Annotated in this window: 61 protein-coding genes (1 of these 61 only partly in view); 19 read left to right on the top strand and 42 right to left on the bottom strand. The window is 51.0% G+C overall.

The genetic code is table 11. The features are described 5' to 3' along the window. Positions 1 to 22: 22 nt before the first annotated feature. The 3 genes from HBA26_RS07450 to icd form a co-directional block, all read right to left on the bottom strand. Positions 23 to 403 carry a hypothetical protein gene (locus HBA26_RS07450; RefSeq protein ID WP_126345735.1) on the bottom strand — a complete coding sequence of 127 codons (381 nt, stop codon included), beginning with the start codon at positions 401 to 403 and terminating at the stop codon, positions 23 to 25. Then, positions 396 to 707, bottom strand: coding sequence for a hypothetical protein (locus HBA26_RS07445; RefSeq protein WP_047364296.1), 312 nt, complete (start codon positions 705 to 707; stop codon positions 396 to 398). The genes HBA26_RS07450 and HBA26_RS07445 overlap by 8 nt, the downstream gene beginning before the upstream one ends. 268 nt (positions 708 to 975) lie before the next feature. Then, entirely contained in the window at positions 976 to 2,226 is a 1,251-nt protein-coding gene (icd, locus tag HBA26_RS07440; protein WP_003857898.1) for an NADP-dependent isocitrate dehydrogenase, read from the bottom strand. 117 nt (positions 2,227 to 2,343) lie between these two features. Here icd and rluE point away from each other — a divergent pair, with 117 nt between their 5' ends. From rluE to HBA26_RS07400, 8 genes are all read left to right on the top strand, one after another. Then, on the top strand, positions 2,344 to 2,997 hold the full coding sequence (rluE, locus tag HBA26_RS07435) for a 23S rRNA pseudouridine(2457) synthase RluE (protein ID WP_028012753.1): 654 nt from the start codon (positions 2,344 to 2,346) through the stop codon (positions 2,995 to 2,997). Positions 2,998 to 3,006: 9 nt separating this feature from the next. Continuing rightward, positions 3,007 to 3,480, top strand: coding sequence for an NUDIX hydrolase (locus tag HBA26_RS07430; RefSeq protein ID WP_126345293.1), 474 nt, complete (start codon positions 3,007 to 3,009; stop codon positions 3,478 to 3,480). 40 nt (positions 3,481 to 3,520) lie between these two features. Next, entirely contained in the window at positions 3,521 to 4,633 is a 1,113-nt protein-coding gene (mnmA, locus tag HBA26_RS07425) for a tRNA 2-thiouridine(34) synthase MnmA (protein ID WP_126345292.1), read from the top strand. Between the two features lie 26 nt (positions 4,634 to 4,659). After that, positions 4,660 to 5,289: a high frequency lysogenization protein HflD gene (gene hflD / locus HBA26_RS07420; RefSeq protein ID WP_126345291.1), complete on the top strand. Its 630-nt coding sequence runs from the start codon at positions 4,660 to 4,662 to the stop codon at positions 5,287 to 5,289. A 19-nt stretch (positions 5,290 to 5,308) separates the two neighbouring features. Continuing rightward, a complete protein-coding gene (purB, locus tag HBA26_RS07415; protein WP_014883421.1) occupies positions 5,309 to 6,679 on the top strand; it encodes an adenylosuccinate lyase in 1,371 nt (456 codons plus the stop codon). 575 nt (positions 6,680 to 7,254) lie between these two features. Further along, positions 7,255 to 7,836: a BRO family protein gene (locus HBA26_RS22885; protein WP_166720858.1), complete on the top strand. Its 582-nt coding sequence runs from the start codon at positions 7,255 to 7,257 to the stop codon at positions 7,834 to 7,836. A 136-nt stretch (positions 7,837 to 7,972) separates the two neighbouring features. Beyond that, a complete protein-coding gene (locus HBA26_RS07405) occupies positions 7,973 to 9,223 on the top strand; it encodes an O-antigen ligase family protein (protein ID WP_166720857.1) in 1,251 nt (416 codons plus the stop codon). After that, the gene (locus HBA26_RS07400) at positions 9,223 to 9,975 is read left to right on the top strand and encodes a glycosyltransferase family 25 protein (protein ID WP_126345287.1); all 753 of its coding nucleotides are present in this window, start codon (positions 9,223 to 9,225) and stop codon (positions 9,973 to 9,975) included. Before HBA26_RS07405 ends, HBA26_RS07400 begins: the two co-directional genes overlap by 1 nt. A gap of 61 nt (positions 9,976 to 10,036) precedes the next feature. Here HBA26_RS07400 and HBA26_RS07395 read toward each other — a convergent pair whose 3' ends face one another. From HBA26_RS07395 to HBA26_RS07290, 22 genes are all read right to left on the bottom strand, one after another. Then, on the bottom strand, positions 10,037 to 10,660 hold the full coding sequence (locus HBA26_RS07395) for a tail fiber assembly protein (protein ID WP_166720856.1): 624 nt from the start codon (positions 10,658 to 10,660) through the stop codon (positions 10,037 to 10,039). After that, a complete protein-coding gene (locus HBA26_RS22790) occupies positions 10,648 to 12,375 on the bottom strand; it encodes a phage tail protein (protein ID WP_126345285.1) in 1,728 nt (575 codons plus the stop codon). Before HBA26_RS22790 ends, HBA26_RS07395 begins: the two co-directional genes overlap by 13 nt. A gap of 2 nt (positions 12,376 to 12,377) precedes the next feature. Then, entirely contained in the window at positions 12,378 to 12,929 is a 552-nt protein-coding gene (locus HBA26_RS07385) for a phage tail protein I (protein ID WP_126345284.1), read from the bottom strand. Next, on the bottom strand, positions 12,922 to 13,836 hold the full coding sequence (locus HBA26_RS07380) for a baseplate J/gp47 family protein (protein WP_166720855.1): 915 nt from the start codon (positions 13,834 to 13,836) through the stop codon (positions 12,922 to 12,924). The genes HBA26_RS07385 and HBA26_RS07380 overlap by 8 nt, the downstream gene beginning before the upstream one ends. Further along, entirely contained in the window at positions 13,826 to 14,173 is a 348-nt protein-coding gene (locus HBA26_RS07375) for a GPW/gp25 family protein (RefSeq protein ID WP_126345282.1), read from the bottom strand. The genes HBA26_RS07380 and HBA26_RS07375 overlap by 11 nt, the downstream gene beginning before the upstream one ends. A gap of 37 nt (positions 14,174 to 14,210) precedes the next feature. After that, positions 14,211 to 15,329, bottom strand: coding sequence for a contractile injection system protein, VgrG/Pvc8 family (locus tag HBA26_RS07370; RefSeq protein WP_126345281.1), 1,119 nt, complete (start codon positions 15,327 to 15,329; stop codon positions 14,211 to 14,213). Between the two features lies 1 nt (position 15,330). Continuing rightward, positions 15,331 to 15,546: a tail protein X gene (locus tag HBA26_RS07365; protein WP_023311224.1), complete on the bottom strand. Its 216-nt coding sequence runs from the start codon at positions 15,544 to 15,546 to the stop codon at positions 15,331 to 15,333. Continuing rightward, positions 15,521 to 15,991 carry a phage tail protein gene (locus HBA26_RS07360; protein ID WP_166720854.1) on the bottom strand — a complete coding sequence of 157 codons (471 nt, stop codon included), beginning with the start codon at positions 15,989 to 15,991 and terminating at the stop codon, positions 15,521 to 15,523. The genes HBA26_RS07365 and HBA26_RS07360 overlap by 26 nt, the downstream gene beginning before the upstream one ends. Further along, positions 15,988 to 17,796, bottom strand: coding sequence for a hypothetical protein (locus HBA26_RS07355; RefSeq protein WP_166720853.1), 1,809 nt, complete (start codon positions 17,794 to 17,796; stop codon positions 15,988 to 15,990). Before HBA26_RS07355 ends, HBA26_RS07360 begins: the two co-directional genes overlap by 4 nt. 114 nt (positions 17,797 to 17,910) lie before the next feature. Next, on the bottom strand, positions 17,911 to 18,198 hold the full coding sequence (locus tag HBA26_RS07350) for a phage tail assembly protein (RefSeq protein WP_126345278.1): 288 nt from the start codon (positions 18,196 to 18,198) through the stop codon (positions 17,911 to 17,913). 55 nt (positions 18,199 to 18,253) lie between these two features. Further along, positions 18,254 to 18,760: a phage major tail tube protein gene (locus tag HBA26_RS07345; RefSeq protein WP_023311220.1), complete on the bottom strand. Its 507-nt coding sequence runs from the start codon at positions 18,758 to 18,760 to the stop codon at positions 18,254 to 18,256. Further along, on the bottom strand, positions 18,757 to 20,226 hold the full coding sequence (locus tag HBA26_RS07340) for a phage tail sheath C-terminal domain-containing protein (protein ID WP_166720852.1): 1,470 nt from the start codon (positions 20,224 to 20,226) through the stop codon (positions 18,757 to 18,759). Before HBA26_RS07340 ends, HBA26_RS07345 begins: the two co-directional genes overlap by 4 nt. 38 nt (positions 20,227 to 20,264) lie before the next feature. Beyond that, positions 20,265 to 20,888: a phage baseplate assembly protein V gene (locus tag HBA26_RS07335; RefSeq protein WP_166720851.1), complete on the bottom strand. Its 624-nt coding sequence runs from the start codon at positions 20,886 to 20,888 to the stop codon at positions 20,265 to 20,267. Beyond that, positions 20,881 to 21,435 carry a hypothetical protein gene (locus tag HBA26_RS07330; RefSeq protein WP_166720850.1) on the bottom strand — a complete coding sequence of 185 codons (555 nt, stop codon included), beginning with the start codon at positions 21,433 to 21,435 and terminating at the stop codon, positions 20,881 to 20,883. Before HBA26_RS07330 ends, HBA26_RS07335 begins: the two co-directional genes overlap by 8 nt. An 8-nt stretch (positions 21,436 to 21,443) precedes the next feature. Then, positions 21,444 to 22,106, bottom strand: a complete 663-nt coding sequence (locus HBA26_RS07325) for a hypothetical protein (protein WP_126345274.1) — start codon at positions 22,104 to 22,106, stop codon at positions 21,444 to 21,446. A 1-nt stretch (position 22,107) separates the two neighbouring features. Beyond that, positions 22,108 to 22,464 carry a hypothetical protein gene (locus HBA26_RS07320; RefSeq protein WP_166720849.1) on the bottom strand — a complete coding sequence of 119 codons (357 nt, stop codon included), beginning with the start codon at positions 22,462 to 22,464 and terminating at the stop codon, positions 22,108 to 22,110. Next, complete coding sequence (locus HBA26_RS07315) at positions 22,464 to 22,799, bottom strand: capsid cement protein (RefSeq protein WP_166720848.1); 336 nt, start codon at positions 22,797 to 22,799, stop codon at positions 22,464 to 22,466. Before HBA26_RS07315 ends, HBA26_RS07320 begins: the two co-directional genes overlap by 1 nt. Positions 22,800 to 22,867: 68 nt before the next feature. Further along, the gene (locus HBA26_RS07310; protein WP_126345301.1) at positions 22,868 to 24,943 is read right to left on the bottom strand and encodes a ClpP-like prohead protease/major capsid protein fusion protein; all 2,076 of its coding nucleotides are present in this window, start codon (positions 24,941 to 24,943) and stop codon (positions 22,868 to 22,870) included. Further along, positions 24,936 to 26,456, bottom strand: coding sequence for a phage portal protein (locus HBA26_RS07305; protein WP_126345271.1), 1,521 nt, complete (start codon positions 26,454 to 26,456; stop codon positions 24,936 to 24,938). Before HBA26_RS07305 ends, HBA26_RS07310 begins: the two co-directional genes overlap by 8 nt. A gap of 8 nt (positions 26,457 to 26,464) precedes the next feature. After that, complete coding sequence (locus tag HBA26_RS07300; RefSeq protein WP_166720847.1) at positions 26,465 to 26,680, bottom strand: hypothetical protein; 216 nt, start codon at positions 26,678 to 26,680, stop codon at positions 26,465 to 26,467. After that, positions 26,677 to 28,794, bottom strand: a complete 2,118-nt coding sequence (locus HBA26_RS07295; protein WP_126345269.1) for a phage terminase large subunit family protein — start codon at positions 28,792 to 28,794, stop codon at positions 26,677 to 26,679. Before HBA26_RS07295 ends, HBA26_RS07300 begins: the two co-directional genes overlap by 4 nt. A 3-nt stretch (positions 28,795 to 28,797) precedes the next feature. Beyond that, a complete protein-coding gene (locus HBA26_RS07290) occupies positions 28,798 to 29,301 on the bottom strand; it encodes a DUF1441 family protein (RefSeq protein ID WP_166720863.1) in 504 nt (167 codons plus the stop codon). 310 nt (positions 29,302 to 29,611) lie between these two features. Between HBA26_RS07290 and HBA26_RS07285 the strand changes: the two genes are divergently transcribed. Continuing rightward, a complete protein-coding gene (locus HBA26_RS07285) occupies positions 29,612 to 29,902 on the top strand; it encodes a Bor family protein (RefSeq protein WP_126296521.1) in 291 nt (96 codons plus the stop codon). A gap of 643 nt (positions 29,903 to 30,545) precedes the next feature. On the opposite strand, the gene HBA26_RS07280 is transcribed toward HBA26_RS07285, so the two are convergent. Genes HBA26_RS07280 through HBA26_RS07270 form a run of 3 tightly spaced genes read right to left on the bottom strand, consistent with a single transcriptional unit; the run spans position 30,546 to position 31,899 of the window. Next, complete coding sequence (locus HBA26_RS07280) at positions 30,546 to 31,064, bottom strand: hypothetical protein (RefSeq protein ID WP_166720846.1); 519 nt, start codon at positions 31,062 to 31,064, stop codon at positions 30,546 to 30,548. Next, positions 31,061 to 31,597: a lysozyme gene (locus HBA26_RS07275; protein WP_166720862.1), complete on the bottom strand. Its 537-nt coding sequence runs from the start codon at positions 31,595 to 31,597 to the stop codon at positions 31,061 to 31,063. The genes HBA26_RS07280 and HBA26_RS07275 overlap by 4 nt, the downstream gene beginning before the upstream one ends. Beyond that, positions 31,597 to 31,899 (bottom strand): hypothetical protein, encoded by a 303-nt coding sequence (locus HBA26_RS07270; protein ID WP_166720845.1) that lies wholly within the window; start codon positions 31,897 to 31,899, stop codon positions 31,597 to 31,599. The genes HBA26_RS07275 and HBA26_RS07270 overlap by 1 nt, the downstream gene beginning before the upstream one ends. Before the next feature lie 197 nt (positions 31,900 to 32,096). Here HBA26_RS07270 and HBA26_RS07265 point away from each other — a divergent pair, with 197 nt between their 5' ends. After that, positions 32,097 to 34,046, top strand: a complete 1,950-nt coding sequence (locus tag HBA26_RS07265) for an AAA family ATPase (protein ID WP_166720844.1) — start codon at positions 32,097 to 32,099, stop codon at positions 34,044 to 34,046. Positions 34,047 to 34,079: 33 nt separating this feature from the next. Here the strand turns inward: HBA26_RS07265 and HBA26_RS07260 are convergent, their stop codons facing one another. The 7 genes from HBA26_RS07260 to HBA26_RS07230 form a co-directional block, all read right to left on the bottom strand. Beyond that, entirely contained in the window at positions 34,080 to 34,442 is a 363-nt protein-coding gene (locus tag HBA26_RS07260) for an antiterminator Q family protein (protein ID WP_166720861.1), read from the bottom strand. Positions 34,443 to 34,522: 80 nt separating this feature from the next. Next, entirely contained in the window at positions 34,523 to 34,879 is a 357-nt protein-coding gene (locus HBA26_RS07255) for a RusA family crossover junction endodeoxyribonuclease (RefSeq protein ID WP_166720843.1), read from the bottom strand. Then, positions 34,872 to 36,404, bottom strand: a complete 1,533-nt coding sequence (gene dcm / locus HBA26_RS07250) for a DNA (cytosine-5-)-methyltransferase (protein ID WP_166720842.1) — start codon at positions 36,402 to 36,404, stop codon at positions 34,872 to 34,874. The genes HBA26_RS07255 and dcm overlap by 8 nt, the downstream gene beginning before the upstream one ends. Then, positions 36,397 to 36,693, bottom strand: coding sequence for a Ref family recombination enhancement nuclease (locus tag HBA26_RS07245; protein ID WP_054829607.1), 297 nt, complete (start codon positions 36,691 to 36,693; stop codon positions 36,397 to 36,399). Before HBA26_RS07245 ends, dcm begins: the two co-directional genes overlap by 8 nt. A 144-nt stretch (positions 36,694 to 36,837) precedes the next feature. Then, a complete protein-coding gene (locus HBA26_RS07240) occupies positions 36,838 to 37,056 on the bottom strand; it encodes a hypothetical protein (RefSeq protein ID WP_047749290.1) in 219 nt (72 codons plus the stop codon). Between the two features lie 174 nt (positions 37,057 to 37,230). Next, positions 37,231 to 37,554, bottom strand: a complete 324-nt coding sequence (locus HBA26_RS07235; protein WP_166720841.1) for a hypothetical protein — start codon at positions 37,552 to 37,554, stop codon at positions 37,231 to 37,233. A gap of 250 nt (positions 37,555 to 37,804) precedes the next feature. Next, entirely contained in the window at positions 37,805 to 38,224 is a 420-nt protein-coding gene (locus tag HBA26_RS07230; RefSeq protein WP_126304368.1) for an Exc2 family lipoprotein, read from the bottom strand. Between the two features lie 186 nt (positions 38,225 to 38,410). Here HBA26_RS07230 and HBA26_RS07225 point away from each other — a divergent pair, with 186 nt between their 5' ends. Beyond that, complete coding sequence (locus HBA26_RS07225; protein WP_166720840.1) at positions 38,411 to 39,523, top strand: colicin-like pore-forming protein; 1,113 nt, start codon at positions 38,411 to 38,413, stop codon at positions 39,521 to 39,523. Between the two features lie 38 nt (positions 39,524 to 39,561). Here the strand turns inward: HBA26_RS07225 and cui are convergent, their stop codons facing one another. The 6 genes from cui to HBA26_RS07195 form a co-directional block, all read right to left on the bottom strand. Further along, complete coding sequence (cui, locus tag HBA26_RS07220; RefSeq protein WP_166720839.1) at positions 39,562 to 40,104, bottom strand: colicin immunity protein Cui; 543 nt, start codon at positions 40,102 to 40,104, stop codon at positions 39,562 to 39,564. A gap of 355 nt (positions 40,105 to 40,459) precedes the next feature. Continuing rightward, positions 40,460 to 41,116 carry a DUF1627 domain-containing protein gene (locus HBA26_RS07215; RefSeq protein WP_047749224.1) on the bottom strand — a complete coding sequence of 219 codons (657 nt, stop codon included), beginning with the start codon at positions 41,114 to 41,116 and terminating at the stop codon, positions 40,460 to 40,462. Between the two features lie 29 nt (positions 41,117 to 41,145). Next, the gene (locus HBA26_RS07210; protein ID WP_047749225.1) at positions 41,146 to 41,874 is read right to left on the bottom strand and encodes an ATP-binding protein; all 729 of its coding nucleotides are present in this window, start codon (positions 41,872 to 41,874) and stop codon (positions 41,146 to 41,148) included. A 2-nt stretch (positions 41,875 to 41,876) separates the two neighbouring features. Next, on the bottom strand, positions 41,877 to 42,794 hold the full coding sequence (locus HBA26_RS07205) for a helix-turn-helix domain-containing protein (RefSeq protein ID WP_047749226.1): 918 nt from the start codon (positions 42,792 to 42,794) through the stop codon (positions 41,877 to 41,879). Positions 42,795 to 42,816: 22 nt separating this feature from the next. Continuing rightward, a complete protein-coding gene (locus tag HBA26_RS07200) occupies positions 42,817 to 43,269 on the bottom strand; it encodes a hypothetical protein (RefSeq protein WP_023311190.1) in 453 nt (150 codons plus the stop codon). Beyond that, positions 43,269 to 43,526, bottom strand: coding sequence for a YdaS family helix-turn-helix protein (locus HBA26_RS07195; RefSeq protein ID WP_166720838.1), 258 nt, complete (start codon positions 43,524 to 43,526; stop codon positions 43,269 to 43,271). The genes HBA26_RS07200 and HBA26_RS07195 overlap by 1 nt, the downstream gene beginning before the upstream one ends. A 94-nt stretch (positions 43,527 to 43,620) precedes the next feature. Here HBA26_RS07195 and HBA26_RS22880 point away from each other — a divergent pair, with 94 nt between their 5' ends. Both HBA26_RS22880 and HBA26_RS07185 read left to right on the top strand, forming a co-directional pair. Then, on the top strand, positions 43,621 to 44,016 hold the full coding sequence (locus tag HBA26_RS22880) for a hypothetical protein (protein ID WP_044158267.1): 396 nt from the start codon (positions 43,621 to 43,623) through the stop codon (positions 44,014 to 44,016). 190 nt (positions 44,017 to 44,206) lie between these two features. Then, positions 44,207 to 44,587, top strand: a complete 381-nt coding sequence (locus HBA26_RS07185) for a hypothetical protein (protein ID WP_243854831.1) — start codon at positions 44,207 to 44,209, stop codon at positions 44,585 to 44,587. Here HBA26_RS07185 and HBA26_RS07180 read toward each other — a convergent pair. Next, positions 44,516 to 44,857: a hypothetical protein gene (locus HBA26_RS07180; RefSeq protein ID WP_166720837.1), complete on the bottom strand. Its 342-nt coding sequence runs from the start codon at positions 44,855 to 44,857 to the stop codon at positions 44,516 to 44,518. The two genes, HBA26_RS07185 and HBA26_RS07180, sit on opposite strands and share 72 nt — an antisense overlap. 170 nt (positions 44,858 to 45,027) lie before the next feature. Here HBA26_RS07180 and HBA26_RS07175 point away from each other — a divergent pair, with 170 nt between their 5' ends. The 6 genes from HBA26_RS07175 to HBA26_RS07150 form a co-directional block, all read left to right on the top strand. Then, positions 45,028 to 45,213, top strand: coding sequence for a hypothetical protein (locus tag HBA26_RS07175; protein WP_023311187.1), 186 nt, complete (start codon positions 45,028 to 45,030; stop codon positions 45,211 to 45,213). A 67-nt stretch (positions 45,214 to 45,280) separates the two neighbouring features. Beyond that, positions 45,281 to 45,553, top strand: coding sequence for a hypothetical protein (locus tag HBA26_RS07170; RefSeq protein WP_166720836.1), 273 nt, complete (start codon positions 45,281 to 45,283; stop codon positions 45,551 to 45,553). A 222-nt stretch (positions 45,554 to 45,775) separates the two neighbouring features. After that, complete coding sequence (locus tag HBA26_RS07165; RefSeq protein WP_166720835.1) at positions 45,776 to 47,677, top strand: exodeoxyribonuclease VIII; 1,902 nt, start codon at positions 45,776 to 45,778, stop codon at positions 47,675 to 47,677. Next, positions 47,664 to 47,903, top strand: coding sequence for a DUF4060 family protein (locus HBA26_RS07160; protein ID WP_074164875.1), 240 nt, complete (start codon positions 47,664 to 47,666; stop codon positions 47,901 to 47,903). Before HBA26_RS07165 ends, HBA26_RS07160 begins: the two co-directional genes overlap by 14 nt. Positions 47,904 to 47,964: 61 nt before the next feature. Next, complete coding sequence (gene xisR, locus HBA26_RS07155; protein ID WP_050861086.1) at positions 47,965 to 48,180, top strand: excisionase family protein; 216 nt, start codon at positions 47,965 to 47,967, stop codon at positions 48,178 to 48,180. Then, a protein-coding gene (locus HBA26_RS07150) for a site-specific integrase (RefSeq protein ID WP_163363187.1) crosses the window boundary here: on the top strand, positions 48,180 to 49,226 show its 5' portion. The gene runs 240 nt beyond the window's last position; only the first 1,047 of its 1,287 coding nucleotides appear in the window; it begins with the start codon at positions 48,180 to 48,182; the stop codon falls past the right edge of the window. Before xisR ends, HBA26_RS07150 begins: the two co-directional genes overlap by 1 nt.

Below are 49,226 nucleotides of genomic sequence, written 5' to 3'. Positions count from 1 at the left end.
AGATGTGTATAAGAGACAGTAACTATTTTGATTTTTCTTTAAAGTAATAGCCAATTATAAAACCCAGCGAAGTACCTAAAGCACTAATAACAATCGAGAGTACTTTATCAATTTCAAGAGGTCTTATCAATTCAGAGGGATTCTCAATTCCTTTTCCTTTCAATTTGAGTAACCAATCAACTGCATAAGCGTTGTACCAAAAAACAAAAATAAAGCAAAAGACCAGTAAAACAAAAAAACCTACTAAAAATGAAATGGTTAATGTACTACGAGTCTTGCTTTCACGCACACTGGAACTTAATGCATTTTCTTCTGCTTCTTCGGCAACATTATCAGATTTTTTAGAATTAGTTGAAAGCTCTTCTAATAAATCTGTTAAATCTGAGAAATCCGTGTTAGCCATTATTGCTACCTCCATTCATTTTAGAAAGTAGCTTTAAGGCCTGGGCATAATCTTTTGTTGTTGATTCAGTAAATTTACCTGAAACTGCCAAACATTTTTTCATTTCAGGTAGAACATCATTATAGAATTCTAAACGACCACGTTCTACTTCAGAAAGATTCTGTAAGTTTTTATCGAATAAATCTTGTACATTATTAAGGATTTTTTCAATAAGACCCATTTGAGATTCGAGTAAATCACTTGAGTGCGAACGGAAGGTAGTCAGTTTACTTACAACTTTCGCATAATCATTTTTTTCTGACATTGGGTTTGATCCATCATCTAACTAGCAATAGCTTATGAGGATAATAGCATGTAATAAAAAGAGGTCTAGCATCATATCAGACTTAATCAGATCTGCTTCGGTCGAATCGCTCTTGACGTAAGTGGAACACTGTTCAGATGACTAGCTTTATGGATAGGGCACTGATATTTTGATAACTCGTTTTGATAAAATTTTGATAAGCATTCGAAAGCTAATAATAAAAACGGGAACCAATCAGCTCCCGTTCGTGTTTAACCCAGCGAGTGGATTACATGTTCGCGATAATCGCGTCGCCAAACTCTGAGCATTTCAGCAGCTTAGCGCCTTCCATCAGACGTTCGAAATCGTAAGTTACGGTTTTCGCGTTGATCGCGCCTTCCATACCCTTGACGATCAGGTCTGCGGCTTCGAACCATTCCATATGACGCAGCATCATCTCTGCGGAGAGGATGATAGAGCCTGGGTTCACTTTGTCCTGGCCTGCGTATTTTGGTGCAGTACCGTGGGTTGCTTCGAACAGGGCGCACTCGTCGCCGATGTTCGCGCCAGGGGCGATACCGATACCGCCAACCTGTGCCGCCAGGGCGTCAGAGATGTAGTCACCGTTCAGGTTCATACAGGCGATCACGTCGTATTCAGCAGGACGCAGCAGGATCTGCTGCAGGAACGCATCGGCGATCACATCTTTAATGATGATCTCTTTGCCGGTGTTCGGGTTCTTGATCTTCTGCCACGGGCCGCCGTCGATCAGCTCACCGCCGAACTCTTCGGTCGCCAGCTGATAGCCCCAGTCTTTGAACGCGCCTTCGGTGAACTTCATGATGTTGCCCTTGTGAACCAGGGTCACAGAATCACGGTCGTTGGTGATCGCGTATTCAATGGCCGCACGCACCAGGCGCTTGGTCCCTTCTTCAGAGCACGGCTTAATGCCGATACCGCAGTGCTCAGGGAAGCGAATTTTCTTCACGCCCATCTCTTCGCGCAGGAATTTAATCACTTTTTCTGCATCAGCAGAGTCCGCTTTCCACTCGATACCCGCGTAGATGTCTTCTGAGTTTTCGCGGAAGATAACCATGTCGGTCAGTTCAGGGTGCTTAACCGGGCTTGGGGTGCCCTGATAGTAACGAACCGGACGCAGACACACGTACAGGTCCAGCTCCTGACGCAGCGCCACGTTCAGAGAACGGATGCCGCCGCCGACCGGAGTGGTCAGTGGGCCTTTAATAGCAACGCGGTAGTCGCGGATCAGGTCCAGCGTTTCTGCTGGCAGCCAGACGTCCTGGCCATAAACTTGCGTCGATTTCTCACCGGTGTAAATTTCCATCCAGGAAATTTTACGCTCGCCTTTGTAGGCTTTCTCAACAGCGGCATCAACCACTTTCAGCATTGCCGGGGTAACGTCTACACCGATACCGTCGCCTTCGATGAACGGAATAATCGGATTGTGAGGAACGTTAATCTTGCCGTTTTGCAGGGTGATCTTTTTACCTTCCGCCGGAACAACTACTTTGCTTTCCATTAACCTCTCCTTCGAGCGCTTCTGGTTGTTACTGATCTTATGTTAATAAATTGTAATGAGCCCTTCGATAGTACCTGATTGTCCTGCGCCATGAAAGGTCTTCGTTATTAGGCTATAATGCGGCAATTGATAACGCCTGAAAATACCATGAAGAAAACTTCTTTTACAAAACACCGGGTTGAGCGATTCAGCTCGCGACAAGCCACCAGAAGACCCCAGCAAACCCAGCCGAAGCGGGTGATTTTGTTCAATAAACCCTACGATGTTTTGCCGCAGTTTACCGATGAGGCCGGACGCAGTACGCTCAAGGATTACATCCCCGTTCAGGGCGTCTACGCCGCCGGTCGCCTGGACCGGGACAGCGAAGGACTTTTGGTCCTAACCAACGACGGCGCCCTACAGGCAAAGCTTACGCAGCCGGGCAAACGCACCGGCAAAATTTACTTTGTGCAGGTTGAAGGCGAGCCGGACGAAGAGACGCTGGCGAAACTGCGCAGCGGGGTGACGCTGAACGACGGTCCCACCCTGCCCGCTGGTATTGAACGCGTGAATGAGCCGGAGTGGCTGTGGCCGCGTAACCCGCCCATTCGCGAGCGCAAATCCATCCCGACAAGCTGGCTCAAAATCACCCTGTATGAAGGCCGCAACCGCCAGGTGAGGCGAATGACCGCGCACGTCGGCTTCCCTACCCTACGTCTGATTCGCTACGCCATGGGCAGCTACACGCTGGATACGCTGGCAAACGGCGAATGGCGCGACGCTGCCCCTTAAGGAGAAACGATGTTTAAACCTCATGTTACGGTCGCCTGCGTGGTGCACGCGCAGGGAAAATTCCTCGTTGTGGAAGAGAGCATCAACGGCAGGGCGCTGTGGAATCAGCCTGCCGGGCATCTTGAAGCCAATGAAACGTTGCTGCAGGCCGCGAAGCGCGAGCTCTGGGAAGAGACCAGCATTCGCGCTGAGCCCCAGCACTTCATTCGCATGCACCAGTGGATTGCGCCCGACAGCACCCCATTCCTGCGCTTTTTATTCGCCGTTGAGCTTAGCGAAACGTGCGCCACAGAACCGCATGATGACGATATCGAACGCTGCCTGTGGGTCACCGCCGAGGAGATCCTGAACGCGCCAAACCTGCGCTCGCCGCTGGTTGCGGAAAGCATCCGCTGCTGGCAGTCAGGCGCACGCCTGCCGCTGGGTGTCATCGGAGAATTTAACTGGCCGTTTACAGAGGGTGTCAACGGTGGGGGGGCGTGATAGAATACGCCGCCTTGAAGTTCAATGTCGTGAGTATTCCATGTCAGATAACAGCCAGAAAAAAGTGATCGTCGGCATGTCCGGCGGTGTCGATTCCTCCGTTTCCGCCTACCTGTTGCAGCAACAGGGCTATAAGGTGGAGGGCCTGTTCATGAAGAACTGGGAGGAAGACGATGGCGAGGAATACTGCACTGCCGCAGCGGATCTCGCCGACGCGCAGGCCGTATGCGACAAGCTCGGCATTGAACTGCACACCGTTAACTTTGCCGCAGAATACTGGGACAACGTCTTTGAACTGTTCCTTGAAGAGTACAAAGCGGGCCGTACCCCGAACCCGGATATTCTGTGCAACAAAGAGATCAAATTTAAAGCCTTCCTGGAATTCGCCGCGGAAGATCTGGGCGCTGACTACATTGCGACCGGTCACTACGTGCGTCGTGCGGACGTGAATGGCAAAAGCCAGCTGCTGCGCGGCCTCGACGGCAATAAAGATCAGAGCTACTTCCTTTATACGCTGAGCCACGAACAGATTGCGCAAAGTCTGTTCCCGGTCGGCGAACTGGAAAAGCCGGAAGTGCGTAAAATTGCCGAAGAGCTGGACCTGATCACCGCGAAGAAAAAAGACTCCACCGGTATCTGCTTTATCGGCGAGCGCAAATTCCGTGATTTCCTGGGCCGCTACCTGCCTGCACAGCCAGGTAAAATTGTCACCGTTGATGGCGACGAGATTGGTCAGCATCAGGGGCTGATGTACCACACCTTAGGCCAGCGTAAAGGCCTGGGTATTGGTGGGACGAAAGAAGGCAGCGAAGATCCGTGGTACGTGGTCGACAAAGACGTCGAAAACAATATTCTGGTGGTGGCTCAGGGTCACGACCACCCGCGTCTGATGTCCGTTGGCCTTGTCGCACAGCAGTTGCACTGGGTCGATCGCGAGCCCCTGAAAGGCACGCTGCGCTGCACGGTGAAAACGCGCTACCGCCAGACCGATATTCCTTGCACCATCACCGCGCTTGATGACGACCGTATTGACGTCCGTTTCGACGAGCCGGTCGCCGCCGTTACCCCGGGCCAGTCTGCTGTCTTCTACAGCGGCGAAATCTGCCTGGGCGGCGGGATCATTGAACAGCGCCTGCCGCTGCCCGCTGTTTAACCGATTGCACACATAAAGGAGACCGTGTGGCGAAGAATTATTATGACATCACCCTGGCGCTGGCAGGAATTTGCCAGTCTGCTCGTCTGGTGCAACAGCTGGCGCATCAGGGTCACTGTGACGCTGATGCCCTGCACGTTTTGCTCAACAGCGTTATCGACCTCAACCCCGGTTCAACCCTGGGCGTGTTCGGCGGCAGCGAAACCAATCTTCGTCTCGGTCTTGAAACCCTGCTTGGCGTGCTTAACGCCAGTAGCCGTCAGGGGTTAAACGCGGAACTGACCCGCTACACCTTAAGCCTGATGGTGCTTGAGCGTAAGCTGAGCGCGGCGAAAGGCGCGCTCAATACCCTGGGCGATCGCATCGCCGGGCTACAGCGTCAGCTCGACCATTTTGACCTGCAGTCTGAAACGCTGCTGAGCGCCATGGCGGGCATTTACGTTGACGTCATCAGCCCGCTGGGCCCGCGCATTCAGGTCACCGGCTCCCCTGCCGTACTGCAAAGCCCGCAGGTGCAGGCGAAGGTCCGCGCTTCCCTGCTGGCTGGGATCCGCGCCGCCGTGCTGTGGCATCAGGTTGGCGGTGGCCGCCTGCAGCTAATGTTTTCTCGTAATCGCCTGACCACTCAGGCAAAACAAATTCTTGCTCATTGTTAACCTCCCGGAGTTGCGAATTATGGAATTATCCTCACTGACCGCCGTATCCCCTGTCGATGGACGCTACGGCGATAAAGTCAGCGCGCTGCGCGGGATCTTCAGCGAATATGGTTTGCTGAAGTTCCGTGTTCAGGTTGAAGTACGCTGGCTGCAGAAGCTGGCCGCCCAGGCAGCAATCAAGGAAGTTCCTGCTTTTGACGAAAAGGCAAACGATTACCTTGATAAAATCGTTGCTGAGTTTAGCGAAGAAGATGCCGCGCGCATTAAGACCATTGAACGCACCACCAACCACGACGTGAAAGCGGTTGAGTATTTCCTGAAAGAGAAAGTGGAAAGCGTCCCGGCCCTGCATGCGGTATCCGAGTTCATTCACTTCGCCTGTACGTCCGAAGATATCAATAACCTGTCTCACGCGCTGATGCTCTCCACCGCGCGTAAAGAAGTGGTGCTGCCTTACTGGCGTAAAATCATCGACGCGGTGAAAGCGCTGTCCGTGGAATACCGTGACATTCCGCTGCTTTCCCGTACTCACGGCCAGCCAGCCACCCCATCCACGATGGGTAAAGAGATGGCGAACGTGGCGTACCGTATGGAGCGCCAGTATCGTCAGCTGGAGCAGGTTGAAATTCTGGGTAAAATCAACGGCGCGGTCGGTAACTACAATGCCCACATTGCCGCGTACCCGGAAGTGGACTGGCATCAGTTCAGCGAAGAGTTCGTGACCTCTCTGGGGATCCAGTGGAACCCGTACACCACCCAGATTGAGCCGCACGACTACATTGCAGAGCTGTTTGACTGCATCGCGCGCTTCAACACCATCCTGATCGACTTCGATCGCGACGTGTGGGGCTACATCGCGCTGAACCACTTCAAGCAGAAGACCATCGCCGGGGAAATTGGCTCCTCCACCATGCCGCACAAAGTGAACCCAATCGACTTCGAAAACTCCGAAGGCAACCTGGGCCTGGCGAATGCCGTGCTGCAGCATATGGCGAGCAAGCTGCCGGTATCCCGCTGGCAGCGCGACCTGACCGACTCCACCGTGCTGCGTAACCTGGGCGTGGGCATTGGCTACGCGCTGATCGCGTATCAGTCCACCCTGAAGGGCGTGAGCAAGCTCGAAGTGAACCGTGACCGTCTTCTGGACGAGCTGGATCACAACTGGGAAGTATTGGCAGAGCCGATTCAGACCGTGATGCGCCGCTACGGTATCGAAAAACCGTACGAGAAGCTGAAAGAGCTGACCCGCGGTAAACGCGTCGATGCCGAAGGCATGAAACAGTTTATCGACGGTCTGGCACTGCCGGAAGAAGAGAAAACCCGCCTGAAGGCCATGACTCCGGCGAATTACATTGGCCGCGCCATCACCATGGTTGATGAGCTGAAGTAACGTTCCTTCCCCCCCTTTCCGCCCGGAAAGGGGGTTGCTTTTCCCCGGTTTACTGAATGTTTATCCCCACAGCAACATAATCAGCGTTAGACTGCACAGCGAAAATCACAATCACCGCTTAAACAATAACTTACTTATTAATCAGTGGCTTAATAAAATTGAATTGCGGACATTATCGGACAATAATGGTCATTTTATTGCCCCAAATCATGCCCCCAGCACGATATTGCCCCCAAATTTGCCCCCAAAATCGACTCTTTTTAGTGGCACTTTTTTATTGGATGTTAAGAACTTTTTTAACCGCCGTTGACATGAAAATGATTTTTTCCCATACTCGCCATGCACCAGCAAAATCTGGTGTCGGGATTGGCGTCCCGGAATCAGCAGAGCGCATAACCGCGCCAAGCGGTTTTTTTATGCGTTGAGCACGGTCACTTTCGAATTATGGTGGGGCGTGCAGGGGCGGAGAAATCCGCGCCGGGTCTTTGCTGCCGGTTACGCCAACCCTGTACGTCTCACCACCTCACTGATTGGCGTCAGCAGTGGTGATAACTTAAGCAGCAAAGGATTATCCCATGAATACTGAGTTAACTTTCCGTAGTCATACTTTCACACCAGCTATCCGCGACAACAAATTCTGGTTAACGTCTTCCCAGATTGCAGAAGCTCTCGAATACTCAAGCACTAAATCAATAACCAACCTATACAACCAAAATGAAGAAGAGTTCACATCAGAAATGACTCAGGTCACTGAATCAGTGACCTCAGGAAATTATCGAAAAAAAGTCCGCATCTTCTCCCTTCGCGGAGCCCATCTGATCGCCATGTTCGCCAGGACGCCGGTCGCAAAAGAATTCCGCAGATGGGTATTAGACGTCCTCGATAAAGAGGTTTTGGAGGCAACTCCGCAAGTAAGTGAGGTATCTGCTCGACAAAGTTACGCAGTAATAACCTACTTCGAAAATGGCCTGCCCGTGGCCTGCCACCCTCTTATGCCTGGTGAAGTAATTATGAACCCCGATTCATGCCTAGAGCATCTGATTCGCTCCGGCTACGTGGTGATGCCGTGCGATGAAGTAGAAAAATTCACTCTCGGAGAGATACAGAAAATGATCGCTATAGCACGGCGAGCACGTGATCGGTGGATGCAATCTTAACTACACAGGGCAGCCCGCTGTTGCATATAGTCAGGCTGCTCAGTTAGCATAAAATGAGGAAGGGCTTCACTAGAATTTGATAATGATGTTAACAATATATATCATGAAGAGTTGATGATAAAAGGATATGCAAAAAATGATTAATTCACAACAAGTGCAGTTCATTAGTAAAGCACTTTACATAACAACATTTACGCTTTTATTGATAGTGCTGCCTTGTGCATTTATCCATGAAAAAACTTCGCGCGTAATATTTTATTGGTGCGGATATTTATCGTTAGCAGGTTTATTACTCAATTTATTCAAAAAAGAAGAGCAAATAAATTGCAACAGGATTACTTTTTCTTTTTTGATGCTATCTGTTCTTTTCTTGGCTTGGTCATTGTTATCTGGATTTTTATCAGGAGAAACCTCATCTGAATTGTTATTTACACCTGGAAAAAGATGGTTTATAGCAGCAATAATTTCTCTCTTTATCTTAAACGGTAAGGATAAGCTAAACAAATTCCCCAGCGCTACGATCATAGTATCAGTGATGTCTTTAGCTTTCATTGTTGCAAGCACTTATGGAATCTTGCAGGGAATGAATAGCGATACGCGCATTCTTCTTGGCATTAATAGAGCAACTCTGACGGCATATGCTTTCAGTGCATTTTCATTAGCTTTTTCAGCGATCATAGCAGCTACTATTAAAACTAAAAAGAAATATCTATTTCAATTAATCGTTCTTATCATTTCCACTTATATCATTTTCTTAACTCAAACAAGAGCGGCCATGCTTATTCATCCTTTGCTCGGTTTGCTGTTGCTTCTTTCATGGATGTGGCGAGATAAGTTACTTAATTTCAAAACGCTGATTCTTTCAATTTTGTCATTGGTAGTAGTTGCTTCCTTAAATTCCAAAATAATAATTAATCGTATCGATTCCACGATGATTGAAATAAGGGAGTACAATCTTGGAAATGACCATACATCTCTGGGAGCCAGATTCAGCATGTGGAAACTTGGAGCCATGGCTTTTGCTAAATCACCTTTTGGACAAAGTGAGACTCATCGAAACAATGAAATAACTAATTTTTTGAAAAATGCTAACGAGAAATCAGAAGCAGCAGGTTATCTAACAGTGCATTTACATAATGAATTTATTCAATACGCATCAATTTTTGGCATTTTCGGCATACTTGTATTGTTTGTTTTTTTCTTTATGCTGATTTTTAAAAGTAGCCACCCGGCTATAATTGGGCCAGTTGGTATACCTACCTTAGCTGTTTTATTCTATGGTTCCACAGATGTATTGTTGACATCAATAGAACTGATAGTTATTTTTTCCACTACAATAATTCTTTCAAGTATGGCAAGTGATTATTGGCAAGGAGCTTCTAAATAATGAAAATATATATTATTAATCTGGAAGGAGATACTGAACGAAGGGAATCAATGGAATCCCAAGCAAAGCGTCTAATGCTTGATTACGAGTTAATTCCAGCTGTAAACGGAAAATGTATTCCGGAAAATGTATTTTCTCTTTTGAAAAGAGAACATAGCTACGCGGTGACTCCTGGGGAAATTGGATGTTCCCTGAGCCATTTGACAGTTTATAAAGCACTGGATGCTTCCAAAGATGATTGCGCGCTGGTGCTTGAAGATGACATTTTCTTACCTGAAGATATTTCTTTTTTCCTTGATGAAATTGAGTTATCAATTCCGAAAAACATTCCATTTGTTTATTTGCTTTCTAAAGTTAACCATTACAACAATAAAAGTATTTTAAAATTATCTAACGGACATTCTGTTCATGATGTTTATAATGCAGCCTTTTCTCATGCTTATATTATAAATAAATCCGCCGCTCGCATTCTTTACAAAAAATTATTCCCTGTTTGGTGCGTAGCCGATCAGTGGCAGACATTTAAAGAATTCGGCTTTATTAATTTACGTGGGGTTATACCTGAATACATCAGCACCAACCCAGTTTATGAGAGTGTAACCACCATCGGCAATCGGAGTGACGATATAACCATGAAAAAAAAGGATGAAGCATGGAAGGCTATTTATTCAAGCCGTTCCTTTAAAGTCAAAATAGCTAAAGCTTGCACCCTTCTTTTCCATCGTCCATTTCAGAAAATAATCAAGCAGTGATTTTCCAAGCGCTGATTAAAAATCAGCGCTTCTTAGTTTTTACTTTATAAATCTCCTGCAACTATGACGAAGGTGTTATCGGCCAGATTATATTAGGTGTATGCGATGTATCAACTCGCAATAAAAGCACTCGATATTGCCTCCACGCTAATAAAGTATTTTGTTCTTCTTCTGTTGCCATCCCTAAATCAATAGCGTCTTTAAGAGACTCAATTATATTATTTGCGTAGGCTAATAACTCCTGTTTTTTGCGTTGAGCTTTTAGCTCATCATCCACTGGCGCAGTGATAATTTTCCCTTCATCAAAGATAAAAGAACCTCCAAACGCATTATATCCAGCATCAACAAATCCATCTGGTACATTTTCCGGTAAGACTTCCACCACAACCTGATTAATAGGAAAAATCGAACTAGCATCATAGGAAAAATGAATTATTTTTTTTGTTTTAGGATCGTATGATATTTTTAGAGTCTTTTTAGAGAGCGTCTTTAACCACTGATACCAATCATTTCCATACTCATCCTTTAGAAAAACGACATTCATATCTGGAGCTTTTGCAATGTAATATAATTCAAGTTCACATTGTGAAAACTTAGCGACCTGTTCCGCTGTATAGTTCTCCCAGATGTCTAATGGGTTGTATTTTTTAAACACTCCTGATTGCATTTCCATTAAGATACCCATGCAGTATACCAGTTACCGTTGATGTTATATTGAATATATCGAAATTGTACTGCCGTATAGTTTGTCTTTTGCATCACAGCAGTAACTACAGCCCCATCTGGAGCATATGCAAAGTTACCATCATTATTTCCGTTATCTGCCGTTCCAGGTGAAGCTAACCTTACGCCACCCTGCAAGAAGTTAGACGACGTCCATGCAATTGTCGCAAAATTACCGCTAACCCAGTCTTGCGGAGCAAGATTGATAATCGCCCCAGTTGATTCCTGCCGCATATAGGGGTATGCAGGATTGTTGGATGAAAGTCCAACGGTAGTAATCGAGTCACGTCTCGCGTATGGGCTTAAATCCTGTTGTGGCGGTGGGTTATTGGGCGAGTACACCCGTACTCCTGGCGTGTCGTACAGGCCCTTCCCCGCCTGAATCAGCCCCACACTGCTGATGTTTCGCCCTGAATGGATATCATCCTTTGCCTCAAGATAGTTAGGCGCAATCACGTTTCCGTTTGATTGAACATCTACTGAAGGTCCCTGCGCTGCGCGAAGATGAAGCACTTTATCATCTGAGGCATAAACGAGCCCCATTTCTGCACCGGAAGCATCAAAAAACCAGAGGTGTTTATTACCTGAACCACGGATATTTATCGCATTTTGTGAAAGCTCTGCACCGCCATTGACAGCCTTAAGCGCCCCCGGAATGGTTACCGTATTATTATCAGAATCGTATTGCACCGCCCTGAAATAGCGCCAGCCTATGGTAGTACCATCATCTTCCCGAATGGCAAGGGTTAACTTTGAATTCGTGTAACTGACGAACTGGATCAACGGCCTGTTTACCCTCCCCCCCTGAGCGGGGCCGGTGGCACACACGACATCTATATAATAAAAATCCTGAGTAATGAACGGTGGGTTATTGGTACACCCACGCGTATCAATAAACAATGATTCACCGACGACAAAGGGGTAAGTCGCAAAATCAATCGCACCATGATTCGAGTCGGAACTAAAGTTCCCTTTATAACCAACCGGCACGAGCGCACCCGCTGCATTGTCAGCAACATCCCTGACAGCCGCCGCCCTGAGTTCTAAATGTTCTCTGGCTAATGCCTTATCCTGAACATCAGAAAGATTATTTTCTTTCTGCAGGGCATTAACGATACGATGGTCATCCCCGGCGGCGACTGTATTCGCCGTTGTGCCAACATCCAGTACAGCGGCCCCTTTCAGCCCAATATTTTTCCGGGATTCGCTGGCATCCTTCACATCGCGCAGGTTCGCATCCTGGCGAAGGAACAGCCCATCACCTGTTGCCACCTTCAGTTCGATATCCGCCGTTTCTGACACGGCGAGGCGAAACTGGAGCGTTACACTGATACCACTTACCGGCTTCTCAATTGCTGCACAGTTCGCCACGGCATACAGTTCGCCGGCATCGGTTAACAGCCCGACCTCACGAACAACAAAGCCCCCCACATCGGGAGGCAGTACCAGCTGCGCAATAAACTGATTCGCCTGATCCGGCGAGACCTGCAACGCTGAAATTCCCGAACGATACACCTCATGGATCAGGGCAGTGAATGCCGGATCATGTGTTACGGGCTGGCCGTTACCGTCACCCACCACAAAGTCCTTAATAATTACGGGTTTACCGGTCGCAGAAGACTGTGCCTCCAGCTCTTTACCTCTGTTGGTCAGAATACTGTAATATTTCTCAGCCATGGCTAAACTCCTGCCTCAATATCGACATCAATCCAGGCGGTAACAGCACCGCCGGTATAATAAGTTCCCTTTGCGCCCAGGTCGGCAATCACGTCAATGGAGGTCAACAGACTCCTCAGGTTTTTCGCTTTATCGACTTGCCGCCGGATACGCTGATACAGAGCGTCATCAACTTCCTGAAGGCTGTAAACCTCAACGCGGAAGGTGTAGGGAGCCTTACGCGGCTGATCCTCCCACCACTCCACCACTGTCGTCGGGAGACTGACAGCGCTCAGTGACCGCCTGACAGCGCCGGCAGTACCGCGATGCTGATGGACATAGGCGGCATTTTTTAACACTTGCCGCTTTTCAGCCTCTGTCCAAGCGTCTTCCCAGGAATCAACCGCAAATTCCCATGCTAGCCAGGGCAGCAAGTGCGCCGGGCAGGTATCGGGGTCTTTCACCTTACGCACCATGCCCGTATCCAGTTCGGTGATCTGCTCCGAGCTGGCCTGCTCCTGCGCCCGCTCAGGCTGAATGGCGGAGGGCGGTAGCAGGGAACGAAATTTATCCACCGGAGCCTCCTTTGCGGGTGACGTTTATTGCACTACACCAGGGAGCCTGCCCGGCGGCCGCTTCAAGATCTGCGGCCGGACTTATCAGCCTGACTCTGGAAACACCGGGCTGCTGGAGTGCAGCGTAAATCGCGGAAAGCGGCACAAGGCCGTTTATGCGATGTGAAAGCAGGGTGTAGCTGGTCAGCGTGCTGATGGCATGCTCCAGCACCGTCTGCGCATCCGGTCCGTCGGGTATGTCCAGTTCAGCTGTTACCGCATAACTGACAATGGTGGCGCTTTTGACGCTGACATAATCAGTCAGAGGCCTGACCTCATCGGCGCTTAGTTCGCTCATCACCTTTTCCGTCAGGCCAGGGCTGGCCTCACCATTACCGGTTCGCGACAGGACATAGACATCCACTTCACCCGGGCGGTTGTGCGTTTCCGGGCCATAGGCATCCGCATCCAGCACACCGTTATCCGCGGATTTGGCATGAAAGCGGTATGCGTTGCGCGCACCTGCCGTATTCAGCTGCGCCCACGAAAGCTGGATACGCTCACGGAAAGCGTCATCGTCTTCATAGACAGGATCGACGGGTGGCACGGCATCCGGATCGCCGGGATTTATCACGAGGCGGGAAACATTAAAACCCGCACCTATCTGGTCAAGATCGGCTCCTCTGGCGCTGGCAAGGAAAACAGCACGTACCGCATCATTGACACGCTGAAACGCCAGGTTGAGCTGGTAAGCGTTGATTTCCCCCTGTTTATACGCCGGATCAGATTCGACCAGCGCGTCGAATTCTGGATCCAGTTCGCGCAGGCGCGCCAGCCAGCGGGTAAAAATATCGGCGGCATCCGGTACCACAATCGCATCCGGTACCGCCAGCGCAGAAAGGTTAATTACGTCGTAACTACTTGCCATAAATCTGTATGCCTCCGGTGCTGACGGGAAAATTATTCTCTTTATTGATCCCCTCGATATCGACGACACACCCTGTTTCATCAGCAGGGAAAGTGACCATCACACGCGTGACCCGCAACCGGGGCTCCCAGCGTGCAAGCGCTGAGGCCGTGGCCGCGATAATCCGCAGTCGGGTGAGGTCGTCGCGAGGGTTGTCCACCAGCGAAAACAGGTCACTGCCGTAATCACGAACCAGCACACGGCTGCCGAGCGGCGTGGAAAGGATATCGCTGACGGACTGGCGCAGATGATCGCTGCCGGACAGGCGTTTACCGGTCCGGCTGTTTACACCGTTCATTTTTTTTTCCGTATGAGGATCGCCAGGAGGCGGAGAGTTAACCGAAATAATCCGGGCCGGATTTATCCTTGCTGCCGGATTTTTTAGATGATTTAGCAGGCTTGCGAATATCAACCACCAGGTTGTACGTGTAGCTGAACCCGGCGGCCGTCAGGGAAAAGGCGAGAGATTCAACCACCCAGGCGCGATCTTCACGCTCGCCAAAGCCGGACGTGGACACGCCGGATTCTGCCGTGAGGGGAACATGTTTCGGTCGGCACGGGCCGGTAACCGTCATCTTCTGCTCATTGCGGCGGGCCTGCGTCTTTCTGGATTTGGCCTGCTGGTCGGCGGTGGCCTTTGCCGGCTGGGTATACGGATTCGCCATCGAGGGGCCGTCATGGTCAACAGTGGTAGTTTTGGTCTTCCCGTCCGCTTCATCGTAATAGCGCACACCGATTTTTCCCGATGACTTACCGCTGCTGCCGGTGGCTTTCCCCGTCGAACTCCCCCGCTCGCCCTCACTGTATGACCAGTTTGAGACTTCCTCCGGGGTGATAACCAGCTCCCCGGTCTGCTCACCTGAGGCGTTAGCCGTTGCGCCCTGCCGGAGAAAAAGCCAGTAACCGCCGGAAGGTTTGCTGACCGCATTCCAGGTCCTGGCAAGCCGGGTCAGCAGGTTCGCATCCGATTCTGCCACCTGGTCAACATGGTCAATATGGATATCGGCGAGCTCCGCGGCTACTTTTGACTTCAGCCCGTTTTCCGTGGCGATGGTCCTGACCAGATCCGCCAGACGAATGTTATCCCAGCTGCGTGTTTTCTGGCTGAGCACATCACCGGGCTGTTTTTGCGCGTTCATGGGCGCGGCGGTGGCATAAATCTCGATACGCCGCGGCGGACCGCTGCTGCCGACGCCGGACACCACAAACCAGCCCTTATCCACCAGCTGGTCATTAAACCCCAGCGCCACGCGCAGTCGTGCCCCTTTTGTCGGCAAAGGGAGCGTTTCCGACAGCAGCGTGATTTTCAGCTCATCCGCCTTTGTCGTGGCACCGCCATAATCGGTCAGCGTCAGCTCTGCCAGACTTTGCTGCAGCGCGCGGGTGATATCTTTCCCCTCGGCGCTGACGCTGAAAGCGGGAGCATATTCCGGTTTAACTATCTGTTCAGTCATATTAATCCCACAGGCTGAAAGCAGAATCCTGAACCGGCGGAGCCAGATCCGGCAGGGTAATAAAGAGACCTGACGGGTAAACCGCACCGATATCAGCCAGCCCCGGATTCGCTTCAAGTACCTGCGTCACGATAAAAGACAGGTTTTCCGTGCCGTAATGCGTTGCGCAGACTGCATCAAGCACATCACCGTCACGGGTTTGATATGTCATCGGCATAATGTTTCAGCGTCATCGTCCAGTTTTTATTTCGGTGGCCACCACCGGGCAGGAAACGGTTTGTCGTGTCGGAGAAGTCGATCACCACCCACCAGCCCAGCACATCCCCTTCACCGCTGACCAGCTGCTGTGGCTTGTTCTGGTCGGCGAGATCGTAGAGATCGTTAACGGCATTCACCCCCTTACGAAAGAAGGCATGCGATTCTCCCTCAAGCCGGACGGTTCGCCCAGGCTTGCCGGTGTACTGCAGCAGGTCCTGTTTGCCGATGCGCTCCAGCTCGCTCCATCGCCAGCTGGCCTCACGGGTCAGCTGGTTATACGCCGTGGTATCGATGGAAAAGGCGAAATCGCCCAGCATCATCATCACCCGGGCGGCCTGGGCACCACGCGCCGCGCTGGCACCGGCCTGCCCGAAGTCTTCAAAGACAGGAATAATTTCACTCACCAGATTTGCCCTCCGTCCAGCATGCTGTTATTACCATTAAAAGCAGGGCTGCTTTTCGTCATACCCTCGACCTCATCAGCAATCGCCCGCTCGTCCTGCCCGGGTGCACAATGAATTTCAAACCGGTATTCAAAGCGGCGATTGTCTGTCAGCTGTCGGGGTGCGGCGGGAGCATCTGTTGAATCCAGCTTCTGCAGCAACATATCCCAGCGACCTTCAGCCTCTGTGCTGGTAGCCTGCTGGAGTGAATCCTGCTCCGTAATGTCCGGTACCACCTGCGGCGATGTTTCTGGCGGTAACGGCGACAGCAGGGTCCGGGGATAATGATCCCATGCCGTAGGGCCGGTACCGGACGTGACAGACTGCGGCTGTGCCGGCTTCATTAACCAGTCCGTCCCGAACAGTGCGCCACTGTTCTCCGGGGTGAGATATTTATCAAGGGTGGTGTTAAATGTCTCCTCGTCATCACGGAAAAAGCCCCGCGTATCACGGTAGGATTTTTTCACATCGTCCGGCAGATCCGGTTTTTCTTTAAGCTGCTGTTCGAACCACTCTCCCTGGCCGTTGCGCTGCGCGGTCATGCGGGCGATATCGACCGAGCCGGTCATGGCCAGCGATTTGAGCACGTCCCGCTGATCGCTTCGCTCATCCGGCAGCAGCCAGGACAGTTTTTTCGCCAGCGCGTACGCCACTTTTCCGACGAAAAAGATCCCCTGCCCGAACGTCAGCACGCCGGGGTAGAGGTCATTACGCAGAAAACTGACGATGCGCTTGATCCCCCCGCCTTTAAACCACTCCGCCATATCGTCCGTCAGACGGCGCACATCCGGCGCCAGTTCGTTACCGAGCTGACCGGAGATTTCCGCCACAGCAGAAGAGAAGACGGTCTGCAGGTTGGTAATAGCGCGGTTGCCCTCCATTGCACCTTCAGCCCCCTCTTTCGTGACGAGGTTATACCGGCTCTGCTCGTCCATCAGGTCGCGGTAACTCTTCCCGGACTGCTTCAGCAGCATCAGGAGCTTGCTGGCCTCGCCGCCAAACAGCGAATCCAGCGCAAATGAAGCTTTCGACTCATCCTGCAGGCTGAGCGCGCGCTCAACGATTTTTTCAAACTGTGCCATATCGCTGAGCCCGGCCAAATCCCCCGCCTTAAACCCGAGCGTCTCAAACGCGTCCTGCAGCGAGCCCTGCTTACCGTTCTGCTTGTATTCCCCTGCCTTGTGCAGATACTCCTCAAACAGATCGCCGATATTCTCGCCGTTCATGTCGTACTGTTTTGCGAGGGTGTCCCAGGCATCAAACGTCGGGATGTCCACGCCATAACTTTTCGCCACGCCCGCACGTCGGGCCGTCTCCGCATTGGTAGCCGCCGGTGCTATCAGGGTGCCCAGCGCGGAAGCCACCACCCCACCGCCGCCGATCGCCAGCCCCGGTGCCACCATGCCGCCCAGCTGTCCGGCGATACCCAGACCGCGGCGAAACAGGCCTTTACCGGCCCCTTTAAATGACGCCAGCCGCTGCGCCTTCTGCATCTGCTGGTTCAGCTTCTGCTGTTCGGACTCCGTTTTATGGATTTCACGGGACACATCGCTGTAACGCCGTTTCAGATCGCCAAGGCTCTGCCCGGCAAGCTTTGCTTTTTTAATCTCCGCCGCCAGCTTCGCCTGGTCTTTGGTCAGTTTTTCTGACTGCTTCCCGACGTCCTTCAGGCTCTTTAGCAGGCCGTTCGCTGAACGATTCCATGAGCTGTCGATATTGCCGCCAAACGTAATGACGGCCTTAAGATTCTGGCTTAGTCCGGCCACGATTTACCGCCTCCACTTCGTCGGTGAGAAAATCAGAAAACACGCTGAACGGCATATCCAGGTATTCCGTCATGGGAAAATGCAGGCGCCGCCCGAGAAAGCGTATCGCCCGGATCAGGCTTCTTTCGGTCGCTCCCCGGGCGGGAGCATAAAAACATTAAATGTGTCCAGCAGCTGCGCATAATCTGCCGCTGTCAGCTGCCAGATATCCTGCTCACTGAGATTGCACAGCAGCGCAATCATGCGCGCCTCTTTTTCTTCTTCGCTGCCCCGATCCTTGGAAAAAGCAATGCGATCGCGCACCAGCGGCTCGCGCAGCGTCACCTGTTCGAGCAGGCCACCGTTCTCAAAGGAAACAGGGGAATACAGTTTGATAACGCGGGTTTCACCAGGAAAACTCATAACACTCTCCGTAAAGTAAAAACGGCCCGAAGGCCGTTACAGGATAAAGACAGGCTCAGAGACGGACTTTCGCCGCCAGGCCGGACAACACATCCACGCCATTTACCCGGCGCGAGAAGCGCTCCGTATCAATTTCAAAGAGCTCGCGGCCGTCTTTGGTCTGGCGGTAATAGCTCACGGCGATGTCCACTGTGACGGCATTTTCGGACAGGCTGTCTTTGCCCCGCGCATCCGGCGTGACGGTCTGTACAAAGCCCTCGATCTCCTCGATGGTGCCCAGCGCGGTGCCGTTCGCCAGATAGCCCTGATAGGCCGTAAAACGCGGGCGACTGCCACTGACAAAACCAAAGGCAGTCAGCATGTCCGTGTCCACCCCGTAAAACTTCAGCTGGCAGGTCAGCGCCTCCATGCCGTCATCCACGGGAGAGGGGGCGTCCTGTGCGCCGGTGCGCAAATCGGTTTTGACAATGGACAATGCCGGCGGCGTAAATTCATGTGCGCCCTGAATACGGATCCCCTGCCGGAAGAAGGTCCAGACGCGTAACGTGTTTTTTTCGCTCATGCTGCCAGCATCTCCTCAAGCGCATAGTTGTTATTCACCCGGACGCGCAGGCTGATAAGTTCAGTCGGCGATTTCGGACCAAAGTCATAGTTGATGTACAAAACACCAGCCGCCATGCTCTCAGCGGTATTAAGCTCCTCATCCAGCCAGGCACGACCGCCGAAAATGGCACCGAGGCCGATCAGCTGACGCATCCAGGCGTTGATGGTGCCGATGATGTCGTCGGCATTTTCACGGTCAAGCGGACGGTCAACATATTCCAGCATCGTTTCCTGAATGCTGTCCTCGATGACGTCGGCGGTACGGCGAACCGATTCAAAGCGCCACTGGGGATTGGTTCCGCACAGGCGGTTACCCCAGTGCTTAAACCCGGCACGGCGGATAATAGTGGAGACGTTCTGCATGTTGAGAAGGTTCGCATCGCAGTTTTCATCGCCGAGAATGAACTCGTCGACCTGCTCCACGCCGAGGATATTGTTGATGTCCTGGTTGGATTTGCTCCACCACCAGCCCTTCTCAAAGTCGATACGGGCGCGCAGTCCCGCCGCAAACGCTGAATACGGACGGTAGACCAGCTGGCCGTCGGCATTGCTGACCTGAACGCGCGGGCGCAGCAGCTCAGTACGCATGCCGTAGGACTGACGACGCTGAACCACTTCCTGTAGGGTGGCGCCGGATTCACAGTCTACATACGCCACTGCGCGTAGTTTGCCGGCAACGGTTTCCAGTGCCTTGCCCACGGCGTCATCCTCACTGAACCCCGGCGCAATGACGATTCGGGGCTGGTACGTCGTCACCGATTTTGCAGATGACAGCGAGCCGATCCCGGTAAGCACCGCTGCACGCTGTTTCGCTTCGTCGGTTTCTTCCGACACACGAACCACCACCGTCAGGGCATTTCGCTGATCGTTGATTTCGGTCAGCGCCGGTTTCAGCGAGCCCTTCTCCCCCAGGCGGGAGAGCATCGTGGTACCGACAATTGCCACCGGCGTATTCAGCGGGAACGGCTCATCCTCGCCACCGGAGAGCTGCAGGCTGAACGGCGTGACAATACCGCTGCCGGTACCCTTCGCGGTCACTTTCACATCCGCCACCGCGTTCACGGCCGTGACCACCTCTGCTGGCGTTGCCGTCAGCTTGCCGGATTCATCACAGCCCAGCGTGATGGTCAACGTTAAAGCCGTTGCGTCCCACACAGCCGTCGTCTCCACCGCGGCGGGATTTTCTGCATCAGGCACCCCGGCTACCGCCTCAGCCAGCAGGACATTGCCCGCCCTGCCGGCCTTCGTCGCGGTAAATTCGACAACGTTATCCAGAATAGGCGTCCCGACGGTACCCGCTGCCGGCGTTCCGGCTGAGACATCCGGCGCGGTACCCACCAGACCGATAATAGCCGTCTGGATCGTCGTGACCGCGACCGTACCGGATGTCAGTTCGATCGTTTCCACACCATGTAAATTTGCCATTCATTTTCTCCAGGCATAAAAAAACCTGCCGCGGCAGGTCACATTTTTTGATTGGGGGGATTCGTGGTACCGCCGCCGTCACCATTTTCTTCATGGTCATGGCCATTGTAAGTTTCGCGGATCGCGCTCATTTTCCCGGTACCGTCCGAAATCTCCTGAGTTGCACCAATATTTCCGGCCACGTTCGCGTCGGCATTGAATTGCGACACGCCCTGCACGGTGAGGGTTTCAGTAATTTCCACCGGACCGTCCAGCGTACCTTTCCCGATGATTTTGTAGGTGCCGCCCTCCGCCAGGGTAATGGTCAGGGCATGCGCGGCACGGTCATAGCGGATCTCGGTAGCGTCGCCGTATCGGGTGATATGCTCGCTGTCGCTGCCCTCCGGTACCGGCAGCGCGCCGGTATTCCAGCCGGGAAACACCCGGCCATTATTCAGCTCGCCCGCCTCCGAAAGTACCGTGACCGCATCCCCGACCGCATACGGATTGGAGTCAGCCCGGTTAACACCCGAAAAGCCTTGGCAGAGCGGTAGCCAGGTGGTGGTGATGTCGCCCAGGTCCACCCGGCATTTCGGTATGCCGTCATGCTTTACGGAATGAATAACCCCGCGCCTGACAATATTTGCCAGACGGCGCTGTAAATCGCCCTCGATATCACTCATCGGGTTTTGCCTCGTAAATCAGCTGATAGTCATCCACATGTGTCCGACCGATATCCGGTGCCTTGCCCAGCCAGGCCGCTTTCAGCGGGGCATTCAGCTGTGCAAACGGATCCGCACCAAAGGCGGCTGACTGTGTGAAGGAGATTCGCCAGACCAGGTAATCATCCATGCGCGGATCAAACTCATCGCGTGCTGCATCGATAAAGATGGCTGGCTCCAGATGGGTCAGGCCGAACTGCTGGCCGTCAATCCACTGCGTGATATCTGCGGCCGCCGTGCGCAGGAAAATTTCCGGGCGACTGACACCTGCCCCGGCTGCATCCACCACCACGAACAAATCGCAGGACAGATTAACGTTGAGCTGCCCCTCGTTGCCCCCGCCCTGTTCCCAGCCGTTAATGGAGAAATAGACCGCCGGGGTGGTCAGTCCGGTAAATCGGGGGACATTTTTTTCCGGATAGGCATCGGCGTCGCGCACCCAGTCAATTTTTTTCAGCGCGCCGGTGACAGCATCGTGATACTGCCCCAGCAGCAATGGCTCAGCCATGGTTTACCTCAGACAGATATACGGGCTTTCACACGCCCGCGCAGATCGGTTTCAAAGTGATGCATGAAAATCTCCATCGCCTCCGCAAAGGCGTTATCCTCGATGTAGTTCAGCATCGGCTCATAAATATCCACTTCCGCCTCGCGGGTACGACGGGAATCCGGATCGCGAATAACCACCGTCCGCCGGTTTTCACGGCGGGAGCGCGCCACCTCCCCGTTTTCAAACGTGCGCGGGGAAAGCAGGCTGCCCTTTGGGGTAAAGCCCGCGTTTTCTGCCTGGCGTCGCGCCTTTATATACCGCCCGGTGGATTTATCCCGCCGGGTATGGTGAGGCCTGACCCGCCCGTTAATCCGGCCTTTCAGGTCTTTTACCTTGATGGCATTGAGACCAAACCAGAGACGAAAATTATCCAGTTGTGACTGAGAGGCGCGATCAAGACGAAAGGAAAGCAGACGCCGGCGCACCAGATCCAGGCTGCGTGGCGCCAGCCCGTCTTTCAGGTCTGCCATCGCTTTTTTACGCAAGGTGGCGGCGGTACGTTTCAGGGCGCGAGAGTACGCCGCCCGAAACTGTTTATGGGTGGCACCGATGTGCTCCGCTATCCGCCAGATGGCATTCACATCGATATCGACAGGCAAATCCCGTCGCAGTCTGGACTCACGCGCCATGTCAGCTCCACTTATTGATATCCGGCTGCACCTTACCCGGTGCGCCATACACCAGCGTGACGCGGGTGCGGCCATCTTCATCAGCCCCGACGTGCGTCACACGATAAGCCGTGCCGTTGATCTCAACGCCGTGATGCTTCTCAAGCCCCGCGATATCGGCGGTCATCGCGCTGAATGCCGGAGAGCGATCCTGAATTTGCCCCCCGCCGGGCACATCAACCGGGGCATCAGGCGTCTCGAAAATCACGGTAACAGGACGCAACTCAGCGTCGATAGACAGGACGGCAGGCACCTCTTCGGCAAATGCCCGGGAAATCCGGGCATCCGCTTTTAACAGGCGTTGACGAAAGCCGTTCATCAGTAGCCAAGCCGGACCGGAACAGTTCCGACATCAGCCTCCGAGTCTGCCCAGGCCGTGCCCGCCAGAGGGTTCGGTGCTGCCGCCTCCCCCGCTTCTGCTGTCAGCTTACCGTCAGCCAGATACAGCTTCTGGCCGAGAGTGACCGCTTCCGCTGCCTTTGGCAGAACGAACACGCCCGTGGTGTGCAGCACGCCCCACAGCCCTGCCGGGATGTCATCGTGAGCGACGCCAACCAGCGCCCCTGAAAGCACGGCGTCACCCGAATGAATATCGGTTGCACCGGTATTCTGAAAATCAAGGGTGCTGCCGTCCTGCTGATAATTTTTCGCCATTTTTCTCTCCAGACAAAAAAGGAGCAGCACGCGCCGCTCCGTAATAAAAAACCGTCAGATGACGGTCGTTATTTTTTGGTGACTTTAACCATGCCGCGCCAGTCAAGCGGTGCCACACCTGCATCGATACGCACCTTGAACGCGGCACCGTCAACGGTGAAGCCCTGTTGCTGCTCCAGATACGGGGTGTCGATGCCGTCGAGATAGGCCACTTCGATAGTGTCTCGTCCCTGTGCAGCGGTCAGGTAGTAATCCGTCGGGCTGCTGTCGTCCAGGCGGGCCTCAGAAGCCACCGTCACAAAGTTCTGGATCGGGTTCACGATACCGCTGTTCGCATCTGCGCCTGGTACGCTTGCAGACTTGATCAGCTGGTTAGCCCGGGACTCGATAGCCACTGGCGTCAGCATGTAGGCCGGGCGAATATTCAGACGGCGATCGCCCGATTTTTGCAGCAGCATCGCCTTACGCGCCGTATCCAGGCCTTCGATACTCAGGTCGGCGGAGACCAGGTTGCCGTGGTCAGCGTGGAACAGCGGCTTACCGTCCGACATTTTCGGGTTGCTGGTCAGCACCGCCCACACCAGATCGCCCACGGTGGCACGCGCAGCAAGCCCCATTGCCTGCGGGATACGAGTCAGCATGTCCAGGTCGTCGTTTATGATGGTCTGGCGGTCAATGCTGAACAGTTCGCCGTAGGTCGCCAGCGCAATTGGCTCCCCGCGATCCTTGATGGTGACATATTTATATTCCGCCCCGGCGCGAACCTTGCGAAGCGATGCGAGTGATTCCAGACCGACGCGGTGCGCGGTTTTGAAATCGGTCAGCGTGCCCTTGCGGGTCCACTGTTCGAACGTCTCTGTGGCCTCATCCCAGCCCATCAGCGCCGCCTTGTGCGCTACATCCATCAGGATATTGCCGAAATCGCTGCTGCTGTGGGTGAACGCCAGCCCGACCATCGACTGTGCCGTACCAGCTCCGGAGATACCAATGCCGCGATCGACCAGGGAAGCGCGCGCAAGTTCGCGCAGGGTGTAACCGTTATAGGCGTTATCCTTCTCGGCCTGCGCATAGCCCGCACGGGACATTACCGCAGCGCGAATGGAATCACCCACCAGATTGCCGTTGCCAGCATAAAGGTGAATGGCACCCGGACCGGCGCTCGGGGTGGTACCCGCTGCCAGCGCCTGCAGAAGTTTGTCGCGGGCCTTTTCGGCGTTGCAGGAGAAATCGGCCAGGCATTCCGCCTTCAGCGTCGCGAAGGTCGGGAACGCCTCAAACACGGCTGAGACGGAATTCACGCGCTCCGCGTTCGCCGTCTGCATCTGCTGCTGCAGCTGCTGGGCCAGCGCGGTGATATCGATGTTTGCCATCTGCTGCACAGGCTGTTGTGGCGCTGGCGGGTTCAGGTTTGCCTGTACCGGCGCGGGCTGCTGTACAGGGGCAGGCTGCTGTGGCTGATTCACCGGAGCTTCGGCGCGCGGCGCAAAAAGGGATTTAATCTGTTCTGGCATGTTCTGGTAATCCTTCAGTTTATTTTCATTCACACAGGCCGCGGCCTGCAGTTCAGGTTCAAGCGTGTCGGCAAAACCTTTTTCCACCGCTTCGGCACCGTTAAGCCAGGTCTCCGCTTTCAGCATCGCTTCCAGCTCCTCCTGCCCCAGTCCGGTTTTGTTCATGTAGGCGCTGAGCATCAGGGCTTCATTCCGGTCAAGCCAGGCGGCATAGTCGCGCATGTCATCAGAGTCACCGGCAATGCCGCCCCACGGTTTGTGGACCATAATCCAGGCGTTCTCCGGCATGTGCACCGTGGCGCCGGGCAGGCAGACAATCATCGAGGCCATGCTGGCCGCCACGCCGTCTACCCAGATATCCACCTTCGCTTTCAGCCGCGACAGGGTGTTGTAGATGGCAAAACCCTGCATAACATCGCCACCCGGGCTGTGGATATGCAAATCCACCGCGCTGGCCTCAAACACCCCCGCCTCTTTACAGTCGGCGACGAACTGCTGGGCAGTGATACCCCAGCCGCCGATCACGTCATAAAGGAAGATTTCGACCCGTCCGGCAGCCAGCGCGCGGATTTCGTACCAGCACTGGCCGTTTGCCGCATCGACACCCGCCAGGCTGGCGCTGGGGTTAATCATCATCGTCCGGCTCACGCCGTTTATCGTCTGGTTTTGCCGTTGCATCTGGCATCGCTCCTTTGTCATTGGCGGCGTCGGAATCAAACACCAGCCCGTGTTTACGGTTAAATTCAGTTTCACGCAGCCGCTGGCGCTTAACCTCCTGAGGATTTTTCCCCCTTGCCCGCGCCCATTCCGCTTCAGTACCGGCACCGCCACGCACAATGGCTTTCCAGGCGTTCGCCTCTTTGCCCGGATCAATCCACGGCATCACCGGCCCGAGATAAAGCGCGTTATAGAGAGAATTCGGATCCACATCCGGCGGGACTTCAACGCCGCTCAGCAACGCCATCGCCAGCCATGCGCGGTAAACGGGCCGGCTGTGCTGGCCGACAAACCACTGTTGCAGGACGTTGTACCCTTCGAAGCTCTCCACCAGCTCCTGTCGCTGAGAGCTGTAGGTGCCGTTATAGTCCCGGGCAATGCTGGAATAGCTGCCGCGTGTACCGGCGGCCACAGCCCGCATCTGTCCGTTTCGGAATTCATAGAGGTGAACGTTCGGGCGGTTTGACTCCACCATGCCCAGGTCTTCGCCGGGTCGGAGTTCGTCGTAAATCATGCCCGGCGCGATATCGTAGTGACGCTGACCACCGGGCGGTGAAAACTCACTTTCATCGCCAAGTGACTGTGCATCGCCGCGCTTGATGTAGAAGCCCAGTGCAGCGGCAATACGGGCGGCCACGCGCTCGCTCTCTTCATAATCCTTGATGTCTGACAGACGGGTAATGACCCCGTGGATCAGGCTGATACCCCGCAGCTGGTGCAGTCGCTTGCGCTGTGCCAGGTGAAGCATGTTGTCAGCAGAGACGGTTTTAAGTTCCGCGCTGAACCGCGTCATGTTCGCAGGATGATATTTGTAAACGCGGTACCCGACGGGACGCCCCCAGTCGTTCACAATGATGCCCTGGCGAACCTGCTGACCTGCAGTGCTATTGAGGTTGAACGGCACAAAATCCGCCTCCAGCATTTCCAGCGAGAACGGTACCGACGTAGCATGCTGCAGGCCGGGTACGTTTCCCCTGACCAGTTGGGTAAATACTTCGCCATCACGCAGCGCTGAACGCAACAGCAGGCGCTCGGCTTCCGGACGGGTAAACATGCCGGTCACTTCCGGACGCACGGACCACTCCGCCCAGAGGGCCGAGAGCTGCCCGGCGAAATCGGAATGGAGGTTTCCCTCCAGATCGAGGGGCTGGGGCTCAACATGGATGCCATGAGCACCAATTACCCGGTCTTCCATTTTGTCGAACAAGCCGATCACCAGGTCGTGATTTTCATCGAGCCACCGGGCCTGTTCCCGCAGTGACTGACCTGCAGCAAATACCGAGGTGTCTGCTGACTGGCTTTGTTTTTTGGCCTTGTGCAGCCGTGACGGGTTTGCCGCTTCATACGCATTGAGCCTGAGGCGGTCCCGCGCACGTGCGGCTGCCCACCCGGGGGAAATTGCCCCCAGTGTTCTTTCAAGAATGCCCATAGAACGCCTTACAGAAAGTTAGCGAGTTTGTACGAACCGCCGCGGCAATTAACCGTCCGCCAGCGCCGTTCCCAGTATTCAAGCTCGTCGCGCAGCGCTTTCGGATCGTGGTTGGTGATGGCACGACCGTTAACGCCAGTGAATGAAATGCTCTTGCCGTCCAGCGAGTCTTGGTAGGCCTGACGCACCATCAGCAGCGTTTTCCAGATGTCGGCTTTCGTCACAGCCAGCCTCCCTTACCGGAAGACCCAAGCCAGCTGCCGGAGAGAGCAGTGTCCTTTTCAAGCTCAGCCTTAGCTGGCGTTTGAACGGGTTTTGTTTTTTTCACGGTTATCTCCCGGGGGCGTTCCCCTTCAAAAATATTTGGATTGAGATCCTGTAGCTCCGCCCATGCCGGCGGTTTTTCCCAGTCACGGATTTTTTCGTACCCGCGCAGGACCGCCACAGCGTGGGCATAGCAGAACAGGTCAAAGGCTTCATTGGCGCCCTTACCCGGTTTTCGCCATTTGCCGTCAACACCGCGTTCTTCGTAGGTCAGTTCCTCGTAGAACCACTCTCCCAGCCAGTCAGGAAAATGGATGTAACCGCCACCGGGGGTTTCGCGGTCCAGATTGTTGCTGAGCTGGTCCTTAAGCAGGTCGGTCTGCAGCAGATACACCGGCACCTCGCCACGCGCATCAGCACGACGGTCGCTGCGTTCGGTATTGTTCGGGTGGGTTTTGGTGATAATTTTCTGTCGCTTTGTACTGTCGCCCTTGACCAGGTAAACGCGTTTACCCAGGCCATCGCGCCGGCACTGGCGCCAGAATTTATAGGCGTTGTCCGTTACGCCTTCTTCACCGCCGCTGTCGACGGCCATTGCCAGCACCGGCATACGCCGCACCGGGTCAGACTGCAGCGCATAGGTTTTTTCCAGTACATCGGAGATCAGCAGCTGCCAGTCCTCCGGATAGGCGCCAGGGTGAACAGGCTCCGCCTCGCCATGTTCATTGCAGCGCAGCGACTGACGGATGTTGTAGCGGTCCACCAGCCAGCGCTCACCGTTATCGCCATAGCCAATAATCTGCACGACAAAACGGCGCTTTTTCCCACCCTGAACATCAACGGCCGCCAGCAGAAAACGCACTTTTGGCGGAACCAGACGTTTACCGTAATCCTCCGCCCGCTGCATCAGCGCATCGGCGCGTCGCTGTTCGCTTGCCGAGCGCGGCAGGTACGGCAGCCCCCAGTCGGTGTTGATAACCGCCTTGAGGGTTTCTTCGCTGCCCGTGGCCTCGTACTCCTGCTCAGCGGTCAGCAGCTTATAGACCAGTTGCGCCCAGGTCTGATACGCAGCTGCAGGGCCTTCCATCCAGAAACTGGCGATACGGGAGCGGCGCGGCTCACCGGAAATATTGCCGTCACGGTCAATACTCTGACCTTCACGCAGCCAGACTCCCACCCCGTTAAGCTCGCGCTTTTTATCTGCGGTGATAACGCTGCTGCAGTGCGGGCAAAGCAGATGGGCTGACTCGCTGGCTTTCACCGGATCAGGCTCATCGCGGTAGCCGGTCATCGCCTCCATCGCTGGCTGAAAATATTCACCACAGTGCGGGCACGGCCAGTACCACCGACGGCGATCGCCGCGGTTGTACAGAGAAAGCGCACCTGTCGTCGGTGGCGCTTCATGAGGAGACTTACGGCGCCATTTGCTGTCGCGAATATCACGCCCTGGAGAACACTCCACCAGCGTCATCCCGGCGGACATAAACGTCGTGGTACGCTTGGAAGCCAGCGTAAAGCCATCACCCTCGCCGTCGATGTCCTCAGGGAAGCGGTCATAATCCGTGAGCGCCACACACTTAAAATCAGACGACGACATGATGTTGATGGATGGCCATCCGATCTTGAGGTAGTTCCCCGCCAGAAAAGTACGATCATGGACGTTGTTGTCATTACGTAACGGGCTCAGACGCTTTGCCACCTCAGGACTGACACGGAAGGTTCGCGCCAGTCGCTTTTTTGAGTGCTCGCGGGCTTTCTCTTCGGTCATCTGAACGACGAGCATATCGGACGGATCGCAGACGATGTTGTAAACCACCCAGCCATCCACCAGGCCGATCGTTTTCCCCGTTCGTGCCGGTCCAACAAACACCACCGCATCGTATTCACGCATCGCGAGGCAGTTCATTGGCTCGATCACATAGGGAGCGACAGCAGGGTCCCAAGGTACCGAGTTACCGGCTCCCATAGGTACGCGCATAAATTTTTGAACCGCCTCAGCCACAGGCATACGGCGCGGGGCTTTGAGAATGGCGGAAGCGTTACGCCTGACTTCCGCTGCCGTGGCCTGTCGCATGATTTACTCCTCTTCTGGCATATCCTCCTGTTCTGGTGAGTCGGCCTTCTCAACTTTGAGGGCTATCTGGTCGCGCAGATCGTCAATAACCTGCTGCACCCTGACAACTGCAGAAGGGGTCATGGCGCAGTCTCGTTCAAGAATGTCAGGTAAGGTCTCCAGCACCTGAACCATCGCTTTTGCCATGGAGGAAAATTCTCGGGTGACTTCGGAGGCCGGAATTAGCTCCCCTGTTTCCTGCTGAAACTTGAGCCTTTCACGCTCCGACTGAAACCAGGCTTTACGATCGGGGGGAAGCATTTTGTCGACGTCCACCAGCTCGGACGGTGTGGTGCTTGTCAGCAGCTCCCGCAAAATATCGGTGACGGCATAAAGCTTAAGTTTCGGATTGCTGCCAGGTGCGGGCAGCACATTTGCCAGCTTGCCGGCGACCGTCTGGCGGTGCAGATCGGTAATGGCTGCCAGCTGAGTGATATTCAGCCGGAAATTTTTCAGTTCGTTATCCATGATGATGAACAAAAAATAGTCATTTCGACATCCTGCAAATGCCCAGGACTGAAATATCAATAGGTTAAACGGATGATGATGAAACCCATAAAATGCAAAAAACTAGCCGCTTTCCGCGTGTCCGCGCCCCCTCGGTGTTCAGAATCGCCAGGAGTACCTTTTATAAATGATAATATTCAGAATTTAATGGTTGGGCATGTTCCGCAAAAAAGCCTTGCGTAAGCGAAAAAAACGATTTACTGGTCGGATATGTTTAATTTTGTGTTCTGTGTAAAGATTTTGAAGATTTAAAACCACAACAAGGTCATTTATGAAAAAGTTAATCTTGGTAGCACTGGTTGCTACGGCTGTTTCTGGCTGCGCTCAACAATCGTTTTCAGTAAACAAAGGCATAACGACTACGCCACAGCAAGTTACGACACATCATTTCTTCGTTAGCGGGATTGGTCAATCCAAGCAAATTGATGCAGCTCAGGTTTGCGGTGGTGCTGATAAAGTTGTTCGTACTGAAGTTCAACAGACTTTTGTGAATGGGCTGCTAGGATTTGTCACCTTCGGCATCTATACCCCTCGTGAAGCACGCGTCTATTGCGCGAAGTAATATTCCATAGCAATTGAAGCTGATAATCCTCTAGCCCTCTAACGGGGGCTTTTTTACATCTGGTTGGTAAAACAATTATCAAACCCACCAGCAACTGGGCTTTGTAAAGGCTGCCACTATCCGAAGTGGCCACGCTCATGCCCTTGAGGTGCTGTCGCTTCATCGCCGCTTATAACCGGTGCGCATTTGGGGTTTGCGCTTCTTTACCGGAGCATGTTCCCTTATTTACCCTCACATCGGTCTGCTGTACCTACTCACCATTACGCGACTCGGGGCAGCATCATGACTGCTGCATTGCCTTTAGGCTGCGGTCAACCCGTTTTACTGCTTCATTGTCTCTAGTCACCAATTCACTGCATATATCTAAGGAAATTCTTAATTCCCCACGCTTACGCTTGTTATTATCTGCCTGGCTGCCAGGCTACACATGACTCTGATGCGGAGAATGCCAACTCCAGGGAAACATCGATAAAAAGAGCATGTGAAACTGAGACTCCGGTAGCCCTCCCTCGTGGGGGCTTTTTTTGGGATTGATGCGCTTCGCTTGTTAAATATTGAGTCTTTTCTAGAATTTAAAGGTGCTTTGCTATGTCAGGTAAAGCCGTCGTTCAGAAATACCCGTGCGCTCAAGGATGAGCCATCCCTAGTTTTTCCTTTCCAGCTCTATCTGCCTTATACCAGCCAGGTTATTATTGCCCTTCTCAATCACGGCCAGCAGCGGCTTAATCCAGAGCACAGCCTGGCAGTACGTTATTGAGCCGGCGGCAGCGGTACTATCATCGGCTGCGTCAGGTCCTTCGGTATCGGCGTGCATTGCGCTGGAACGTAAACGGTGCGCGTATTTGAGCAGCCCACCAGCGACATCAGCAGGAACAGGCAGATCACAGGTTTTTTCACGGCGGAGAATCTCCCGGTATTCGATTACGGTTTCTTCAGTACGGGTGTCGATCAGGGAGTTAAGTCTGTTGGCATGCTCTGCAACCTGATTGAACCGATTGAAGTTGAATGCCTGAGTGGCGATCACCTGACCCTGCATAGTGTTGTCACTTCTCAGAGCGTCATTATCACTCTGCAGGCTACTGGCGTCTGAACAGCTTTTAACGAGTGCGACTGAAAGGCCAGCAATTATGACAATCGCGACTGGGAAAAGATTAAGTTTCACTGGTCTATCCCCCAGCATGCCAGAGCGCTTTCCTGATCGCGACGTTCCACCTGACCATAGCAGCCGTTCTTCTGGCCTTTGGTCAGGCGGCAATCACGCCCACCGTCTTTAATCCACCAGCGGATTGATTCACAGGCCCCTTTCGGGTCACCAGCATTGATGCGCTTATAGAAAGTGGAAGGGAAACATTTACCCGGTCCGATGTTGTAGGGGCAAAAGGAAGCAATCCCAGCCTTCTGTGGAGCGCTTAGGGGAACGTGAATATTACGTTCAACCCACGCAAGCGCCTTATCCCGTTCGATGGCGTTTACCTGGTCGCATTTCGCCTGCGTCAGCTTCATGCCCTGAACCACCAATTTACCATCAACCATTGTGGCCCCACGGCAAATCGTCCAGATGCCTCCACCATCTTTGTATGCAGTGAGGCTGCTCCCCTCCTTCTCATTCAGAAACTGATCGAGAATGACAGATGCCGGCGCACCTGCGAGTACCAGCCCCAGAACAGCTGCACTCAATTTTGCCCTAGTTCCCATCATTCACCTTCCTTTTGTAATGCCTCGAGAACCACGCTTGCCGCAGCCGGACGTTCGCGAAGAGGTTTATCACCGACCTCTTTCAGGTAGTCATTGACCATTTTCGTTCGCTTCTCGTCTTCTCTACGCCTGCGGTGTGCATCCACCCGTCCGTTGATGTAGGAGGCAAGTGAAATAAGCAGACCAGCAGCGCCAAAGAACATAAACACCAGATCCTGAGTGGTAAATCCAATGGCTGACGCCAGAGCTGCTAACCACGCGAAGAACTGTGTGAAGATGTTCCCTGAATCATTCATTTTCATGGCCTCCCCCCTCAGTTTACCGAGGCTGAATTTTGTTAAAAAAAAAGCTGCCTTGAGGCAGCTTAGTAAGATGTGACATCTAAAAATCATTCAGATCTTGGTATGAAACCAATTTTTATCACATTACAACTTATTTTGCGGACCGCGTTAGTTATTTTTGATATAATTATTGCTTTAGTCATCGGATGGAACGCAAAATGTACACATCAATTTCATCAATAAATCGATACAAAGGCTTTGAACTTGAACTCCCCATTACTTTTTCAGATTATTTATGTCTAGTAACAGGGCGAAATGGAGCAGGCAAAACCCGTCTTTTAGAAGGGATAGTAAATAATTCTTGCCTTGTTATTATTGATGACGCGCAGATAGAACAAACCCATACAACCATATTAAACATGGACATTGATAATCGAAACATCCTCATTAATTATACTAATAATGAGTATGCTAAACATCTTTCCCAAAACCTTCGGTTATTAGCATCTACCATAAAGAACTCATCTGAACTTCCAGAAACTCACCCGATACCCAGAAATAATGGTTCAAGAATATATGATCACGAAGAATTTAAGGCCAGAGAAATACTCCAACATGCTGAGTTATTACTTGGTAAAGAATCGCATAAACTTTCAGCAGACGAAATAGAACTATCGTTATTGGCTCATAAGGATGTTATTAATGGAAAAGTCACGCCTACCCAAACAAGTCTAAGTCAATTAACCGTCAATTACTACCAAACTAGGCACAAGAATAGATGGCTCAAATTCCTTAAACAAGAAGGTGGTGATTATTCATTCCTTAGTGAAGATGAATTATCTAAGATTATGGGCTTAGAAAGTCCTGCTGTCGCATTTAACAACACCATACAAAAACTTTTTAGGGGAAAGTTCTCAATTTTACTTCCCGATGAAGAAAATGCACATTTTGATTATAATCCCAAACTTATTTTGAATAAAACTAACGAACCAATTGACATCAAAGATTTATCAGCTGGTGAAAAAATTATTTTTTGGTTAGCTGAGAAAACTTTTGAGATAAAATATTCCAATCCGAAATACGTATTCACTAACAAGTCTTTAATTCTAATTGATGAACCCGATGCACATTTGCATCCGCAGATGACAAATGATCTCTTCTTGTGTCTAAAACAGTTGCATGAGTTGCTAAAAGTTAATTTTATTATCACCACTCATTCTCCAACTACTGTTGCCTTATGCCCGAATGATAACATACTTAATTTAAGCTTTTCCGAAAAATCAGGAAAATACATTGCTACTAAAATTGATAAAGACAATGCTATCGCTGAATTACTCGAAGGGGTGAGTCAAATTTCAATAAACCCTGACAATAACCGCCAAGTTTATGTGGAAAATGAAAACGATCATAACATCTATGAATTGATTTATCGTAAAGTAAAAGACAACTCTTCAAAAATAAATAGGTTTATTAATCTTTCCTTTGTAAGCTCAGGTGAAAAGATAGCCGAAAATGAATTAAGGAAACATTTCATAAGATATATAAAGAATGAAAGTGATGTCAGCGAGCTTATCAAAATAATTAATGGCGAGGGTAATTGGGATAAAGTCGTTGGAATTGTAGAAAGCTTGAGAAAAAATGGCAACCATACTGTAAGAGGACTGATAGATTGGGATCTTACAGCAAGAAAACATTTAACAGACATTATAGTATTTGCTAGGGGTAAAGCATATTCTATTGAAAATGTCGTTTATGATCCAATTAGCTTATTCGCATATTATCATCGCAATGACATTACGCACAACGATTTTTCCTTTAAGGAAATTAATAACACCCCATGGCATGAAGTATTAAATAATGACATTATCCTACAGAATGTAATTGATAATGTAATGAAAAGAATATTAAAAAGGGAGAGTAACAAAGACTATGTCATATCATATATGAATGGTCGCAGCTTCAAATCTGACAGGGAATATTATCATACAAACGGTCATGCACTGGAAGATTTGATATTCAAAAACTACCCTAAAATCAATGAATTAAAACAAAACAATCCATACCCTCCGGTAATCTATCAATTCGTAAGAAAATCAACACTAGCCTTTCTTGAATGGGGATTTGTAAATACAGTATTTGAAGATGCTTTTGTTGAGCTTCAAAAATAAAATATGCGGTCACACTAAGTGACCGCAGTAATATTAATCCATATCAAGCCTAACGTTTAGCATAGCTAAACAGCCATCAATAAACCCTTCTGCTAACTGGATCTCAATTCGAATGATTCTTTCATCTTTCTTTAGCACTTTGGCTATTTTTCTTTTAGATACCCTATATAAATAATGAGCAACTAAGAGAGAGTGCTCATAGGGTTTTCTTTTCTGAAGGCGCGCAAGACATCCCTCAATAATCATAGCATCGTCATCAGTACATGAAAGGCGAGCTTTGCTCGATTGAGGTATAAGCCCTTTAAAGCCAGCAGCGATGGGTGAATAGTCAACTCCTGAACTATCGCATGCAGCCCACCCTCCCCAGCGCTCCAAAACAATTTGAATATCACGCATTTTTTGTGCTCCTGAGTTTTTTACGCTATAGCTGATGTGGACGCCCTTTAGTTTCAAACGCTTGAGTGATACCTCCAAGTTCATTTAATGTCCTCGATAATTATCATTCCGGTTTCGCCCCATAGTTTTGATGTCCGGGCGTCCCAAATGTGGGAATCATCCTCAAACATGGCGTCCAACAGAGATTTTGTTAAGTTGTCCAGATCGGGCTTTTGCTGGTGGGGCTGGCCGTCCATAGCCGTGCGCTTTTTCTTGCTCCAGCTCTTCGGCATCGGCAAAACGAATGTTATGTGCGCGCCGTTCTCAGTAATCTGGATTCCATGCAGGCGGGCTTCATCGCAGAACATGCGATAGCGCATCACCGGCGGGCGTTGTTTCCATTTATCGCGGCGAGTCATGCGGGGTTTTCCCACTGGGGTGATGATGTATTTAGGCACGCAGCGCCTCCTGTATACGGGATCCAATCCAGCGCATAACCGGTACCGCCATTGAATTGCCGATCGCTTTATAGCGAGGACCATCGGCGGCCAGACGGAACGCCTGCTCTGCAGTCAGTTCTGGCCTGTGGTGGCGCAGGTATGCGTATTCTTCAGCGCTGAGCTGCTTACGTTTTTGTGTGGGGATCAGGGTGTGGTTATCTGGGAAGCCCTGCAGGCGTTCGCACTCGACAGGAGTCAGACGGCGAACGGCCATGTTTTGCATGACTGCAGGAGCCTGATTGCTCCCACTATTTGCGCTGGTAAGCGTAGGTGCCTGTTCGCAGGCATAACCTATTCCATGGGCTTTTGCGCCCTGCCCGGCTTTGAAGGCGTAAGCGACTGCGGGAGGAGATCCAGCATTTTGGTTTCCATATACGCTGTTGCCGGCGCGAAGTGTTGGTGAAATTTCTCTGGAGGCATCGTGCCCACTATCCTTAGAGCTGAACGCGATAACCGCATTTTCCTGACCATGATTACGCCCCAGCGTATGGGCAATGTTTTTCAGTATGTCGGAGTCCTGAGTTCCGTGCACCGACATAACGGCCAAATCAGTTGCGTCTTTATGGTCCTGGGCTTTGCATGTTGATCCCGTTCCATCACTCACGTATTCGCCAAACTCCCTCATGCGAAAAGTTCCTACGGGGATGTAATGTCCAGCTGCAGCCCCTTCCGGTCTTCCACCCGCGCCGCCAGTAAATGAATGAGCAGCAATAGTACCAACTACTGCCTGAAGATGGCCGGCTTGTGCCTGGTTGTCGTCTGCGCCACATGTTCCAACGCCTCGCGCAGTAAGGGCGGCAACGATTTCCGTCGTTTCTCTGCTCGGCGGAGAATTCCGGCGCAGGCCTTCGGACTCAAAAAGAATTTTTGCGGGATCGATATCCCCTCGAGCTGTTGCGACAACAAACACACGTCTGCGTCGTTGGGCCACTCCGAAAAATTGAGCGTCGAGCACTCGCCAGGCAATAGCTCTTTCTGGTCCCAGCACATAACCAGCGTTTGACCATCGCTTCCCTGGTGATTCCAGCGCGCAGCTTTCGCCGGCAAGCCCTGCAAGAAAACATCCGAAAGCATTATCTTTGCTGCTGAATACGCCGGGGACGTTTTCCCAGACGACGGTGACGGGTGGTTTTCCCTGCTCTCTGCGTTTTTCATCGATAGCATTAACCAGCTCCACAAAAGCCAAAGTTAACTGGCCGCGTTCGTCAGCCAGCCCATTACGTAAACCCGCAACGCTGAACGCCTGGCAAGGGGTGCCCCCCACCAGCACATCAGGCGCTTCGATTTTTCCGGCACGGATTGCCGCGGCGATTTGCGTCATGTCTCCCAGGTTGCTGACGTCCGGCCAGCGGTACGCCAGAACAGCAGAGGGGAAATTTTCTATCTCAGCGAACCATGCTGGCTGCCAGCCCAGGCAATGCCATGCCACGCTGGCGGCCTCGATGCCGCTGCACACTGAGCCATAACTGACTGGCTTATTCATCGGCAGGCTCTCCCAGCAAATAGAGAACCTGCACCAGAAGCTCTGCTTCGGTGCCGTGCTTCATTTCCCAGGCGCGGCGGCCAGCATGAATCGCTACACCGTAACCGCCGTTGCGATGATGCATATGGCACAGGGGAATTGATTTTCGATGGTCAGCGCGCTGGCTTGTGCCCTGCCCGGTTCGGATATGGTGAATTTCCGCGGGCGTCTCGCCCAGGTTCTGGTTTCTGCACACGATGCAGCCCAGTGCGGCCACACGTGAAAGATGGAGGCTATCTGCTTTCTTCATGCTGGACCACCAGCATAAGCAGAAACACCGCACATAGACGGGCGGTGAGAGTTGTTTAGGGTAATGCTCTGCGCCATTTTGATTCCTCAGGTTGGCGCAGTAATCAGTGGGTGTTCAGCCCGTTTGATTATTATAAATCAACACTTACGGCTTGAGAACCTTAAGTGCTTCTGGCAGGGAGTTCAAATTGATAATCCGATCTTCATCGTCCAGAATCTGGGCTGAAAGCCCGCCTCCTTCCCGGCGAATCAGTGTGCGCAATGCCTTGCTGGTCACCAGGTAGTCTGTTATTTCACCATCAGTAAGACATAAAACAAGCATTCCGTCTTTGGTGAGACCGGCAGCAAATTCATTCAATTTCATGGGCAATTCCCTAAAAATGGATTTCCCCTTGCGGGGGCGGTCCTTTTCTCCCTGTGAACTGATTTCATTTAGGTTTCCGCTAACCAGATGTCTAATAGGTTAGAAAGATCAATTAACCGTAATTGACCTGTCTAACCGATCTGCTTTCTAAACACAGTACTCAGGTCCGGCTTTTTAAATCACAGGCCGATCATCGGTATCTGTCACTCGATTCAGAAAGTACGTCACAACTCCCATTATTGTCGCATCATCAAGGGAATCACCCTCTATAGCCTCGCCATCCTGAGTTATTAATGCCTTCCCCTGAACTTTTGCGAAGTCCAGACTACCGCAGAACGCAATTAAGATGGTGTCACCTATCTTCGGCTCTCTGGCAATGTTTATTATCACGTATCCAGCTGATGTTTCGATGGTTCGGCAGTTGTCGTCATTACCGTAAAGGTTGGTAATAGTGAGAATCTGCTCAGCGAGGTCTAATGCTGGTGATTGAAATCCCATGATAACCCCCTTAGCACTTAACTGTACATTTATACAGTATCACTAAAAAAATGAGGGTCAAGAATTTGGGTCAAAAAAACCCGCATAAGCGGGTAAGTGATTAATAAAAAAGCACTAAACTCCATTCTTTAACTTAAGAGAAACCATACAAAATCATCTCTAACTAAAACTTTTACGTTAGTGAGCTACAACCACGTGTGTTCATGAATGTAATGCAGAAACTGGTACCGAAATGTTCTGTTATTACTACTCACATTCTTCCTTCATAGCCATCAATGTAGGCTTCAGAGATAGCGTCGCTCATAGCTTTACGCTGTTTAGCAGACCATGATTTATTATCGACGTAACGAGTTCCCGCGAAAATTGTTTCACTCTGAATGGAGTTCAGAAATGACTCGCTACGAAAACTATCTGCACGCTTGTTGGCGTCCTCTATAGACATGCCTGATGAGCGGTCTTTTGCTCCCAGATCATGAAAAGTTTTAAAGAATGGCACCGCCATCTTAATACTGTCGGCTTTTATAACGCGTACATTCGGGTCAAAGCCGTCATCTGCAGCATATACATACTGGCGTGCATGGCGTTCTGCACTTGTTTGAGGGGTGCATGCGCTGCTCATCAAGGATGATGTTAACAATGCACACACGAATACTCCGGTAGATTTATTCATGGAGATCTCCATTCCAGTAAAAAACATTCCCATCAGTAGCTTATCAGGATTTTTCACTCATAGTCATACCCCAAAATCTGTCATTGACACGGTCAAAACAGCGGCGTAGGATTCGAATCACTGTATATATACCCAGTTGTTTATATGCAGTTTTTATAACTTTTAATCGTCAAAGAGGAATTAACTATGAGTGGTAATGGTGGCGAAAATGCACACAACAATGCGTTCAGTGGTGGCAAAAATCCTGGCATCGGTAACTCTGGTTCTGGCAGTAATTCCGGTACGTCGGGTAATGGTGGGAATGGTGGCCGTACACAGAATATTAATGGATTTTCTGTGGATCCAAACAACAGTGCACAGGTGAATGCTGCTAACAGAGGTGATGCGGCTGGAGTATTTTCTGCCGGTGGTGCAATTGCTATCAGTTCAGGAGTAGACAGTCATTCAGGTAAAGGCTCCGGTGGTAATGGTGGTAACTCAGGTTCACAGTCTGGTAGTAATAACTCCCAGAATCAAAATGGAATTAGCACTACGAGCGCTCCATCTACCTGGGATAGAACGGCAAAGTACTATGGCTCCAATGATAAAGTTTCCCGGAAAGCGCTTAAGAACTTATATGAGCAAGCAGTGCGGGATGGAAGTATACCAAAAGCAGCCCGGGGTAATTTGCGCGAAAATGTCCAGAAGATGCTCGATGAAGATAATCAAATTGAAGCATTACAAAAAGCCAGCGAAATTATTGCTGACATGGGGGAAAAAGTTGGTAGTTACTTAGGGCAAAAATATAAGGATGTGTCAAGGGAAATTGCAAGTAACGTTAAGAACTTCCAAGGTAAAACAATTCGTAACTACAATGATGCAATGGCCTCTCTGAATAAGATTATTGCTAATCCGGGGATGAAAATTAATCAAGGTGATAAAACTGCGATTGTTAACGCCTGGAAAAGCCTGAATGCGAGTGATATGGCAAACAAACTCGGCAATCTAAGCAAAGCATTTAAGACTGCAGATCTGGTGATCAAAGTAGAAAAAATCCGAGAGAAAAGCATCCAAGGCTACGAAACAGGAAACTGGGGTCCATTGATGCTAGAGGTTGAGTCCTGGGTTATTAGTGGTATTGCTGTCGGTGTAGCAATGGGGATCTTTGGCGCCCTGGCGTCTTTTGTTGCGACAACCGTCGGGCTACCAATTACTGCATTAACAATTGCAGGAATTATAGGCATTAGTTACCTAGCTTCATTCGTTGACGATAAAATCGTTGATAAAATCAACAATGAAATAATCAGACCAGCTCATTGATCTAAAAGGGGGCAGAGATGTTATCTGCCCCTTAACTATCACCGGTGCTTAATTTTTAATTTTGATAATAAGAAAACTGCATAAGCATAGCTGATGTAATAGCAGGTGAGGATATAACACACATAAAATACGCTAACGAAAAAAACAGTAAGAAGATAATCGTTCCCTGATAAAAGCCTCATAAATCTTCCTGATTCAGTTAGCTCCACGTTCGACACCAACAAATAATAAATAATTGCAATATAAAACACGGTGAATAACATAAAAGCCAAAATACCTTTTGTGAAAGAAAAATTGGTTTTTAAAGTTAATTTCCTCCGGGCAATCAAGAAAAACAAAACACCTAACAAAGGAGCAATTTTAACATAAAAACTCATAACACTACTTAATGTTGGGTTATTGGCTGAAATTAACTCAGGAACTTTACCAGATAACGCATATAAATAAGTTAGAGAATCGCTCCCTTGGTTGTTAGTATATGATAAAAAAATCAGAATCAAAGGTATAACCCCGACAAGAAAAATATAATACATTCTTTTTGCCGCAATATTTGTCAAACTCCTTGATTCAACTTGCTTCATAGACATTTCACCTACCCTGTGTTTCGAACTTGTCCCTCTGAGTTTAGTCAGTGGATTGAAAAATGAAATAATTATATTGCAGATTTGCTATTCGATCCATTTTGTCGGTGTTGTTGACCTTTTTCATGCATAAGAGCAAATACTACAATTATAGCGTTAAGTTTTTTCCACAAGCCTACGCCAGTTATCTTCAAGCTCTCTTCGAGCCTCCCTCTCCCCTCCTGGCGGAAAAGAGAATCCAACTCGCCATTCTGAACAACCGTTAGAGCACCTAATTTCTGCGGCCCCCCAGTTCATTCCCCGGCAGCGAACCCTCAGTGCAGGGGACATGCCACATACAGGGCATTTCGGTAAATCAGTCATTTCCCATCCTCTGCAGCAAATGTTTGTGGCGGCGCAACTCGCGAACGGCCCCCTGCAGACGCTGCAGGTTTGCCAGCTTCGCTTTCGTGCGGCGGATTTCAGTCGAGATATAACGCGATGAAGGAATAATCAGATCATCCGGACGGCTGACGAAAGCCGGGATATCCCCAATAATTTCTTCAAGGGGTTTGCTTTCCGGAGCCGATGCAGCCTTGACTTCCGCTGCCGCGGGCTCCTGCTGCTCTGGTTGTATTACCGGTTCACCCGCCAGGCTCCAAGTAATGTTTTTACCGTCCACATGGCGTAGGACCAGACCGTCCTTGCACATTGCACCCAGCGATGCATTCAGGGCTCGCGAACCTTTACCCAGTTTTTCTGCGACCTGATTGGCCGTCATAGCCCCCTGCCCCTGCATTGCTGACAATACCCTCTCCACCAGCGGCGATGGCTGCTTGGGTCTGATACGCTTCGGCTTATGTTCCTTCGCGGTACCGACCGACCATGATCCATCGAAGAAATCACACAAACCCTGCTGTTTGTGCTCGCGCAGCATATTCAGTGCTTCTACGGGCTCAATATCAAGACGGGCGGCAACCTCACGATATGTCGCTTTTTTCATGGCTTTCAGTGCGTCGATTACAGATTCCATAATTTTCTCCTCAAAATTTACTTAACAGGTCACAGGTGGCTAACGTTTCCGCGATAGCTCTCCCAGTCAAAGTTCACCCAAATGCCGTTATCCATGCGCAGGCGGTCAACAACCCTTTCACCCAGGGTTTCTACCAGCGCGTCGTAATTCAGGTTGGTCAGAACACCAACCGGGCGCATGGCGGCCAGGCGGCGATCGATAATCTGGTTCAACAAAACTTTCTCGCCGCGGCTGTCGCGCTGAATACCGACTTCGTCGAGCACCAGCAGATCAACTTTGCAGAGGTCGTCCAGCAGCGCGGCTTCAGAACGCCCTTCGTCATAACAGGCCCTAGCGCGAAGAGTCAGATCCGGAACCGTCACAATCAGGACCGTTTTCCCCTGCTTCAGCAGGTAGTTGCCGATGGCCGCTGAAAGGTGGTTTTTCCCGGTACCTGGCTTTCCGGTGAAAACGAAACTGGCGAACCCTGTACCAAAATTTTGCGCATAGCTCTTTGCCATACTCAGTGCATGCCGCTGGCCATCCCCCTCCACCTTGTAGTTCGCGAAGCTGCAGCTGCGGTGCAGGTTCTGGATCCCGGATCGCCCGAAAATTTTCTCTGCCCACGCCTGCTGGTTGATCTTGTCGATCTCCGCTGCGCGCTTTTGCCCTTCTTCGCGCTGCCAGGCCATCAGCTCTGCAGCGCTCTTAAATTTGGGTTCTACGCCCGGCGGAATGACGCGGCGAAGGCGATCGAGAATGGAACCTGCGTTTTGCATGCTTACCCCCTGAATCCTGGCGGAACGGTGTTATCGGGACGGGAGATCTGATTGATATCCCGTCCACCAGCCTGGTAATGCCCTGTGCCCGGCGGCGGCAGGCGGATAATCAAGTCATCCCATTTTTCGCGCAGTTTGGCCGGGCATTTGACCTGGCGAACCCAGAACGTATCGCTCTGAACGCGCTTGAACATTTCACAAATTTGCTTGTGGCTACGGCCATCAAGGGTGCGCATCAGACGAACTTCGTTCGCCCATGCCGTCCAGTTCGGCTCTTTCGGGCGAACGATCTCGCCGTCAAAGGTTGCGGCCTCCTCGTAGAGTTTCAGCACGCGCTTCCAGATCCATTGCGCACAGGTCAAATCTTCCTGGCTGCCCCACTGGCGTTTTGCAGGGCTGTAGACCACCGCTTCTGGGTGGCGCTTTAAAAAATCGGTTTTTGTCAATTTTCCGTCCGAAGGCGGAGCGTCCGGACAAGAAGTATTTTCTGGTTCTTTGACTGGTTCAGAAGAGTGACTGATTCTGGGTGAATCTCCTTCACTATCCCCTGGTGAATGTGTTGCACCATCTGGTGAATCTCCTACACCAGCCCCTGGTGAATTTGCTTCACCATCCTGGTGAATCTCCTGCACTACCCTCGCACTGGTATTTGCACCGCTCAGGGTTAGTCGGTAGAAATTGCTGCCATTGCCTTTCGGCCCCGATCTGGTCTCTTTTCGCATCAGTCCAGACTCGCAAAGCGCGGCAACATGATTCATGACGGAACGACGGCTGATCTCACACTGATCAGCGATATGCTGATAGCTCGGCCAGCACTCGCCCTGGTCACTTGCGTTATCGGCCAGCTTAAGCAAGACCAGCTTACGAAGCGGGTTTCCCACCTTGACCTTCATCGCCTGAACCATCAGTTCCATGCTCATAGAACACCTCGATACAGCTGAACTAGGCTACGTTTGAACAAGTAGAAACCAGCTTCACTTTGACGCCGACCAGCTGCGCCAGCGCGTCGATAGCTTCCAGAGTCTCGCGGCGGATTACCGGTTGCGGTTTCCCAGTGAATACCGCGTTGGTGGCTTCGATACACTCTTTGTTAACCCTGGCGGCCCGGTAGAGCATGCAGTCTTTCTGCTCCAGCTCGTTATCAATGGCTGTGCGGATGGCATAGCTCAGGGCTTCTGCCTGTTTCAGGTAGTTAGGCGTATCGTTGCGGAATGCACGCTGAATAATTTGCTTGTTGTTGTGCAAGCGCCGCGCGTACTCGTCAGGGTCCGTCACGTTATCCAATGGCTGAAGCAGATCGCCAAAGTGATGCGGAGTTATCAGCTGCGTAACTGTCTTCCAGCCCTTTTCCTGCGCCCAGGACTCCAGCTCACATGCCAGTTTTTTGATTTCCATCAGTCAGTATCCTCCTGAGCTGTTGTGTTATTTTTTTGCTTGTAATCAGGCCAAATTTCTGCCCAATCGCTTGGCCGCATATCAGATCGAGAAACCTTTCCATCGGTGAAGGTTTCGATAACGATGCATCGACTTGGCGAAATAGCAGCCCGCCCCGTTGCAAGTTGAGAGAGGTAAGATTTCGATATCCCAAGGTGTTGCTCCAGCGCCTTGCGGACCTTTGGCCCACCGGCTTTCAAAAAGTCATTGAGTTGCATAATTGCTCCTGTGTGTGGAGCTGCAAGTTTATAAACCGCTAAACATTGATGTCAAGTTTTTGCTTGTTTAGAAATTACTAATCAAAATGACTGCATGGACACAAAAGAAATCAGGCGCAAGCGCCTAGCTGCATGGTTTTCTAGCAGAACCTTGCCTGAGAAAGAGAAGAGCTACCTTTCACAGCTGATCAACGGCAAAGCGTCGTTCGGCGAGAGAGCTGCGCGCCGTATTGAACGAGATTACGGCATGGCTCCTGGTTATCTTGATGAAGAACCTATGGGTGAAGAGATAAAATCCCCTCGCCCATTTGACGCGCGCCATGAAGAATTGCTAGACCTTTTCGACAGCCTTGCTGAATGGGAAAAAGAGCAGCACATGGTAAACCTTAGGGCCCAAGTTAACTCCATAGACAATGAGCTCAAGGCAAGGCTGAAAGGCAAAAGCAAACAAGAAATCCTTCAGATGCTGAAAGACCTCGAAATAGACTAACTCCCCTAACGACCGCTTGTTGCGGTCTTTTTTTTCTCAGAATTCAATCACATCCAATTTTTAACGCCTTTTTGTTTACTATTAACTTTACATTATGGTTTATTTCTTTATAAACTTAGACCAACAAAACACGCAGTAATCAGTAAACGTTCCGCCTACCCGGCGATAAGGGTGAACAAGGGAGATAGCCATGGAATCACCAAAAGAACCAACGATCATTGCCAACGGTTTGAATGACGAGCAGTTAGCAGCGTGGATTGAGGAAAAGCATTTCTCATTGAATCGCCTGCGTGAATTGCGTGAAAGCAAGGCAGAGCTGGAGGGGCAGTTGGCACTGATTGATGAGCGGATCGAAGCCTGTACCGCTCAGGCCGCCATCGACATTTCAAATCAGCCAGCCACTATGGACGATTTCTTCAAGGAGGCAGAAAAGAAAATCAAGTTCACCTCAGAGCCCGGTGGGGTGAACGTGATTTACCATGAAACATTGGTTAAGGCTTTAAGAATCGAGCTTGATGGGCTTAGGCGTAAGATCGTGATGAACGAAATCGTTGCCAACCATAGCAGCTGAAGGGAGTAAGTGCGCGCTTTGATCAAATTTACAGACAAAGATATTTGCGTTAACTCCGGCGCTGCTGGCAATCGCAAATGTTTGATCGACGATTTGTTGGCAATTCATTGTGCTTTTGAGGATGTATCCTTCAGGAATTAGTCTGCAGCAGTCGTCGTCAGACTCTTTGATTGTTTTCTGGTACAGAAAGTTAAGCATAAGTTCTTCAAATTTTTTTGCCTGTTCGGCTGTGGCTTCAAATAAGCGAACGTGAACATAAAACTGGCTCATAAGATTTCCTTGCTGGCTGTGTGAGAACTCCAGCATACCACCGAGCCTGAAGTGGTGAAAAGACAGGCATATGAATCATTGCTGTGTGTAGTCTTGGTGGTATATGCATTCCCGTGGTCTATGCATATACCACCCTTTTTAAAGCTGGTTTCATAGTGGAGTGTTCATATATGGATAAGACACAATTAACACCGGAACAACAAATAGCTTGGGCACAGGGAAAACTCGTAACTTCAGTATTTCTTCGCGATGTTGCGGGATGCCATGCCGCCTGGAAAGTATTACGAAAATACAGAAATTTTGTTGTGCATCGCCAGCCTTATCAGGAATGGCGCAATAATCTAAAAGTTATTTAATTCTACCACCCTAAAACCGATGCCTTAACTGGCAGGGATTTTCACACCTTAAATTAAGGATTGTAAAATGAAAGCAACTATTACAACCGTAGAAATGAACCTGGCTATAACCAATAAAGACCTTGCAACTTTTAATATTAACGGTGCCATTTCTGGCGTTGTTCATCTGCCATCTTCTGGCCCCGTAACCGTTGTGCTTGACGGTGGCTACGTGCTCGGTGAGTTTCATTGCCCGGTCTGCGCTGTTAAGCACATTAGCTTGCTCTCTGTGAACTTCGCAGAAGCGCAGAACGCTTGTGGCATGTCTTATTACGATCACAAACGCCAACAACTTAACTGATATGGATGACATCATTTGTCATTGCGTTGTTTGCTGCCACGAATATAAAAAATCTGAAATGCGCGAAAGGAATACAGACATATATCCCTTTAAGCGCACGATTTATTTATGTGAGCAATGCAATGAAAAAAGAGAAAAGCGTGACGCTTTAAGAAAAGTAAAACGAGGCATCCGCAAGCCATTTCATTCAACAACATTTTTCAAATATTAAACGAGGTTATTATGTCTGTTGAGTTAAAAGTATTTGGTGGTGCTTACTTCCCAAAAGATAAAGCATTAAAAAAACATCCCGATTTAAAACCACTTGCAACCGCAGTTAATTCGGCCACAAAAGCCATCGCTGAGGCCGTTATTTTCGGTAAGCTTGCGGCTGAACATCCTGAACATATTGATAATTATTTTAAGGTGAAAATCTGGGAGCACCATGATGATCTCCCCTGCCCTGAGCTTGATGTGTTTAGCTCTGATTTCTTTGGTGAGCACGTTGTCTGGAATACCAACCGCGGTGAACCAGCTGCTGCACCACAGCCAGAAGTTGATGCAAAGGAAGAATGGGACGACAACAAGAGTCAGGAAGAAATTAAATTCGTTGCGCAGCTTGACCTGGCATCCCGCGCTGCCTGTCTGGCACTGTTCGGCCCGGTCCCTGGAATCACCACCGCACAGTATGGCCAGATCGTCGATCTGAAGAATGACGATGAACCCAGCTTTGCCCGCGAGCTTGCAGAAGCACTGGTAAAAGAGCGACGCGCGCTTGAACTGGCACCTGAACGCCAGGAGCAGTTGCTCGCCTGGGTGCGTGAGGACACTAAAGAAACGACTCAGTGGCCAGACATTAAAAGGCGGATCACCAGATGGCTGGATACGCCGGTAGATAAGCGCCCACAAGCTGCCCCCGTCAACGAAGACAACCGCACAGATTCGGGTGCCACCCTGGGAGGCGGCAACAAGACAGACCGCAGTCCGGATCTGGTTCATAACCTCTCTACGCTGCGTATCGAAGTGGCTATTGCCATTCTGAGCATGTACGACGACATCGACATTTACTGGATCCCGAATAAATACATGATTCCAGCGAAAGCAATGGCGGAAGCCGCACAGGATCCTCGTTTTACTGCATGGTGGGCACAGCTACGCGGTACCCCTGGAATTTTGGACTATTCGCGTGCGTCCATCATCGCCCTGATCAAGTCAGCACCAGAAGACATCTGGCTCAATCCGATCAAATTACGGGAATACATCAATCGCGAGTTGGTTGAATCTGACCACGCGCACCCTGACCAGAAAACAATTGATACGGCCTGCCGCCCAAAACCTCGCACCAATGCTAAGCAAAAAGAAAATGATGAAACCGAATCGACTGTACCGGGCGAAACTCTGCCACCAGCAGTTTGCCCTGGCAAAGCTGCGCAACTCGACAAAGAACTTAACGAGGCATTCGCTCAGAGCCCAGCACCTGAACAGCAAGCAGATGATCAATCGCGGGTGGAGAACCTTGGCGGCGGCGTCTTCTCTGTCGATGCCCTAATGAATACAGCCCCCTCAAATGAGGGCGAAAAAGAGGAAGTACCACCTGCGATAAATGATCGAGAGATTGAAATCGCCCATGCATTAAACGAGCTGATGTCCGGGCGCACAAACATTGGTGACCAGGATGATATCGAAAATCTCATCGCCACCACGGGTAAAGATATCGAGAACCTTTTCCCGTTACTGATTGCAGATATCACCGCGACTGAATTTTGTCTGTCGCCTGATTTCAGTGATGAAGAAGTACAGGATGTTGCCACTACGATTCTTGAACAGTGGTCAGACGATATCAGTGTTCGCCAGAAAATAGCACTTGATGCGATCGTGGAATACCGCCGCCCGGCACCACCAAAATCTATCGTGCTCGATCCGCCAGCCGTTACTGCAAAACCGATTGCCGCCCCAGAACCAGCAACTGTAACAAACGCGCCGCATTCGCCTGTTACCTACCTGCAACAGCTGACCATTGCTGCCCTGCAGGGATTATGCTCCAACCCAGCATATTGCAATCAGTATGAGGAATTACCGGCTATGGCCGCCGGGCTTGCCAGCAGCGTTATCAATCATCAGGAAGGCTCCAGTGCGTCTGATTAACCGGAGCAAACGAGACAGCATCGGCGGGCCAGCATGCGCCGCCGCGCTCAAGTGGCATTTTGAGAAATATGGCGAGCATGGTCGCAGTGACAAACAGACGTTTTACACCATCAAGATCCGAGGAAGAAAAATCACTGTTGAGGTAGTAAACCGACCACGTAGTTATGTAGCCACGGCAATGACCCGCGCACGGCATCTACAATGTCTGCCGGGACTTGACCGGTGATTTTTAACAATCAACAAACTATCTGCCGCCGCGTTATTGTGGCGGCGTCATGGAGTTAAGCATGGCGCAAATCATTTTTGATGAAGAGTGGATGGTGGCGGGAAAGCTAACTGAGAAAACGGGGCTGGATGAAAGGCAAATAAAAGCTTATCGCCTCGGATGCTGGATTGAAGGGGTTCACTTTAAGCGAGTACCCGCGGTACCCGGTGGAGAAAGCAAACGCGCTTTGGTCTGGTACAACTTCCCGCTGATTAACAGATTTATTCAGGAAGCATGATGAACTTTCCTACCGGCGTTGAACTTCATAACGGAAAAATCAGGATCACATTTATCTATCGCGGCATTCGCTGCCGCGAAGTTCTCCGTGGCTGGGTGGTTAACAGCAGCAACATAAAGAAGGCGGGAAACCTTCGCGCAGTCATCGTGAGTGAGATTCAGTTTGGTCAGTTTGACTATGCGGCGCGCTTCCCTGAGTCAAAAGCACTTAAAAAATTCTCATCAACTAAGCGGATCACAACATTTAAAGAGCTGAGCGATTTTTTCATTGATACAAAGGCACTGGAGGTTTCAGGAGCTACGCTGCATTCACTCACATCTGCAGTGAACACCCTGAAACGTGTAGTGGGAGAAAACACACCTTTGGCTGATATTCAGCACGCAGATATCCTGAATTACCGCAAAGAGCTGCTGACCGGCAGCGTATTAAACCCTTCAATGCCTAACCTGGTTAAAAAGGGTCGCGCGCCCTCAACAGTCAATAAACAGATGGCAGTTTTATCAGAAATGCTGAAGCTTGCGAATCGAAGTCAGTTTATATTACATGCTCCTTATGAGGGCGTATCCAGGCTAAAGCTATCTAAGGCAGACCCCGATCCGCTTTTACTTCATGAGTACCAGGCACTGATTGCCGCCCTTCCCCGAAAACTGGCTTTGATCATCATTGTAGCCGTCCACACGGGAATGAGGCCCGGAGAGATTTGTGCTCTGGCGTGGGAGGATATCGATCTGAAAAAAGGTGAGATTCACGTATCAAGAAGCCTGACGAACAAGCGTGTGTTTGTGCCACCAAAAACAGATGCTGGCATCAGAACGATCACGCTGCTTAAGCCTGCACATGAAGCGTTGCTGGAGCAGTACGAAATCACCGGCAATAACCCAAGGCAGGAGATCATCTTTCATCACAGGGAAATCGGCAAAACCGAGCCGCAAAATCTGCGCTTTGTCTTTTCCCCTGAAAAAAAATCGTCAGTGAATGAGAGCTTTTTTTCTAAAAATTCGATTTCGTACGGATGGAAACGGGGCACTAAACTTTCCGGTATACGT

Origin of the sequence: Enterobacter sp. 725m/11 (genome assembly GCF_011683705.1) — a bacterium.
GTDB lineage: Bacteria > Pseudomonadota > Gammaproteobacteria > Enterobacterales > Enterobacteriaceae > Enterobacter > Enterobacter bugandensis.
This window is presented reverse-complemented; position numbering and strand designations above follow the sequence as displayed.

Coding starts and splice junctions, on each gene's coding strand:
- HBA26_RS07450 (WP_126345735.1), bottom strand. CDS start 403: ATGGCTAACACGGATTTCTCAGATTTAACAGATTTATTAGAAGAGCTT.
- HBA26_RS07445 (WP_047364296.1), bottom strand. CDS start 707: ATGTCAGAAAAAAATGATTATGCGAAAGTTGTAAGTAAACTGACTACC.
- icd (WP_003857898.1), bottom strand. CDS start 2,226: ATGGAAAGCAAAGTAGTTGTTCCGGCGGAAGGTAAAAAGATCACCCTG.
- rluE (WP_028012753.1), top strand. CDS start 2,344: ATGCGGCAATTGATAACGCCTGAAAATACCATGAAGAAAACTTCTTTT.
- HBA26_RS07430 (WP_126345293.1), top strand. CDS start 3,007: ATGTTTAAACCTCATGTTACGGTCGCCTGCGTGGTGCACGCGCAGGGA.
- mnmA (WP_126345292.1), top strand. CDS start 3,521: ATGTCAGATAACAGCCAGAAAAAAGTGATCGTCGGCATGTCCGGCGGT.
- purB (WP_014883421.1), top strand. CDS start 5,309: ATGGAATTATCCTCACTGACCGCCGTATCCCCTGTCGATGGACGCTAC.
- HBA26_RS22885 (WP_166720858.1), top strand. CDS start 7,255: ATGAATACTGAGTTAACTTTCCGTAGTCATACTTTCACACCAGCTATC.
- HBA26_RS07405 (WP_166720857.1), top strand. CDS start 7,973: ATGATTAATTCACAACAAGTGCAGTTCATTAGTAAAGCACTTTACATA.
- HBA26_RS07400 (WP_126345287.1), top strand. CDS start 9,223: ATGAAAATATATATTATTAATCTGGAAGGAGATACTGAACGAAGGGAA.
- HBA26_RS07395 (WP_166720856.1), bottom strand. CDS start 10,660: ATGGGTATCTTAATGGAAATGCAATCAGGAGTGTTTAAAAAATACAAC.
- HBA26_RS22790 (WP_126345285.1), bottom strand. CDS start 12,375: ATGGCTGAGAAATATTACAGTATTCTGACCAACAGAGGTAAAGAGCTG.
- HBA26_RS07380 (WP_166720855.1), bottom strand. CDS start 13,836: ATGGCAAGTAGTTACGACGTAATTAACCTTTCTGCGCTGGCGGTACCG.
- HBA26_RS07375 (WP_126345282.1), bottom strand. CDS start 14,173: ATGAACGGTGTAAACAGCCGGACCGGTAAACGCCTGTCCGGCAGCGAT.
- HBA26_RS07370 (WP_126345281.1), bottom strand. CDS start 15,329: ATGACTGAACAGATAGTTAAACCGGAATATGCTCCCGCTTTCAGCGTC.
- HBA26_RS07365 (WP_023311224.1), bottom strand. CDS start 15,546: ATGCCGATGACATATCAAACCCGTGACGGTGATGTGCTTGATGCAGTC.
- HBA26_RS07350 (WP_126345278.1), bottom strand. CDS start 18,198: ATGAGTTTTCCTGGTGAAACCCGCGTTATCAAACTGTATTCCCCTGTT.
- HBA26_RS07345 (WP_023311220.1), bottom strand. CDS start 18,760: ATGAGCGAAAAAAACACGTTACGCGTCTGGACCTTCTTCCGGCAGGGG.
- HBA26_RS07340 (WP_166720852.1), bottom strand. CDS start 20,226: ATGGCAAATTTACATGGTGTGGAAACGATCGAACTGACATCCGGTACG.
- HBA26_RS07335 (WP_166720851.1), bottom strand. CDS start 20,888: ATGAGTGATATCGAGGGCGATTTACAGCGCCGTCTGGCAAATATTGTC.
- HBA26_RS07330 (WP_166720850.1), bottom strand. CDS start 21,435: ATGGCTGAGCCATTGCTGCTGGGGCAGTATCACGATGCTGTCACCGGC.
- HBA26_RS07325 (WP_126345274.1), bottom strand. CDS start 22,106: ATGGCGCGTGAGTCCAGACTGCGACGGGATTTGCCTGTCGATATCGAT.
- HBA26_RS07320 (WP_166720849.1), bottom strand. CDS start 22,464: ATGAACGGCTTTCGTCAACGCCTGTTAAAAGCGGATGCCCGGATTTCC.
- HBA26_RS07315 (WP_166720848.1), bottom strand. CDS start 22,799: ATGGCGAAAAATTATCAGCAGGACGGCAGCACCCTTGATTTTCAGAAT.
- HBA26_RS07310 (WP_126345301.1), bottom strand. CDS start 24,943: ATGATTAACCCCAGCGCCAGCCTGGCGGGTGTCGATGCGGCAAACGGC.
- HBA26_RS07305 (WP_126345271.1), bottom strand. CDS start 26,456: ATGGGCATTCTTGAAAGAACACTGGGGGCAATTTCCCCCGGGTGGGCA.
- HBA26_RS07295 (WP_126345269.1), bottom strand. CDS start 28,794: ATGCGACAGGCCACGGCAGCGGAAGTCAGGCGTAACGCTTCCGCCATT.
- HBA26_RS07290 (WP_166720863.1), bottom strand. CDS start 29,301: ATGGATAACGAACTGAAAAATTTCCGGCTGAATATCACTCAGCTGGCA.
- HBA26_RS07285 (WP_126296521.1), top strand. CDS start 29,612: ATGAAAAAGTTAATCTTGGTAGCACTGGTTGCTACGGCTGTTTCTGGC.
- HBA26_RS07275 (WP_166720862.1), bottom strand. CDS start 31,597: ATGGGAACTAGGGCAAAATTGAGTGCAGCTGTTCTGGGGCTGGTACTC.
- HBA26_RS07270 (WP_166720845.1), bottom strand. CDS start 31,899: ATGAAAATGAATGATTCAGGGAACATCTTCACACAGTTCTTCGCGTGG.
- HBA26_RS07265 (WP_166720844.1), top strand. CDS start 32,097: ATGTACACATCAATTTCATCAATAAATCGATACAAAGGCTTTGAACTT.
- HBA26_RS07260 (WP_166720861.1), bottom strand. CDS start 34,442: ATGCGTGATATTCAAATTGTTTTGGAGCGCTGGGGAGGGTGGGCTGCA.
- dcm (WP_166720842.1), bottom strand. CDS start 36,404: ATGAATAAGCCAGTCAGTTATGGCTCAGTGTGCAGCGGCATCGAGGCC.
- HBA26_RS07245 (WP_054829607.1), bottom strand. CDS start 36,693: ATGAAGAAAGCAGATAGCCTCCATCTTTCACGTGTGGCCGCACTGGGC.
- HBA26_RS07240 (WP_047749290.1), bottom strand. CDS start 37,056: ATGAAATTGAATGAATTTGCTGCCGGTCTCACCAAAGACGGAATGCTT.
- HBA26_RS07235 (WP_166720841.1), bottom strand. CDS start 37,554: ATGGGATTTCAATCACCAGCATTAGACCTCGCTGAGCAGATTCTCACT.
- HBA26_RS07230 (WP_126304368.1), bottom strand. CDS start 38,224: ATGAATAAATCTACCGGAGTATTCGTGTGTGCATTGTTAACATCATCC.
- HBA26_RS07225 (WP_166720840.1), top strand. CDS start 38,411: ATGAGTGGTAATGGTGGCGAAAATGCACACAACAATGCGTTCAGTGGT.
- cui (WP_166720839.1), bottom strand. CDS start 40,104: ATGAAGCAAGTTGAATCAAGGAGTTTGACAAATATTGCGGCAAAAAGA.
- HBA26_RS07215 (WP_047749224.1), bottom strand. CDS start 41,116: ATGGAATCTGTAATCGACGCACTGAAAGCCATGAAAAAAGCGACATAT.
- HBA26_RS07210 (WP_047749225.1), bottom strand. CDS start 41,874: ATGCAAAACGCAGGTTCCATTCTCGATCGCCTTCGCCGCGTCATTCCG.
- HBA26_RS07205 (WP_047749226.1), bottom strand. CDS start 42,794: ATGAGCATGGAACTGATGGTTCAGGCGATGAAGGTCAAGGTGGGAAAC.
- HBA26_RS07200 (WP_023311190.1), bottom strand. CDS start 43,269: ATGGAAATCAAAAAACTGGCATGTGAGCTGGAGTCCTGGGCGCAGGAA.
- HBA26_RS07195 (WP_166720838.1), bottom strand. CDS start 43,526: ATGCAACTCAATGACTTTTTGAAAGCCGGTGGGCCAAAGGTCCGCAAG.
- HBA26_RS22880 (WP_044158267.1), top strand. CDS start 43,621: ATGGACACAAAAGAAATCAGGCGCAAGCGCCTAGCTGCATGGTTTTCT.
- HBA26_RS07185 (WP_243854831.1), top strand. CDS start 44,207: ATGGAATCACCAAAAGAACCAACGATCATTGCCAACGGTTTGAATGAC.
- HBA26_RS07180 (WP_166720837.1), bottom strand. CDS start 44,857: ATGAGCCAGTTTTATGTTCACGTTCGCTTATTTGAAGCCACAGCCGAA.
- HBA26_RS07175 (WP_023311187.1), top strand. CDS start 45,028: ATGGATAAGACACAATTAACACCGGAACAACAAATAGCTTGGGCACAG.
- HBA26_RS07170 (WP_166720836.1), top strand. CDS start 45,281: ATGAAAGCAACTATTACAACCGTAGAAATGAACCTGGCTATAACCAAT.
- HBA26_RS07165 (WP_166720835.1), top strand. CDS start 45,776: ATGTCTGTTGAGTTAAAAGTATTTGGTGGTGCTTACTTCCCAAAAGAT.
- xisR (WP_050861086.1), top strand. CDS start 47,965: ATGGCGCAAATCATTTTTGATGAAGAGTGGATGGTGGCGGGAAAGCTA.